General features: G+C 30.9%; 60 protein-coding genes, 3 pseudogenes and 2 riboswitches (2 of these 65 cut by a window edge). Of the genes and pseudogenes, 8 read left to right on the top strand and 55 right to left on the bottom strand.

Translation table 11 applies throughout. From position 1 onward, the window contains the following. From DW911_RS00590 to DW911_RS00470, 25 genes are all read right to left on the bottom strand, one after another. A protein-coding gene (locus DW911_RS00590; protein WP_118607347.1) for a glycoside hydrolase family 1 protein crosses the window boundary here: on the bottom strand, nucleotides 1-966 show its 5' portion. 435 nt of this gene lie to the left of the window's left edge; the window shows 966 of its 1,401 coding nt (coding positions 1-966); it begins with the start codon at nucleotides 964-966; the stop codon falls past the left edge of the window. A 124-nt stretch (nucleotides 967-1,090) separates the two neighbouring features. After that, nucleotides 1,091-1,678 (bottom strand): nucleotidyltransferase family protein, encoded by a 588-nt coding sequence (locus tag DW911_RS00585; protein ID WP_118430958.1) that lies wholly within the window; start codon nucleotides 1,676-1,678, stop codon nucleotides 1,091-1,093. Then, nucleotides 1,668-3,956: a xanthine dehydrogenase family protein molybdopterin-binding subunit gene (locus DW911_RS00580; protein WP_118607346.1), complete on the bottom strand. Its 2,289-nt coding sequence runs from the start codon at nucleotides 3,954-3,956 to the stop codon at nucleotides 1,668-1,670. The genes DW911_RS00585 and DW911_RS00580 overlap by 11 nt, the downstream gene beginning before the upstream one ends. Next, entirely contained in the window at nucleotides 3,943-4,422 is a 480-nt protein-coding gene (locus DW911_RS00575; RefSeq protein WP_118430955.1) for a (2Fe-2S)-binding protein, read from the bottom strand. Before DW911_RS00575 ends, DW911_RS00580 begins: the two co-directional genes overlap by 14 nt. Next, nucleotides 4,423-5,217, bottom strand: a complete 795-nt coding sequence (locus DW911_RS00570) for an FAD binding domain-containing protein (protein ID WP_118607345.1) — start codon at nucleotides 5,215-5,217, stop codon at nucleotides 4,423-4,425. Nucleotides 5,218-5,230: 13 nt separating this feature from the next. Beyond that, on the bottom strand, nucleotides 5,231-6,634 hold the full coding sequence (locus DW911_RS00565) for a uracil-xanthine permease family protein (RefSeq protein ID WP_118430951.1): 1,404 nt from the start codon (nucleotides 6,632-6,634) through the stop codon (nucleotides 5,231-5,233). A 134-nt stretch (nucleotides 6,635-6,768) separates the two neighbouring features. Beyond that, on the bottom strand, nucleotides 6,769-8,169 hold the full coding sequence (gene yqeC / locus DW911_RS00560; RefSeq protein ID WP_118607344.1) for a selenium cofactor biosynthesis protein YqeC: 1,401 nt from the start codon (nucleotides 8,167-8,169) through the stop codon (nucleotides 6,769-6,771). Continuing rightward, complete coding sequence (locus DW911_RS00555; protein ID WP_118430947.1) at nucleotides 8,166-9,287, bottom strand: aminotransferase class V-fold PLP-dependent enzyme; 1,122 nt, start codon at nucleotides 9,285-9,287, stop codon at nucleotides 8,166-8,168. The genes yqeC and DW911_RS00555 overlap by 4 nt, the downstream gene beginning before the upstream one ends. Then, nucleotides 9,274-10,083 (bottom strand): selenium-dependent molybdenum cofactor biosynthesis protein YqeB, encoded by an 810-nt coding sequence (gene yqeB / locus DW911_RS00550; RefSeq protein WP_118431185.1) that lies wholly within the window; start codon nucleotides 10,081-10,083, stop codon nucleotides 9,274-9,276. Before yqeB ends, DW911_RS00555 begins: the two co-directional genes overlap by 14 nt. Before the next feature lie 5 nt (nucleotides 10,084-10,088). Beyond that, the gene (gene yedF, locus DW911_RS00545; RefSeq protein WP_118430945.1) at nucleotides 10,089-10,658 is read right to left on the bottom strand and encodes a sulfurtransferase-like selenium metabolism protein YedF; all 570 of its coding nucleotides are present in this window, start codon (nucleotides 10,656-10,658) and stop codon (nucleotides 10,089-10,091) included. A gap of 4 nt (nucleotides 10,659-10,662) precedes the next feature. After that, the gene (gene selD / locus DW911_RS00540; protein WP_118607343.1) at nucleotides 10,663-11,682 is read right to left on the bottom strand and encodes a selenide, water dikinase SelD; all 1,020 of its coding nucleotides are present in this window, start codon (nucleotides 11,680-11,682) and stop codon (nucleotides 10,663-10,665) included. Then, a complete protein-coding gene (locus tag DW911_RS00535) occupies nucleotides 11,682-11,909 on the bottom strand; it encodes a DUF3343 domain-containing protein (RefSeq protein WP_158575428.1) in 228 nt (75 codons plus the stop codon). Before DW911_RS00535 ends, selD begins: the two co-directional genes overlap by 1 nt. After that, entirely contained in the window at nucleotides 11,902-12,249 is a 348-nt protein-coding gene (locus DW911_RS00530) for a winged helix-turn-helix domain-containing protein (protein WP_118430939.1), read from the bottom strand. The genes DW911_RS00535 and DW911_RS00530 overlap by 8 nt, the downstream gene beginning before the upstream one ends. Nucleotides 12,250-12,252: 3 nt before the next feature. Then, nucleotides 12,253-13,266 (bottom strand): molybdopterin-binding protein, encoded by a 1,014-nt coding sequence (locus tag DW911_RS00525; RefSeq protein ID WP_118430937.1) that lies wholly within the window; start codon nucleotides 13,264-13,266, stop codon nucleotides 12,253-12,255. A gap of 11 nt (nucleotides 13,267-13,277) precedes the next feature. Further along, entirely contained in the window at nucleotides 13,278-14,060 is a 783-nt protein-coding gene (modA, locus tag DW911_RS00520; protein WP_118430935.1) for a molybdate ABC transporter substrate-binding protein, read from the bottom strand. Continuing rightward, on the bottom strand, nucleotides 14,057-14,704 hold the full coding sequence (locus tag DW911_RS00515; RefSeq protein ID WP_118430933.1) for an ATP-binding cassette domain-containing protein: 648 nt from the start codon (nucleotides 14,702-14,704) through the stop codon (nucleotides 14,057-14,059). Before DW911_RS00515 ends, modA begins: the two co-directional genes overlap by 4 nt. Beyond that, on the bottom strand, nucleotides 14,705-15,382 hold the full coding sequence (modB, locus tag DW911_RS00510; protein ID WP_118430931.1) for a molybdate ABC transporter permease subunit: 678 nt from the start codon (nucleotides 15,380-15,382) through the stop codon (nucleotides 14,705-14,707). It abuts the gene before it with no gap. Then, nucleotides 15,375-16,313: an MOSC domain-containing protein gene (locus DW911_RS00505; protein ID WP_199588997.1), complete on the bottom strand. Its 939-nt coding sequence runs from the start codon at nucleotides 16,311-16,313 to the stop codon at nucleotides 15,375-15,377. The genes modB and DW911_RS00505 overlap by 8 nt, the downstream gene beginning before the upstream one ends. After that, the gene (gene moaC / locus DW911_RS00500; RefSeq protein ID WP_118430929.1) at nucleotides 16,298-16,777 is read right to left on the bottom strand and encodes a cyclic pyranopterin monophosphate synthase MoaC; all 480 of its coding nucleotides are present in this window, start codon (nucleotides 16,775-16,777) and stop codon (nucleotides 16,298-16,300) included. Before moaC ends, DW911_RS00505 begins: the two co-directional genes overlap by 16 nt. Before the next feature lies 1 nt (nucleotide 16,778). Continuing rightward, the gene (locus tag DW911_RS00495) at nucleotides 16,779-17,720 is read right to left on the bottom strand and encodes a GTP 3',8-cyclase MoaA (protein WP_118430927.1); all 942 of its coding nucleotides are present in this window, start codon (nucleotides 17,718-17,720) and stop codon (nucleotides 16,779-16,781) included. A 122-nt stretch (nucleotides 17,721-17,842) separates the two neighbouring features. Then, complete coding sequence (locus tag DW911_RS00490; protein WP_118430925.1) at nucleotides 17,843-18,556, bottom strand: C40 family peptidase; 714 nt, start codon at nucleotides 18,554-18,556, stop codon at nucleotides 17,843-17,845. Further along, entirely contained in the window at nucleotides 18,537-19,514 is a 978-nt protein-coding gene (locus DW911_RS00485) for a hypothetical protein (RefSeq protein ID WP_118430923.1), read from the bottom strand. Before DW911_RS00485 ends, DW911_RS00490 begins: the two co-directional genes overlap by 20 nt. Before the next feature lie 103 nt (nucleotides 19,515-19,617). After that, entirely contained in the window at nucleotides 19,618-20,064 is a 447-nt protein-coding gene (locus tag DW911_RS00480; protein WP_118430921.1) for a GNAT family N-acetyltransferase, read from the bottom strand. A 52-nt stretch (nucleotides 20,065-20,116) separates the two neighbouring features. Beyond that, on the bottom strand, nucleotides 20,117-21,007 hold the full coding sequence (locus DW911_RS00475; protein ID WP_118430919.1) for an ROK family protein: 891 nt from the start codon (nucleotides 21,005-21,007) through the stop codon (nucleotides 20,117-20,119). A gap of 2 nt (nucleotides 21,008-21,009) precedes the next feature. Continuing rightward, nucleotides 21,010-21,981 (bottom strand): sensor domain-containing diguanylate cyclase, encoded by a 972-nt coding sequence (locus DW911_RS00470; protein WP_118430917.1) that lies wholly within the window; start codon nucleotides 21,979-21,981, stop codon nucleotides 21,010-21,012. Between the two features lie 149 nt (nucleotides 21,982-22,130). Continuing rightward, a riboswitch (TPP riboswitch) is annotated at nucleotides 22,131-22,241 on the top strand. Between the two features lie 55 nt (nucleotides 22,242-22,296). Between DW911_RS00470 and thiC the strand changes: the two genes are divergently transcribed. The 3 genes from thiC to DW911_RS00455 all read left to right on the top strand — a co-directional run bounded on the left by thiC (nucleotide 22,297) and on the right by DW911_RS00455 (nucleotide 25,785). Continuing rightward, nucleotides 22,297-23,607, top strand: a complete 1,311-nt coding sequence (gene thiC, locus DW911_RS00465; protein ID WP_118430915.1) for a phosphomethylpyrimidine synthase ThiC — start codon at nucleotides 22,297-22,299, stop codon at nucleotides 23,605-23,607. 60 nt (nucleotides 23,608-23,667) lie between these two features. Continuing rightward, nucleotides 23,668-24,315: a hypothetical protein gene (locus DW911_RS00460; protein ID WP_118430913.1), complete on the top strand. Its 648-nt coding sequence runs from the start codon at nucleotides 23,668-23,670 to the stop codon at nucleotides 24,313-24,315. A 63-nt stretch (nucleotides 24,316-24,378) separates the two neighbouring features. Then, nucleotides 24,379-25,785, top strand: coding sequence for a uracil-xanthine permease family protein (locus tag DW911_RS00455; protein ID WP_118607341.1), 1,407 nt, complete (start codon nucleotides 24,379-24,381; stop codon nucleotides 25,783-25,785). 11 nt (nucleotides 25,786-25,796) lie between these two features. On the opposite strand, the gene DW911_RS00450 is transcribed toward DW911_RS00455, so the two are convergent. After that, on the bottom strand, nucleotides 25,797-26,681 hold the full coding sequence (locus DW911_RS00450) for a PIN domain-containing protein (RefSeq protein WP_118607340.1): 885 nt from the start codon (nucleotides 26,679-26,681) through the stop codon (nucleotides 25,797-25,799). Nucleotides 26,682-26,806: 125 nt separating this feature from the next. Here DW911_RS00450 and DW911_RS00445 point away from each other — a divergent pair, with 125 nt between their 5' ends. Next, a complete protein-coding gene (locus tag DW911_RS00445; protein ID WP_118430907.1) occupies nucleotides 26,807-27,805 on the top strand; it encodes a WYL domain-containing protein in 999 nt (332 codons plus the stop codon). Nucleotides 27,806-27,858: 53 nt separating this feature from the next. Here the strand turns inward: DW911_RS00445 and DW911_RS00440 are convergent, their stop codons facing one another. The 6 genes and pseudogenes from DW911_RS00440 to DW911_RS00415 all read right to left on the bottom strand — a co-directional run bounded on the left by DW911_RS00440 (nucleotide 27,859) and on the right by DW911_RS00415 (nucleotide 32,684). After that, complete coding sequence (locus DW911_RS00440) at nucleotides 27,859-28,155, bottom strand: HIRAN domain-containing protein (protein ID WP_118430905.1); 297 nt, start codon at nucleotides 28,153-28,155, stop codon at nucleotides 27,859-27,861. 588 nt (nucleotides 28,156-28,743) lie between these two features. Next, complete coding sequence (locus tag DW911_RS00435; RefSeq protein ID WP_118430903.1) at nucleotides 28,744-29,079, bottom strand: hypothetical protein; 336 nt, start codon at nucleotides 29,077-29,079, stop codon at nucleotides 28,744-28,746. A gap of 80 nt (nucleotides 29,080-29,159) precedes the next feature. Continuing rightward, nucleotides 29,160-29,245, bottom strand: a riboswitch (SAM riboswitch). A 35-nt stretch (nucleotides 29,246-29,280) separates the two neighbouring features. Further along, complete coding sequence (locus tag DW911_RS00430) at nucleotides 29,281-30,624, bottom strand: MATE family efflux transporter (protein ID WP_118607339.1); 1,344 nt, start codon at nucleotides 30,622-30,624, stop codon at nucleotides 29,281-29,283. Beyond that, the gene (locus DW911_RS00425) at nucleotides 30,624-31,067 is read right to left on the bottom strand and encodes a MarR family winged helix-turn-helix transcriptional regulator (RefSeq protein ID WP_118607338.1); all 444 of its coding nucleotides are present in this window, start codon (nucleotides 31,065-31,067) and stop codon (nucleotides 30,624-30,626) included. Before DW911_RS00425 ends, DW911_RS00430 begins: the two co-directional genes overlap by 1 nt. A gap of 110 nt (nucleotides 31,068-31,177) precedes the next feature. After that, nucleotides 31,178-31,852 (bottom strand): dihydrofolate reductase family protein, encoded by a 675-nt coding sequence (locus DW911_RS00420; RefSeq protein WP_118607337.1) that lies wholly within the window; start codon nucleotides 31,850-31,852, stop codon nucleotides 31,178-31,180. A gap of 1 nt (nucleotide 31,853) precedes the next feature. Continuing rightward, nucleotides 31,854-32,684: pseudogene (locus DW911_RS00415) on the bottom strand (aldo/keto reductase). A 202-nt stretch (nucleotides 32,685-32,886) separates the two neighbouring features. On the opposite strand from DW911_RS00415, the gene DW911_RS00410 reads away from it, so the two are divergent. Beyond that, complete coding sequence (locus DW911_RS00410; RefSeq protein ID WP_118430895.1) at nucleotides 32,887-34,146, top strand: methionine gamma-lyase family protein; 1,260 nt, start codon at nucleotides 32,887-32,889, stop codon at nucleotides 34,144-34,146. A 26-nt stretch (nucleotides 34,147-34,172) separates the two neighbouring features. Here DW911_RS00410 and DW911_RS00405 read toward each other — a convergent pair whose 3' ends face one another. From DW911_RS00405 to pnuC, 3 genes are all read right to left on the bottom strand, one after another. Continuing rightward, a complete protein-coding gene (locus DW911_RS00405) occupies nucleotides 34,173-34,922 on the bottom strand; it encodes an SDR family NAD(P)-dependent oxidoreductase (protein WP_118430893.1) in 750 nt (249 codons plus the stop codon). A 17-nt stretch (nucleotides 34,923-34,939) separates the two neighbouring features. Then, a complete protein-coding gene (gene efp, locus DW911_RS00400; protein ID WP_118430891.1) occupies nucleotides 34,940-35,497 on the bottom strand; it encodes an elongation factor P in 558 nt (185 codons plus the stop codon). Nucleotides 35,498-35,578: 81 nt separating this feature from the next. Next, nucleotides 35,579-36,805: a nicotinamide riboside transporter PnuC gene (pnuC, locus tag DW911_RS00395; protein ID WP_118607336.1), complete on the bottom strand. Its 1,227-nt coding sequence runs from the start codon at nucleotides 36,803-36,805 to the stop codon at nucleotides 35,579-35,581. A 209-nt stretch (nucleotides 36,806-37,014) separates the two neighbouring features. Between pnuC and DW911_RS11235 the strand changes: the two genes are divergently transcribed. Beyond that, the gene (locus tag DW911_RS11235) at nucleotides 37,015-37,293 is read left to right on the top strand and encodes a serine aminopeptidase domain-containing protein (RefSeq protein WP_255415270.1); all 279 of its coding nucleotides are present in this window, start codon (nucleotides 37,015-37,017) and stop codon (nucleotides 37,291-37,293) included. 5 nt (nucleotides 37,294-37,298) lie between these two features. Next, complete coding sequence (locus DW911_RS00390) at nucleotides 37,299-37,940, top strand: alpha/beta fold hydrolase (RefSeq protein WP_255415269.1); 642 nt, start codon at nucleotides 37,299-37,301, stop codon at nucleotides 37,938-37,940. Between the two features lie 15 nt (nucleotides 37,941-37,955). On the opposite strand, the gene DW911_RS00385 is transcribed toward DW911_RS00390, so the two are convergent. The 11 genes and pseudogenes from DW911_RS00385 to DW911_RS00340 form a co-directional block, all read right to left on the bottom strand. Next, entirely contained in the window at nucleotides 37,956-39,896 is a 1,941-nt protein-coding gene (locus DW911_RS00385; protein ID WP_118607335.1) for an oleate hydratase, read from the bottom strand. 77 nt (nucleotides 39,897-39,973) lie between these two features. Further along, a complete protein-coding gene (locus tag DW911_RS11230; RefSeq protein WP_255415268.1) occupies nucleotides 39,974-40,123 on the bottom strand; it encodes an SDR family oxidoreductase in 150 nt (49 codons plus the stop codon). Between the two features lie 110 nt (nucleotides 40,124-40,233). Then, entirely contained in the window at nucleotides 40,234-40,452 is a 219-nt protein-coding gene (locus DW911_RS11225; RefSeq protein WP_255415267.1) for an SDR family oxidoreductase, read from the bottom strand. A gap of 166 nt (nucleotides 40,453-40,618) precedes the next feature. Continuing rightward, complete coding sequence (locus DW911_RS00375; protein WP_118430886.1) at nucleotides 40,619-41,389, bottom strand: LEM-3-like GIY-YIG domain-containing protein; 771 nt, start codon at nucleotides 41,387-41,389, stop codon at nucleotides 40,619-40,621. Between the two features lie 43 nt (nucleotides 41,390-41,432). Then, a complete protein-coding gene (locus tag DW911_RS00370) occupies nucleotides 41,433-43,352 on the bottom strand; it encodes a ubiquitin-like protein (protein ID WP_118430884.1) in 1,920 nt (639 codons plus the stop codon). Between the two features lie 13 nt (nucleotides 43,353-43,365). Then, on the bottom strand, nucleotides 43,366-43,953 hold the full coding sequence (locus DW911_RS00365) for a TetR/AcrR family transcriptional regulator (protein ID WP_118430882.1): 588 nt from the start codon (nucleotides 43,951-43,953) through the stop codon (nucleotides 43,366-43,368). A 124-nt stretch (nucleotides 43,954-44,077) separates the two neighbouring features. Next, nucleotides 44,078-44,470, bottom strand: a pseudogene (locus DW911_RS00360) (cupin domain-containing protein); the annotation flags it as partial. Between the two features lie 55 nt (nucleotides 44,471-44,525). Further along, nucleotides 44,526-44,765, bottom strand: coding sequence for an acyltransferase (locus DW911_RS11315; RefSeq protein WP_255415276.1), 240 nt, complete (start codon nucleotides 44,763-44,765; stop codon nucleotides 44,526-44,528). A gap of 484 nt (nucleotides 44,766-45,249) precedes the next feature. Continuing rightward, complete coding sequence (locus DW911_RS00350; RefSeq protein WP_199669439.1) at nucleotides 45,250-46,038, bottom strand: ATP-grasp domain-containing protein; 789 nt, start codon at nucleotides 46,036-46,038, stop codon at nucleotides 45,250-45,252. 137 nt (nucleotides 46,039-46,175) lie between these two features. Further along, complete coding sequence (locus DW911_RS00345) at nucleotides 46,176-46,496, bottom strand: nucleotide pyrophosphohydrolase (protein ID WP_118430874.1); 321 nt, start codon at nucleotides 46,494-46,496, stop codon at nucleotides 46,176-46,178. Between the two features lie 41 nt (nucleotides 46,497-46,537). Beyond that, nucleotides 46,538-48,406 (bottom strand): DUF2075 domain-containing protein, encoded by a 1,869-nt coding sequence (locus tag DW911_RS00340; protein WP_118607333.1) that lies wholly within the window; start codon nucleotides 48,404-48,406, stop codon nucleotides 46,538-46,540. 260 nt (nucleotides 48,407-48,666) lie between these two features. Here DW911_RS00340 and DW911_RS11310 point away from each other — a divergent pair, with 260 nt between their 5' ends. After that, nucleotides 48,667-49,371 (top strand): AAA family ATPase, encoded by a 705-nt coding sequence (locus DW911_RS11310; RefSeq protein ID WP_118430870.1) that lies wholly within the window; start codon nucleotides 48,667-48,669, stop codon nucleotides 49,369-49,371. A gap of 743 nt (nucleotides 49,372-50,114) precedes the next feature. Here the strand turns inward: DW911_RS11310 and DW911_RS00330 are convergent. The 9 genes and pseudogenes from DW911_RS00330 to DW911_RS00270 all read right to left on the bottom strand — a co-directional run. Further along, nucleotides 50,115-50,639 carry a hypothetical protein gene (locus tag DW911_RS00330; RefSeq protein ID WP_008788602.1) on the bottom strand — a complete coding sequence of 175 codons (525 nt, stop codon included), beginning with the start codon at nucleotides 50,637-50,639 and terminating at the stop codon, nucleotides 50,115-50,117. Between the two features lie 12 nt (nucleotides 50,640-50,651). Beyond that, nucleotides 50,652-51,467: pseudogene (locus tag DW911_RS11065) on the bottom strand (Cof-type HAD-IIB family hydrolase). Between the two features lie 104 nt (nucleotides 51,468-51,571). Then, nucleotides 51,572-52,000: a GNAT family N-acetyltransferase gene (locus DW911_RS00315; RefSeq protein ID WP_008788599.1), complete on the bottom strand. Its 429-nt coding sequence runs from the start codon at nucleotides 51,998-52,000 to the stop codon at nucleotides 51,572-51,574. Between the two features lie 103 nt (nucleotides 52,001-52,103). Continuing rightward, nucleotides 52,104-52,463, bottom strand: coding sequence for a nuclear transport factor 2 family protein (locus DW911_RS00310; protein ID WP_008788598.1), 360 nt, complete (start codon nucleotides 52,461-52,463; stop codon nucleotides 52,104-52,106). 134 nt (nucleotides 52,464-52,597) lie between these two features. After that, nucleotides 52,598-52,798, bottom strand: a complete 201-nt coding sequence (locus DW911_RS00305; RefSeq protein ID WP_008788597.1) for a hypothetical protein — start codon at nucleotides 52,796-52,798, stop codon at nucleotides 52,598-52,600. A gap of 319 nt (nucleotides 52,799-53,117) precedes the next feature. Further along, the gene (locus DW911_RS00295) at nucleotides 53,118-53,885 is read right to left on the bottom strand and encodes a class I SAM-dependent methyltransferase (protein ID WP_008788596.1); all 768 of its coding nucleotides are present in this window, start codon (nucleotides 53,883-53,885) and stop codon (nucleotides 53,118-53,120) included. A gap of 510 nt (nucleotides 53,886-54,395) precedes the next feature. After that, complete coding sequence (locus DW911_RS00285) at nucleotides 54,396-54,851, bottom strand: XRE family transcriptional regulator (RefSeq protein WP_008788595.1); 456 nt, start codon at nucleotides 54,849-54,851, stop codon at nucleotides 54,396-54,398. An 81-nt stretch (nucleotides 54,852-54,932) separates the two neighbouring features. Next, a complete protein-coding gene (gene tet(32) / locus DW911_RS00280) occupies nucleotides 54,933-56,852 on the bottom strand; it encodes a tetracycline resistance ribosomal protection protein Tet(32) (RefSeq protein ID WP_117813353.1) in 1,920 nt (639 codons plus the stop codon). 721 nt (nucleotides 56,853-57,573) lie between these two features. Further along, on the bottom strand, nucleotides 57,574-57,671 hold the 3' portion of the coding sequence (locus DW911_RS00270) for a hypothetical protein (RefSeq protein WP_227158437.1). The gene runs 178 nt beyond the window's last position; only the last 98 of its 276 coding nucleotides appear in the window; its start codon lies beyond the right edge, outside the window; its stop codon occupies nucleotides 57,574-57,576.

Below are 57,671 nucleotides of genomic sequence, written 5' to 3'. Positions count from 1 at the left end.
AGGTAGTCCATTTTCATCAAACTTGCTATCAGGTGCTTGCACACGAGTTGGTTGATAATAGTTAAATCCTAACCAATCTACTTTACCTTGAGCTAAAATTGCTTCATCTCCAGGGCGACGATTGATTTCAACTTTCCAATCATTTTCAACTGTATCTAAAACATCTTGTGGTAAATGACCATGGGCAACAACATCTAACCACCATCTATTGTGTAATCCATCTGTCATACGTACTGCTTCTAAGTCATTAGCACTAGGATTTTCTTTTGTATATGGTGGAGCAAAACAGTTAATCATACCAATCTTAGCACCATCACATAACTTACCTTCAGCCTTTAATTTTCTAAAATTAGCCACTGCTAAACAATGTGCTAATGTAATATTATATTGAACATTAATTGATTGTTTAAAATCTTTTTGATAAGGATACCAAACACCATGTAAAAATTGTTGTTCTGGTTCAACAATTGGTTCATTAAATGTAAACCAGTATTTAACTTTACTTCCAAATTCTTCCATAGCAATTTTAACAAAATTAGCATAAGCTTCAACAACTTCTCTATTTTGCCATCCACCACGTTTAACTAAATATTCAGGCATATCAAAATGATACATATTCATAAAGATATCAATTCCATTTTCATTTGCACAGTCAATCAATTTATGGTACCATGCAGCCCCTTCAGGGTTTAGTTTACCATCTTGGTCTAATAAACGAGTCCATTGCATAGATGTTCTAAATGATTTAAAATTCAAACTTTTTAATAATTTAATGTCTTCTTCATACTTATGATACATATCATTTCCAACATACGAACCAACATTGTTAAAAAATGCGTTAATTTCCATATCAGAATACATATCCCAATATGATCTTAATCTTCCACCTACATTCCAAGCTCCTTCGGTTTGAGGCCCAGACATAGCTGCTCCAAAAAAGAAATCCTTAGGTAATTTAATTGTCATACTATTCCTCCTATTCAATTAATTTAATTATACTTGATGAACAAATATAAAGTAAATAAATAACAAAAAAAGTTCTTTGAATTTCACATTTTTTTCTTATAAAAAGAAAAAATGAAAATTATTTTCAAAGAACAATATTTTTTAAATCAGATTTTTTATCTATATCATACAATTCTAATTTATCATCTGTATAGTATTGTAAACAATCATCTAAATACTGATTGACTATTTTTCTTCCGCCTTGGTCTCCTTTTAAAGTATATAATTCATGATAATACTTGTTTGAAAAAAGAACTGGATTCCCTACTTCATTTTGATAAGCCAAAGTACATATAGAACAAGACGATTGATTAAAAGCGTCAATCATCTTGTCTAAAGTTGATGGCTTAATAAACGGTTGATCACTAACCATAAATAGCATTTGAAAAATTCCTGTTTTCAAACTTAAATAATTTAAAGCAGTTTTAATTGAATAAGAAACACCTAAATAACTTTTAGGACTTTTCAAAGTAATGATATGGGGTTCATCAATGACAAAATCATTTGCTACAATGACTACTTCAACATCTTGACGTATCTTTAATAATTTACGAATTGTATTTAAACCATAAAGATAAAGCGGTTGACCATTTATTGGATATAATAATTTATTTTCTTTAAAACGTTGACTGTTACCAGCAGCTAAATATATGATATATGTTTTATTCATCATCAATAGCAAATAATACCTTTTCAGGTGTCATAGGTAAATCCGTTAAATAGGCACCTGTAGCGCGATAAATAGCGTTAGCAATAGCTGGAGCAGGTGTATTAATGACAATTTCCCCTATTGATTTAGCTCCAAAAGGTCCTGTTGGTTCATAACTACTTTCAAATTCTACTCGTAATTTTCCCATATCTAATCGTGTTGGTATTTTATATTGCATAAATGAATTTTCGGCAATAACTCCCTTAGGAGAATATTGAACATTTTCATACAAAGCCATACCAATACCTTGGACTAATCCACCCTCTGTTTGAACCTTAGCTAAGTTAGTATTAATAACAGTACCACAATCAACAACAGCAACATAATCAAGAATATCTACTTGTCCTGTTTCTTTATCTAATTCGATTTCTACCATTCCAACCATATAGGGTGGTGGTGAAACAGGTGAAGAATGAGTGACAGTAACTTGGGTCTCAATATTATTTCCGTTCATTGATTTAAGTGAAATCTCTTTTAATGAAACAAATTCATTTGTCTTTAGATTCGTTACTCCCTTTTGATTAAAAACAACATCTTCCATGGAACAGTTTAAAATTGAACAAGCTATATGACACAGGTTGTTTTTTAGTTTTTCACAAGCTTTCTCTACTGCTTTACCTGTTACATAAGTTGTTGAAGAAGCATAAGAGCCTGAATCATAAGGTGAAATATCGCTATCAGCACCAAAAACTACAATTTGTTCAACATCACAATCCAAACATTCTGCAGCCATTTGAGCCAAAATAGTGTCACATCCTGTTCCCATATCCGCTGCGCCAATATGCAGCGTATAGAAACCTTCATCGTCTAATTTAATAGTTGCAGAACCCACATCGACACCTGAAATTCCTGAACCCTGCATAGCCATAGCAACACCTGCACTTCTTATTTTTCCATTATCCATGATACGAACTTTTGATTTATGTTGCCAATCAAATAGTTTTTTAGCGTGTTCCATGCAACGATCTAACGCACAAGCATGAGCTATTTCATTATAGTAAGCACTCATTTTTTGCCCTTGTCTTACCATATTTTTTTCTCTAATAACAACAGGATCTATATTTAAAATTCCTGCCATTTCACTTACTGCAGATTCAAGTGCAAATATTCCTTGCGTTGCTCCATATCCTCGATACGCTCCGGCAGCTTGACAGTTTGTATAAACAACATCATATGAAAATTTAAAAGCTTCTAAATTATTTGTATAAAGCGGAATTGATTTATGACCAGATAATCCCACCGTTGTAGGACCATGTTCCCCATATGCCCCACTATTAGATAATGTATAAACATCAATAGCTCGAATTGTTCCATCATTCATTGCACCTAATTTTACAGTCACTTGCATTTCATGACGAGGTGTCGCTGCTGTTTGTGATTCAGTGCGTGTATAAATCATTTTAGATGGCTTTTTAGTCATCCAAGTAACAAAAGCAGGATAAATTTCGGCGACAACAGTTTGTTTGGCACCAAAACCACCTCCTATTCGTGGTTTTTCTACACGAATCATAGACTTGGGAATTTGTAACGCATTTGCTAAAATTCGGCGACAATGGAAAACAATTTGAGTAGAAGAAATGACATGTAAACGCCCATAGGGATCAATTTCACAATATGTCCTAAAAGTTTCCATCATAGCTTGTTGATTAGCACGGGTATGATATGTTCTTTCAATAACTTGATCACACGTTTCAAAAACATGATCTAGATCACCATCACTGCATGTATCTGTTGCAACTAAATTTCTTTTATTATCAGCACCTACAGGACATAATGATTTCCAGTTATCTTCTGGATGAACTAATATTTCATTATCTTTGGCTTTGTTCATATCTAAAACAGGTGTTAAAACTTCATATTTAACTTTAATGTTTTTTAATGCTTTATTAACAATTTTTTCATTTTCACCAGCAACAATGGCTACAGCATCTCCTACAAAACGAACCCTTTGATCAAGAATTAATCGATCATATGGACTTGGTTCTGGTGCTGTTTGTCCCGCCATTGTAAAACGAGCTTGAGGGACATCTTTATATGTATAAACCGCTTCTATCCCTTCCATTTGTAAAGCTTTAGAAGTATCTATTTCTTGAATAAGGGCATGAGCATGTGGTGACCGCAATACTTTTACAATTAAGCAATTTTGATTAACAATATCATCAACATAAGCAGGTTTACCTAAAAGTAAGTTCATTGCATCTTTTTTAATTACAGGTTTTTTAATATGTTTATATTGACTCATGATGATTACCTTCTTCCTTTAAGTAAGCAATGTACCCTTTAATTCCCCGAAGCTGCCCTTCATATCCTGAACAGCGACACAAATTTCCTGCCAAAAACTCTTTAATTTCTTCATCGGTTGGATTTGGTTTTTCTTTTAACAAAGCAAGTGTATTCATCATAAATCCTGGATTACAAAAGCCACACTGTTCAGCACCTTGACTTGCAATAAAAGTAGCTAATGGTTTAGCCTCTTCTTGTAAACCTTCTAAAGTCAAAACAGTACCGTTGCAAGCTCTAACAGCAAGAACACTACACGATAAAACAGGACGGTCATTTAATAAAACTGTACATAAACCACAGTTACTTGTATCACAACCACGCTTCACGCTATAACACCCTTGTGCTCTTAAAAAATCTATTAGCAATAAATCTGGCTCTATATCTTTTGTGATTTCTTGACCATTTAAATTAAGTGTAATCTTCATCTAAGCTTCCTCCTTTTTTAACTGTAGAAAAGCTCTTTTTATTAAGACTTTAGCAATCTTTTTTCGATACTCACTAGATCCTCTTAAATTACTTCCAACAACCAGTTGTGGTATGACATAATTAACAAAATTATTAATTGAATCTTCATTAATACCTTCTTCAAAACAATGATTTTCATCTATAAAGTCAATCGCTTTTAATGGTCGTGCACCAATAATACAATAATATTCATTATTAAAATGACTCACTGCACATGTTAATATTGGAAAATCTGTTTCACTGTTTCGTTGTGATAAATAAACAATATGAAGTGGTGTTTTTTTAACAATAACGCGTACTAAAATATCTTTGCTCATTTTCATGTTAGCAAATTCACGTATAGGGACTATCCCTGTAGGATAAAGTTCAACATAAGCATCCATAGCCATAAAAATAGTTAAAACATCAGAAAAACCAAAACGTCCAAAAAGAGAACCACCGATAGTTGCTAAATTTCTAAATTGAACTCCAACAATATGTCTCATTGCCTCTTTGATAGCGCCGTGAGTATACTCATTTAATAGCGGATTAACTTCTAAATCTCTTAAATTAACCATAGCCCCGATATGTATTTCATCATCTTTTACTTCAATTTGATCTAAATTTAAATCACTTAAATCAATAGCGTAATCCACTTCACGATTCATCATTTTTAGCCAAAGCATTCCTCCTAAAATAACGCTTTTAGGTTTCACAGCATAATCATGAGCTTCTTCTATTGTTTTTGGACGAACATAATTATTAATAGTAAGCAAAGATTAAACCTCCTTATTTAACAGTATTTTTATCTTTAGGTAACAAAACGTTTAAAATAATGGCAACAAAAGCTGCAGGTACAATTCCAGATTCACCACAAATCATTTGAAATGCTTGAGGTAAATGAGCAAGAATCGCACTATTAGCACCAATACCATATCCTAATCCTAAAGCAACAGAGACAATCGTCATTGATCTTGGTGTTAGTGGTTCTTTTGTAATTAATTGAATACCTGACATTACTATAGATGAAAACATAATAACAGCGGCTCCACCTAATACTGATTGAGGCATAATAGAAACTAACGCTGCTAATTTAGGAAATAACCCACAAATAATTAAGAAAATAGCACCACACGCTAAAGCAAAGCGATTTACTATTTTTGTCATTGTAACTAGACCAACATTTTGAGAAAACGAAGTATTTGGTAAAACACCAAACATAGCAGCAAAAGAAGAACCTAAACCATCACAAACAACGCCTCCAGATAGTTCTTTATCAGTAGCTTCACGTCCCATACCACCTTCCATAACACCTGAAATATCACCAACTGTTTCAACTGCAGTAACAATAAACATAATAAGGACTGGTAAAATGGCTCTTAAATCAAAAATTGGTTTAACAGGCATAAAATTTGGTAATGCAAACCAGCTTGCTTGTGCCACTTTATCCCAATTTAATACCCATGATTTAACAAACACAGTTCCATCACTAGCCACACCTTTCGTTGAAATAAATAACGGTAAAATCATACACAATACATATCCACAAATAATACCAATTAAAACACTCGAATTACTTAGCATTCCTGTAGTTCCGTGTTTTAACGCAAGAATCACAACAAGAACAAATAAACCAATTAATAGATTTTCAACAGATCCATAATCTTTAGCAGTGCTTCCTCCACCAAACGAACCAACACCAACACTAATTAATGATAAACCTATTGAAAGAACAACCGTTCCTGTAACAATTGAAGGGAAAAAACGTCTTAATGGTTTTAATAAAAAACCTAAAACCGTTTCAAATAAACCACCTATAATACTTGCTCCCATAATGGCACCGTATCCTAAAACACCACCGCCCATTACATTAGCTACACTTTGAAAAACACCAATAAATCCAGAACTTGTTCCCATAATAATAGGTACTTTCCCACCAATTGGTCCAATTGAAAATAATTGAACAAGTGTGACAATACCAGCAATAAGCATGGCATTTTGTAATAACGAAATTTGAATGCTGGAAAATACTGCAGCATCATGCATAGCCGCACAGGCACCAGTTATAATTAAAATTGGCGTTAAGTTTCCTACAAACATGGCCAAAACATGCTGTAAACCTAAAACAATTGCTTGTTTTAAAGGAATCTTTCCTTCAAACTCATAAGGACTTGTATACTCTTTTTTTTCCATATAAACCTCCCAAATCTACACTAACCTTCCATAAAACGTAAAAATTGTAGCACATACTATTTTTTTCATCAAGATAGCATTTTATTAAAATGCTCATTTTAAATAAAAAAAGAAATATACATCATGTACATTTCTTAACTAAAATAAAGTGGAATAAATAACACATCATTACTTCCACCACAAATCATACCTAATTTAGCACCTTCGTTATTATTTAGTTCATAGTGTTTTTTAGTAATATGTTGCGTTTTTAAAGCATCTAAAATAACTTGATGTTCAATACTGCCACCGCCAATTGAACCAATAATGGAAGTATCTTGAGTGACAAACATCGTGCTTCCTACATTTCGAGGTGTTGATCCTGTTTTCTTCGTAATAATGCAAAGTACACCATCTTGATGAACATTTAATAACTCTTTAGAAATACTTGAATATTGATATTTATTTTTTATATCAATAATTTCTGCCATAATACTGATTGCTATTTCACCAGGTGTGACAGCATGAATATCTAAGCCAATAGGTGCATGAACACGATTTATTAAATCTTGACTATATCCTTCGTTTAATAAATCATCAAATGTTTTTTTGACCTTTTTTCGACTGCCAATCATTCCTACATATAGGCTTTCTATATCAATAACTTTCTTTAAACATAATTTATCATCTTTGTGACCTCTCGTCACAATGACAAAACATGTATTTTTCTCATTTGGAAAATAACGCTGTGCATCATGGTAAGAAATACAATGAACTTCATTCGCTTCCGGAAATAATTTTTCATTAGCAAACTCAATTCTATCATCAATAACAATTGTATAAAAATCTAACAATTGTGCTATTTGACAAACATATTGTGAAACATGTCCCGCCCCTAATATAACTAAATGTGGCTGTGCAACAAACCAATTTGAATTAATCAAACTTAAATCGTATTGTTCTTCAATCATTTTTGCCATGACTTTTTGATATAAACCATTAGCCTCATTAACTTGAATAAGAATCTTTTTATTCATTAGTGCCAGCTTTTTTAAATATATTTTAATAAGTTGATCAATCATGAAAATCGTAACTAAATCGTTTTCGTTATAATTTGTTTCATTTAAAAACTGTTCGTAACCGTGAATAACATCTTTAATTGGCTTACCTAATGCAAAAAAAGAAGTTATTAAAATAATTGTATCTGTATTTGGTAGAATAACTGGCTCATCATTTCTTGGATACTTTGCTGGTAATCCTTTAGAACCATCTGCTTCTATTAAAATAATATCTATTTCATTTTTTAATTGATTAATCAAATTATGATCAAGTGAGGTAATTTTATTATTTTCTGATAATTGTCCCGCATGGCAATATCCTTTTTCATTGATACATGACATGATTTGTTGATAGGTTGGATTAACCAAAGTATCTTCTTCAATCTTCATATGAGTCGATGTTGTTATTAATACCGTTTTATTTTCACTTATATATTGATCTTTTAATTCTTTAATTTTAGTTGTTTTTCCACCAGAACCAATCACACTAATAATCATTTTAAATCCTCACTTATTTCTCTAATTGCTTGAATAAATACCTTAATCTGTTCTTCAGTATTAACAAATGCAGGCGACACGCGAATAATGCCCGTTTTGACCGTGTTTAAACGTTGATGCATCAAAGGTGCACAATGGGCTCCACAACGGACAGCAATCTGGTATTTTTCACTCAAAAGATCACCAACTTTTAAGCTATCCATTCCTTTAATATTAAAAGCTACAATAGGAGCATGATTATGATATAAATCACTATAAAGAATGACAGAGTCATTTTTCTTTAATTCCTGTTCTAATAATTTAATTAGTTTATTTTCCCTTTCATAAATCATTTCTCTATGCTTTAAAAAATAACTTATTCCTGCATTTAATGAAGCAATTCCTGTAATATTACAAGATCCTGCTTCTAGTTTTTCTGGATAATAATGACTTTGAAAATGATCAAATGAATTCATACCTGACCCACCAGATAATAATGGCTCTATGTCAATGGCATGACTTAAACAAATCCCCCCAATACCAGCATTACCTAATAAACCCTTATGTCCACTAAAACATAATATATCTATATTTTCATTAACCATATCAACATCAATATGCCCTGCACTTTGCGCTACATCACACATCATTAAAATTTGATTTTCATGAGCTAATTGTCCAATTTCTTTTATTGGATAAAACTCACCTGTTACATTTGAACTGTGAGTCACAATAATAAGTTTGGTAGTGTCATTTATTTCTTTTTTGATTTTATCAACTTTAGGTTCTGTGATTGAAAGTTGAATTAAGCCATCAGATTGTAATTGATATAAAGGTCTTAAAACACTGTTATGTTCAGCATAAGTTGTAATAACATGATCTCCCTTTTTTAAGATTCCTTTAATACAAGTATTCAAACTTTCAGTATTTCCACTATTAAAAATAACAAATCCCTGTAAAGGAACATGAAATAATTTTTTTACTTGTTGTCTTGTTTGATAAAGCAAACGACTTGCTTGTAAAGATGATTGAAAAGTAGAACGGTTGGCATTAGAACAAGTATTCATACAATTAAGAACAGCTTGTTGAACTTCATTTATTTTAGGAAAACTGGTTGCCGCATGATCAAGATAAATCATATTTTTCCCTCTTTAAATGTAAAATAGCTTCTACAACACCACCTGCAATACATCTTGCTTTATCAGAAATAGTAAAACAATTTTGATATTCGTTAACCCTTGGATCAATATCTGCCATTTTAAATCCTTTTGTTACCACATAATTTTCTTTAATTAAACCACGTAATAAACCATCTAAAGTTGCATAAATAGGTGTTTTGTCAACATAGGCAATGATCTCGCCTTTTTTTACAATATCAGTTATCTTTTTTACATGTTTTACTTTACCACTACATGGAGAATGAATGACACGCTCTTTTCCATAACCTTGAATCAATCCTGGTACCCCGGTATTATTTATCGCTGTACCTTGATAAATAATACGACCCAATTGGTGTCCTCGCATTGTTTCGATCACTGCATCTACATCTTTGCCTGCTTCAAATCCTGGTCCTAAACCAACGGTAATTGGCGCCATATCTTTTTTAGTTCCTAAGTTCTTTTTGGCAAGAATAGCATCCACAACAGCCAAAGGTTTGAGTTCTTGAATAATTGTTCCTTCAGGGTCAATAAACAAAGTTAATTGATGTCTTGATAATAGGCTCTTTACTTCATCTCTATCATGCGCTAAATAGCAGGTTAAATTTTCAACTGTTTTTTTTGTATCATAAATAGCTTCACAAAAAGCAACATTTCTTCTAATTGCACTTGGTTTAGCAACTTCCAATATTAAAACATCAAAACCACATTGATAAAGCTTATAAATTGTTCCTGTAGCAATATCGCCACCACCTCTTACAATAATCAAGTTATTCATATTCATTAAGGCTTAATGATTTTTTTTGCCTTTTCCATCCTTTCAACAATGTCGTACATATTAGTAACACTTCCTACCGCTAACATTTCTTTACGCTTAAAAAAATCTAAACATGTTCCACAACTTACAATTTCTACACCTTGACTTTCTAAATATTTTAAATCATTTAAAATGTCCCCTTTTGTTGTTGTTAACTTGACTCCTTCATTATAGAAAATCATCTCACTAGGTAATTGATCTTGTTTAGTTAATGCAAAAATAAAAGATTTCATCAAAATAGCACCTAATTCTGCGTTGCTTCCCATAACATGGCTTGAAAAGACAATAATATTTCCAGTTACTTTATTTTCAATAATATCTCCTTCAATCTTTCCTGTTGAAATGATTGCAAAATAATCACTTTCTTGTTTACCAGTTTGTATTTGATATTGACGAACTCTAGCAAATTTAGTTAAATTTTCTATTGCTATTTCATTATCAACCAATACTTTGACTTCTTGATTTTCTTTTAATAATTCTTTTGTTTTTACAACAGGTAAAGGACATTCTAGTCCTCTTGCATCTAATAATTTCATTATTCTACCTCACATATATATCAAATTGATCTTTTTTAATTACTTTTCCAATGATATAACACTGATAGCCTTTCTTTTTAAAGTCTTCAATAATCATATCTACATCTTCTTCTTGTACACTAGCAAGCAAGCCCCCACTCGTTTGCGGATCGTATAAAATTTCTTCCAAAATAAAATTCTCTTTATCAAAGTAAACTTTGTCCTCAACAGCATGCCGATTTTGTTGGGCTGCACCTGTCAAATAGAATTCATTAACATAATACGGACAATCTTTAAAATAAGGAATCTTATTTTTATCTATAACAGCACTTTTTTGATGATTGAGCATCTCATCTAGATGAACTAACAAACCAAATCCGGTAACATCAGTTAAAGCATGAATACGATATTTTTTCAATAAATCATAGGCATATTTATTTAAAAGCGTCATACTTTGATAAACTTCATCTAGCATGTCTTTGCTGGCATCATTTAATCTTGCAGCATTGAGGGTCAATCCTACGCCTAATTTCTTTGTTAGTATTAAAACATCATTTTCTTGGACGTCTTTATTAGACAAAATACGGTGCGGATCAACCATCCCCGTTACACTTAAACCATATTTTGTTGACTCATCACGAATTGAGTGACCACCTGCTAAGGTAACATGAGCCTCTTTTAACTTGTCATTACCACCCTCAATGATTTTACCTAAAATATTGAGATCATCATGATCATTAAAACAAACAATATTTAAAGCTGTCAGCGGTGTCCCACCCATTGCATAAATATCACTTAATGCATTTGTAGCAGCAATTTGTCCAAATAAATAAGGATCTTCTACCATAGGCGGAAAAAAATCTAGTGTAGAAACAATCGCCTGATGTTCATTAATTTGATAAACGGCACCATCATCATGACTATCAAATCCTACTAATAATTGATCACTAGGATACTTATCTATTTTTTCTAAAATATGACTTAATTTTTTAGCACCTAACTTAGCACTGCAACCGCCACTTTTACAATACAATTTATCTTTCATCAAAACATCACCTCAACTATTTTTTCATATTTTATCTGATGATCTTTTAAATATTTTTGCCATGCAATTTTGTCATGATAGTGACATGAAAAACACATACCACAACCTGCATCAACAATACTTGGTTTAGGTATAAGGCGACCTTGATCTTGATTGACAATGGCATCTAAAGCCATTGCTTGATCTAGTGAATAAAAAGTAATAAGTAAATATTTTTGTTTATTCATCTTCAAATATCTCCTTAAACTTTTGTTTTGCATAATCTTCAACATCATTTACAAACAATTGATATTTATCTAACAACACTTTTCCTTCATCACTCAATCTACTACTCCCGCCATTTTTACCACCTGTAACACGATATATCAAATCCATATCTAAATCTTTTTCTGCTCGATTTAATATTTTCCACGCTTTAGAATTAGACATTTTCATATCTTTATAAGCACCAGATAATGAACCAAACTCTTTTGTTTTGTTCATTAATTGAACAACTCCTTTGCCAAAATCAGGATGCTCATTATAAATTCTTATTTTTAAATCAAAATGTTTAGGATTTTTATACATATTTTACCTTGATAATCCACAATGAGGGAATGTACAAACAGGACAATTTAAACATAGCCCACCTTCTCCAAGGGATGCTAGTTCATCACTCGTAATGGGATCATCTGCTACTATACGTGGTAAAACAATATCAAATATCGTTCTTTTAGAATACATAACACAACCAGGCAATCCTAAAATAGGTGTTTTATTTTTATAACTTAGTAAAAACATTGCTCCAGGTAAAACTGGTGCGCCATAACTTACTATCTTGGCACCGCTATTTTTGATAGCCAAAGGAGTTTTATCATCTGGATCAACTGACATTCCACCAGTACAAATAACCATATCAACTCCTTGTGCTAAAGCTTCATTGATTTTACTTGTAGTCATTTGATGATCATCTAAAGATAAACTATGATAAACCACCTCAACATCATATTCCTTTAATTTGTCAATAATAACAGGTGTAAAAGTATCTTTTATTCTTCCTTTATAAACTTCTGAACCAGTTGTGATAATAGCCGCTGTTTTAAACTTATAGGGTTTGATTTGTAAAATAGGATGATTAATCAAGGAACTGACTTCTTCCATTTTATTTTTTTCGATAACAAGAGGAATAATACGCATTCCAGCAAGTTTATCTCCCTTTTTAACAGGCATATTACCCCTTCTTGTCGCAATCATCATTTCACCAAATCGATTGACTTTAAGCAATTCTTCACGATTCACTTTAAATAAACCATCTATTTGACTTGTCAGTTCTATTTTTCCTTCACTGATGTCACTTTTGTCCATATAATCATTAAAACATAACTTACATAACACTTCAACAGCATCATTTTCATGCATCATATTTTCATTTTTTTCAAAAACATAAAGATTTTCTTTTCCTAAATTTAATAAAACCTCAATATCTTCTTTTTTAATAATATGTCCTTTTTTAAAACGTGGACCCTTAACTTGGTCTTTAACAATTTGTGTTATATCGTGACATAATACATGTCCAATTGCGTCAACAGTTTTAATCTGTTTCATATCCATAACCTCTATTTATTGATAGTAAAACCATATTTCTCAAATAATTTTAAAGATGACTTATCTTGAATAAATTTAACAAACTTTTTAGCTTCTTTTGAATGTTTGCTTGTAGATAATTGAGAAACTGGATAAATGACAGGTTCATCTAATAAATCGTTACTGCATGTAGCAAGAACTTTAACATCATTGGTACTTTTAGCATCAGTTGAATAAACAATACCTACTTCACTTGAGGAGTTAGCAACCCAATTTAATACTTCTGTTACATTTCCACCTAAGCTATAACGACTAACTAATTGATCATAGACACCTAAATGAGTTAATGCCATTTTTGCATATTGACCAGCAGGAACTACATCAGGATCTCCAATTGCTATGGTACTTGCTTTAGTAAGATCATTAAAATCTTTTACATTTGTTTCAGTTTTTTTTCCAGTAATTAAAACAAGTTTATTTTCTAATAAATTAATAACATCTTTAGAATCAATGTATTTTTCATCAACTAAAGCATTCATTTGTTTTGTTGCTGCAGAAAAGAAAACATCTGCTTTTAATCCTTGTTCAATCTGAATTTGTAATTTTCCACTGCTATCATAAACACCTTGAATTTTAATTTGAGGATTTTCCTTTTCAAATTGAGGAATAAGCTCATCTTCAAATATATTTTCTAGACTTGCTGCTGCGGCTAAAGTCAAAGTTACCTTTTTTTGCTTAGACTGTGATTTTGTAGAACAACCACATAAAGTCACAATCAATAATAAACTACACATTAAACTTAATACTTTTTTCATTTCTCTAATCTCCCTTTTTTTATTTTTAATATATTGCTACACATGAATTCCATCTCTTGAGGACTATGTGAAACAAACAAACATGGTTTATGATATCCCTGTAATTTGGATTTAGTTTCATTTAGTAGTGTTTCCTTTAGTTCGGCATCCAAAGCACTAAAAGGCTCGTCTAATAAAACAAGTTTTGTATCATATACAAGTAGTCTAGCTAATGCAACTCTTTGTTTTTGTCCTCCACTTAATTGACGTGGATATCTCGAAGAAAGTGCTTCAATGTGAAAATCTTTCATTATTTGTTTAACTTTTTCATCAATGATTGCTTTTTTTTCATGATGAGCCTTTAAAGGAGCTGCTATATTTTGATAAACCGTCATATTATTGAATAAAGCATAACTTTGAAACATATAACCAATTTTTCTTTTTTGAACTGGTAAATTAATTTTAAGTTCACTATCAAATAAAACTTGACCATCTAAAACAATTCTTCCAGCATCAGGTTTCATAATTCCTGCAATGCACTTTAGAATCATACTTTTACCACTTCCACTAGGTCCCGTTAATCCTAAATAATTTTCACAGGCAGTGAAATTAACATCTAAATCATATTCAGCAAGTTTTTTAAAAATTTTTACTTCTAGTTTCATTTAATAACTCCTTTTTTTCTTGACATAATACTGATAAATATTAACAAGAACTACAGCTAATAAACAAATCGTAACAATAATAAACACATAAATACTTGCCTCATTCATGTTTCCTGACATCACTTCACTATAAACAGCTAAAGGTAAAGTTCTTGTTTTATCAACAATATTTCCAGCAAGCATGGCAGTCGCACCAAATTCTCCTAGTCCTCTAGCAAAAGCTAAAACACCTCCACTAATGATGCCAGGCATAGCATCAGGAAGAATAACTGTAAAGAAAATTCTCCTTTGTGACATGCCTAATGTTTTACCAGCATCAATCAAATCCTGATCAACCTGTTCTATAGCACCTTTAGCACTACGGTACATTAATGGAAAAGAAATAGCAACAGCTGCAATGACTGTAGCTGAAAAACTAAATACAATTTTATAGTGAAAAACTTGTATAAAAAATCTGCCTACTGGTTGATTAACACCAAAAATCATTAATAAGAAAAACCCCATAACTGTTGGTGGTAAAACTAAAGGCAATGTAAATAAACCATCCAAAATAATCTTAGTTAAATCATATTTACGATTTAATGTCCACCTTGCTAAAAACAATCCTAAAAAAAATGTAATAATAATCGTTATAGTTGCTGTTTTTAAAGAAATCCAAAATGGTGATAAATCAATCATGTCGACCACACTCATGCTCTCTATCTTTCAAAATATTTAATCCATGTTTTAAAGATGATTCAATAATATCTAGACTTTCTTTTACAGCTTTTAAACTTCCGGGTAAATTAACAATCAATGTTTGATTCCTTATTACACTTACCCCCCGAGATAACATTGCTCGTGGTGTATATTTCATTGATTCATAGCGTAATGCTTCACTGATTCCAGGTACATTTTTTGTAGCGATAGCTCGTGTTGCTTCAGGAGTAACGTCGCGCACGCTTAACCCTGTACCACCAGTAGTGATAATTAAATCATTTTGACAGCGATCACTCAAATTAATAAGTTCTTTTTCTATTATTTTTTGTTCATCGGGTAAAACTTGTAAACTTGTGACCAAATAGCCATGCTTAGTTAAATAATCTTGAATATAGGGACCACTTAAATCTTCTCTCAACCCTTGACTTGCTTTGTCTGATAATGTCACAACTGCCACTCGAAATCGTTCATCATGATTTTCAATAACCTTTATTTTATCGTGAACATGAACCATTCCTCCAAGCAATACCCTAGCAAAAACACCATGAGTTGGCATAATACAATGGCCAACTTGATGATAAATTGCACAATGGTGATGGCAACTTTTTCCAATCTGAGTCAATTCTAATAAAACTTCTCCTATTTGAATTCGAGTACCCACCGTTAGTTTTGTAAAATCAATACCAGAAACTAACATATTTTCACCAAAGGCACCATCTTCAACCAATGCTCCCTCTTGCTTAAATTCTTCTCTGGTTTGATAAGACAACAATGAAACTTGTCGATGCCAATTGCCTGCATGAGCATCACCATCCAAACCATAATTTTCAATAAAACGTACTTGGTCAACGGGTATTTTTGCAGTTCCCTTCTTTTTAGAAACACATAAAGCCATTACTTGTTTTTCCAATGATAATCACCACTCTTTCCACCACTTTTGCTTACAAGATGAATATCTTGTATTTCCATATCTTTGCTTACGGCTTTACACATATCATAAATAGTAAGCAAAGCGACACTGACACCATGAAGAGCTTCCATTTCGACACCGGTTTTACCCTCACATGCCACTAAACACATTGCTTCAATAGTCTGACTTTGATGATAAATATGAAAATCTATTGATACTTTATTAATCATTAAAGGATGACACAAAGGAATAAGGTCACTTGTTTTTTTTACGCCCATAATTCCTGCTATACGAGCAACTGACAAAACATCCCCTTTACTCATTGAATTGTTTTCAATTTTATCAATAATGTCCTGATTAACTCTAATTTGTCCACAAGCTAATGCTTGACGTGATGTAACTTGTTTAGGTGAAACATCTACCATGACTGCATTTCCTTGACTATCAAAATGACTAAATTCCATATTAACCTCCTATTTCATTCATTTTTGTTAAACTTTTACCCTCTTCAAAATGATGTTCTTTAGGCTTTAAATTAATTGCTTTTTTAAATTGTCTAATTAATTCTTCTTCATTATCAACAAAGCCTTTCAAATCGATAGTGTTGTTATAAAATAAGCATGGCTTAAGTTGACCTGTACTTGTAAGTCGCATACGATTACAGTTGAAACAAAATTTATGGTTGAGGGCATCAATAAAGCCAATGTAACCTAGATATCCTTGAAGTTTAATGTAATAAGCAGGTCCATTACCTAATTGTTGGTTCACTACATGGTATTGAAAATGATGACAATAATCTATTATTTGTTGGTAATGATTTGTTCTCTTTTCTTGATTTAACGGCATCATTTCAATAAATCTTAAACAAATATCTTTATCTTTAACAAAAGATAATAGCGATTGTAATCTTTTAAGATGAAATGTATCATCTACAACACAATTAATTTTAACAGGTATTTGAATATGATAAGCATAAAGAATGTTATCAAGGACTTTTTGAAGACAATCCTGTTTTGTTAGCAAAAAATACTCATTTTCATCTAGTGTATCAAGTGAAAAATTAATAGCATCAATATCTATGTTTTTTAAATAATTTAAATCTTGTTTAGTAAAAAGAGAACCATTTGTAGTTAAAGTTACTGATTGAACACCCTTTATTTTTTTCAAAGAGGAAATTAAATAAAGATACCCTTTTCTTTGTGTCGGTTCACCACCAGTAATTTTAAATTTAGTAATTCCAACTTTAATAGCCGCCTTAACAATCTTAATGAGATCTTCATAACTTAAAATATCATGATGAGATAAATGAGATGGGTAATCAACTTTGCAGTATGAACATTGATAATAACAACGATCGGTAATCGATATGCGTAAATAATCTATTTCTCTTTGAAATGAATCCTTCATAGTGCTCCTTCCGTTATTCTCGTTCAAGAATAACCATCACCTAATAATTTAAACGATAAATAAAAAAAATTCAACAAATCAAAAATAATTTGTTGAATTTTCGTTTTGTTATAAAAGATTATTTAAAATAATCTTCTTATTTCATATTTTTTATCTTCATGTATAAAATGAGTTAAATCTGTTATCTTGACAACGTGTTGAGGATGATTACCTTTACAAGTTTCACCTTCACCCATTGCTTCTACTACTTTACTATTTCCTATATAAATACCAATATGTCCATAACTTTGTTCATTACCCAAAGCAATAACATCACCTGGAATCATATCATCAATATCTCTAATTTTTGTACCTAAAGAGGCATATCCATTTGCTGTTAAACGATCAATTTTAATACCACTATGATTCATAACCCAATAAACAAGACCTGAGCAATCAAACATATCTTCGCCTGTCGCTCCCCAATAATAACGACACCCTAACTTAGATTGAGCATTTTCACTAATCTTATCACCAAAATCTTTTAATTTATATTTTTCAGCAAGTTTACTCTTCAATGAATTAATAATGGTATTTCTTTGATCAACAAATTGACTATCATAATCAATTTCTAAAATATCATTATATGTATTTTTATTTTCAGTTGTCAAAACAGGCTCATTAAATGAGATATCTTTTTTATATAATGAATCTAATGTTGTATATGTCCAAGATAATATTTTATCTTTGGGCGTTTTAAACGCATTTAATGAAGTTATCATTTGTGGTGTTTCACTTTGACATAAAGTATACGTTATTTGTTGGTGCCATTCTACTTCATCTAATATCTTGTTCATCTAATATCTTGTTTGCCTGTGTTTTCAACTGAGTATAATGATGAGGTTTTGTAGGATATTCTGGAATACCTGCTAGTAGTCCTTTTCTAGCAAGACGACAATATTCACTAAATTTCCAAGTATCTTTTGTATTATTAATTGATCTTAAATACTTTTCATAACCTACTTGTGATAAATAATTGTGTTTATATACCTTACATTTTTCATTGTATTCATCCAACAACGCTTGTGCTTTGCTTTGTGTTAATAAGTCATTTTTATAATTTTCAAATGCTTCTTGAGTTGTTTCTTCTTTTGTTTGTCCATTCACTCGATAATAGATATTATCGACATGTGATTTTATAGAAGTTTCAAAAAACTCATCTTTATTTTTTAATGAATTTAAAAATTGAGAAAAGTAATTTTTAAATATTTCATTATCATTAAGTCCTGACTTTTCATCATATTGACTATAAGTTTTATAAGCACTATAAGCTTCTTTCCAATAGTTATGAGTAAGCTGTGTATTATATATTGGTGTATCATAAATTATTTTTTTAGTAAGTTGTTTTTTTGAAATTTTTTCATGATGATAACTATAAGTAGGTAATGAATAATCTTTTGCATAAATAGTATTCATTGTTGGATCTGGTATCACTCTACATTCTTTTTTTATTTGTTCATAACTTTTATTAGAAAGCTGATATTGATAATAAGAATGTTCATTGATAAAATCATCGTTGATTTCATTCATAACAGCTGCGGTTTTCTTTTCATTTTCTATGTAGTATTTTGAAAATTGTGACATTTTTTGATTAATGTCATCTTCGGTAATTTGAGTCAATGACGACAATTCTCTTTCAGCTTGCGTCATTTTATCACTTTCACTAGCAAATGTAGTATTAAGTGTTATTACAGCAATCAAAGAAAAAAAGACAACAAATTTTATCAAGTTACATTTTCTTTTATTAAAGTTCAATTTCAATCACTCCATATATAATCTATGTCCATCTTTATAAATTAAAAATACTATATCACAGGTCATTGTAAAATTTTGTTACTTTCGCTGTAACAAAATACATCTATTTAATATCTAATGTATAGTTATAATGTGATTTTTCAAAATGATGGTTCTCATAAAAACGATGTGCATCATGACGATATGTTGAAGTTGATAAATCAATTTGTTCAAGATTTCTACTTTTTGCATATTGAATAATGGCTTCAATTAAATGATGTCCTATTTTTTTATTCCTTTGATCAGGTAAAACAACTAGTTCAACAATTTCTCCAGTATCATGATGATGATGGAGATAATGATGAATATAAAAACTTATAAATCCTTCTATTTTTTCATTTTTTTCAACCAAGAAGAGTACATCACTATTTTCCAGTCCTTCTTGATAACATTTTTTAAAATGTTCTTTATTCATTTTTTTATTTTCTAATAAACAGATAAGATGATAAATCTCATCTAAATCATCCATCGTTGCTTGACATATCATGGTTACTCTTTCCCTTTCATTCATTATTTAAAACCAATTAAAAAATATTATAAAGAAAAATGACTCACAGAGTCATTTATTTAAATGTTTGTAGATGTTGATATAAAGCACCTATTAAATTAGCATCATTTCTAAAATGACATGGAACAATTTCAGGACGCGCAATATCAAATCCTAAATGGTCAAAAATATTATTTAAATTTTTTTGAATCAAATCAATGAGTAATGGTTGTGCACTAATTCCGCCACCAATCGCTACTTTCTCACAATCGAAAATAATATGCACATTATAAATTTGTGTAGCTACTTCTTTTGCAAAAGCATCAATACCAGCAATGACCTTTTCATCGCCTTGGTTTGCTTTTTCAAAAATTTCAATACCTGTTAAATGTTCATCAGTATGTAAACTCTCCTGTACTCTTTCTAACAGTCCTTGAATGCCATTACGTGTAGACCAAGCCCAATTCCATGTTAAAGGATCAGTTGCATTCGTCTTGATAAACGAAAACTCTCCTGCACTAAAATGGCGTCCAGTATGAACTTGATGATCTTTAATTAAACAACCACCTATTCCTGTACCTAAAATAACAACTGCACCATCTTGAATATCTTGCAAATTACCATAACCAATTTCTGCATTAGCAGCACATTTTGCATCATTTCCAATTGTTATTTGAATAGGACATCTTTTTTGTAAAACTTTAACTGTCTCTAATTTATCAATATATCGTAAAGAACCCCCTGTATATTGATAACCTCTTTGAGGATCAATAACACCAGGCATACTTAACGCCATTCCTTTTATTTGATCTTTGTATTGGTCATATATTTGACCAATTGTTTCAATAAAATGATCAAGTGTATCCATTGGTGTAGGCACACTGTTTTTATTTTTAATATTCAATTTTTCATCTATCAGGGCATATTTGATTGAACTACCCCCAACATCTAAGACTAAATAATTCATTTTTATACTCCTATTTGGTTTCTTCCTGAGTTTTTAGCGTGATATAAGCGCTGATCACAACGATTCAATACCACTTCTATCGTTTCATCATCTTTAATTCCCGCTACACCCATACTAACAGATATTTTTTGATTTAATTTTCCAACATGTAATTTCGAATTATCGAACGCTTCTTTTATATCTTTAGCAATAGATACAGCCCCTGCTTTTTCATAAGCAGGTAGAATAACTAAAAATTCATCACCACCATAACGACATCCTTCCATTGAAGGATAACGCTGTCTTTTAATATTATTTAAAACACTTCCTATATAGCGGATGACTTCATCACCTATACTATGTCCATATGTATCATTAATACTTTTAAAATGATCTAAATCCATTAAAATAAGAGAATATGGCGTTCCTTTTGAGACATATTCATCTTGTAAACGATCAAGTTCAGCATGAATAAAACGACGATTATATAATTTACTTAAAGTGTCCGTTGCATTTTCTTGAGATAACTCAATATTAAGTTGTGTTAAAATCTTTGCTTTTTCCTGATTTTCTCTAAGAGTAGCAACATCACTTGTCATATCTTCGGTAATAACAAAAACCCCTACCACTTTTCCATTAGCGTCCTTTAAAGGATATTTTCTAGTATGAGCAATCATTGTTCTACCTTGACTATCTTTACCCTCAGTCTCAATTAAATTAATTGACTTTCCTGTTTGCATGACTTTTTGTTCGTCTTCATATGCTTGTTTTGCATGATCCGATCCAGGAAATAAATCAAAATCAGTTTTTCCAATAACATCATCTCGACAATCAGTAAATTGAGGGTGTTTTTTATAAAACTGTTCATTAACATAAATAATTTCACTTTTTGTATTCTTAAAAAGAATAACGCTTTGATCTTTTGCACACACTAATGTCTCAATTAAGTGTTTAGGATCCATCTTTAATTTCGTAAACAATTCTTCAAATTCCATTCCACATCACCATTATAATTTTATCTTTAAAAAGCTAAAATGTAAACCGTTTCTTTTTGTTAATAATAGGTATTTCCATAACAAAAAAATAATATCATCGATAATAAATTGATTAACCAAAGAACACATGATAAAATATAGAAAACATGTAAATATCAAGGGGGAGCCAACGAGATGTTAGCTGAGAGGAAGTGTAATCTCACTTCGACCCATAACCTGATTTGGATAATGCCAACGGAGGGATCAAACAAAAATGTTTTGCAAGGTTATCTTTTGGTAGCCTTGCTTTTTGTTTACATGAAGAAGGAGGATAAAATGGAAAAATATACAACCCAAATGGATGCTGCGAGAAAAGGAATAATCACTCCAGAAATAGAAGCTGTCGCAAAAAAAGAAAAAAGACCTGTTGAACAAATTATGCAACTTGTCTCTGAAGGAAAAATTGCCATTCCAGCCAATAAAAAGCATCATTGCCTTAATCCAGAAGGGATTGGTAGTATGTTAAAAACTAAAATTAATGTTAACTTAGGAATATCAAAAGATTGTAAAGATTATGATCTTGAAATGGAAAAAGTAATGAGTGCCGTTAATATGGGAGCAGAAGCCATCATGGATTTATCAAGTCATGGAAATACACAACCATTCAGACAAAAACTAGTTAATGAATGCCCAGCTATGATTGGTACTGTTCCAGTTTATGATAGCGTTATTCATTATCAAAGAGATTTAGCTACTTTAACAGCAAAAGATTTCATTGATGTTATTCGTTTGCATGCTCAAGATGGCGTAGACTTTGTTACTGTTCATTGTGGAATTACTAAAAAAACAATCGAACAAATTAAAAAGCATAAAAGAAAAATGAATATTGTTTCTCGTGGAGGCAGTCTTGTTTTTGCTTGGATGTCAATGACAGGAAATGAGAATCCTTTTTATGAATACTATGATGAAATTCTTGATATTTGTGAAGAATATGATGTTACAATATCTTTGGGCGATGCTTGCCGTCCAGGTTGCTTAGCTGATGCCAGTGATGTATGTCAAATAGAAGAACTTGTTCGTTTAGGAGAACTAACAAAAAGAGCTTGGGATCATAACGTACAAGTCATGGTTGAAGGTCCAGGACATATGCCATTAGATCAAATTGCTGCAAACATGAAAATTCAACAAACCATTTGTATGGGAGCACCTTTCTATGTTTTAGGACCACTTGTTACTGATATTGCTCCTGGCTATGATCATATTACAGCAGCCATTGGTGGTGCAGTAGCAGCAATGAGTGGTGCAGCCTTTTTATGTTATGTCACTCCTGCCGAACATCTAGCCTTGCCAAATCTTGAAGACACAAAACAAGGAATCATTGCTTCAAAAATTGCAGCACATGCAGCTGATATTGCTAAAGGGATTCCTGGAGCCAGAGATCAAGATGATAAAATGGCAACTGCTCGTCAAAAATTAGACTGGAATGCACAGTTTGCCTGCGCTTTGGATCCACAAACCGCTAAAGCAATTCGAGATAGTCGTTTACCAGAAGAAGACCACAGTGATACATGCAGTATGTGTGGTAAATTTTGTGCCGTACGCAGTATCAACAAAGCTTTAGCTGGCGATTACATTGATATACTATAACTCATGACATTGACACCCTCTTTATAATCATTATAAAATTTGATTAAGGAGGGTGTTTTTATGAAAGACAGATATAGAAGAAGATGGGTTTTTAGAAGAAGCATTTTTGATGATTTATATTGTTATCTTCATGATAAATACGGCAATATTATTCTTATTGTTTATTTGCCTTTTTTTATTTACGCCTTTTACAAAAGGCATTATCTAACAATCTTCAATTTTAATGTCTTCATCTTTTATTTTGTTATTATCCTAAGTTATCTTTTCCCTTTTGTAAAAAAACACTATACTCGAATTCTTTGTTCAAGTCTTATTATATCTATTATTCTTTCTGGTTTTTTCTATATACAATTTAAACAAACAAATTATCTATATTTTACAAAGTCCTACGTAAATTGTATTGTATTGAAAAATAAAGATTATGACCTTATTGATACCTCGGATTACTTTATTTATCAAAAGAAAACACCCTATTTTCATTATATATTCGATAACAAAGTAGATTATCTATTAGCTAAACAAGATAATTTACAGGACTACCTTAAAATCGTTGAAAAATTATTAGGTAAAATAGAATCATATAAAATTATTGATACTAATCAATATCAGTTAACTTTAAAAAACAAAAAGAAGAAAATCATTTATATCCATTATTATCTACACTTTTCCATTTTAAGTTTTGATGGCTTAGACTATCATATCAAATGACGAAATAATCTTCTTTATTTATAAAATAAAAGTATGCTATAATCCTATCGATAAGGAGAGAATATGGAAAATAAAGAAACAATGATTACTTCTACTCACGTAGAAAATATTTATAAGCTAAATGGTAAAGTTCCTTTAAGCAAAGCTATTCCTTTTGGGTTACAACATGTTTTAGCCATGTTTGTTTCAAACTTAGCTCCTGTATTAATTGTTTGTGGCGCAGCCATCACAAGAAATACCGGACAACATTTAACAGGTGCAGAAATCACCCAAATTTTACAATGCGCCATGTTTGTCGCTGGAATTGGTACAATTATGCAACTTTATCCAGTTTGGAAAATTGGATCTAAACTTCCTATTGTTATGGGAGTAAGTTTTACTTTTTTAGGTAGTCTGCTTGTTATTTGCACAAACTCTAAATTAGGTTATGAAGGAATGATTGGTGCCGTTATCTTAGGTGGTATCTTTGAAGGCTTCGTAGGTCTTAGCGCCAAATACTGGAAAAGATTTTTAACTCCAGTTGTTTCAGGATGTGTTGTTGTAGCAATCGGTTTATCATTACTATCTGTTGGTATGAATTCCTGGGGTGGTGGTAATGGTGCTAAAGATTTTGGGGCTTGGTATCATATTGTCATTGGTTTTTTTACAATGATTGTATGTCTTATTTCAAGATATAAATTAAAAGGTGTATATAAAAATTTAAACATCTTAGTTGGTTTAGTAAGTGGTTATATTTTATCAATTATTTTTACAGTTATGAATATTGCTCCACTTATTAATTTTAGTAATATCAATAAAACAATATCTCAAGTTGGTTATTTTAGTATTCCTAAGCTGGCTTTCTTTACAAAACACCCACCAGTATTTAATTTAGGTGCCTTTTTAACTATTGCCATTGTTTTTTTAGTTTCAGCAGCCGAAACAACGGGTGCAACAACTGCCGTTTGTACGGGTGCCTTAAATCGTGATATTAAAACGGAAGAACTACAAGGTTCTTTAGCTGTTGATGGTTTTTCAAGCACGATTTCTGGATGTTTTGGCTGTATTCCCTTAACATCATTCAGTCAAAATGTAGGTTTAGTAACAATGACCGGTGTTATCAATCGTTTTACAATTTTAATGGGTGCGCTTATTTTAATTTTAGCATCTCTTTTCCCACCATTAGGTGCCTTCTTTAATTCGCTACCACAAGCAGTATTGGGTGGTTGTACTGTAATGATGTTTGGATCAATTATGTTTGAAGGAATTAAAATGTTAAAAGCACTTGAATTTGATGATCGCACTATGATTATTATTTCTCTTGCCTTTTGTATTGGTGTTGGATTAACACAAACATCTGGTAACTTCTTTTCAGCATTTCCTCATGAAATCGGTGATATCTTTAATGGTAATGCTGTTGCTGGGGTCTTTGTTGTATCATTGGTATTAAGTTGGATATTACCAAAAGAAAAGAAAGACAAAGCAGGTTAATTCCTGCTTTTTTAACATCTTATTTGATTATACTGCACATACTTTTGGTGACCTATAGTTGCACCTAATTGTTTAATTAAACATTGTTCTAACGGTAACTTCTTTAAATCAGCTTCTTCAATATATTGTCTTATTTGTAATTCATTAGATTTTTTAAATTTTTCATGCGTTTGATATTTATCATAGATATGGTGTAATTTTTCTTGATAATGATAAAAACCTTCAAATGCTTCGTCCCTACTCTTCGTCGACAAAACAAGATTACCTGAATAATGCACTTCATATTGCATTGTATAAACATCTAATTCAACATAGGTTTTAACCATACCAACAAGATTCGTATATTCTTCTATAATAAATATTTTTCTTTGCGATTTAGGCAAAAGCATCTTGAGGGTTTCCATATTACTGTTTCTAGAAACAAGTTCCCTCACTTCATGTGTTGTATTTTGTAATATTTTTACTAAATCAGCGTTTAAATCACAATAATAAAAATAAAGCGAACCTGGATATCTTAAAATAGCCATATCTTGATAACGTTCTTTTAAAAAATAGATACCTGGATCATAGCCCTTATCTTTTGAACATACAACAATTTTTACTTTGTTAGAAAAGCAAGTAACAGTTTCTGTCAATTTAGCCATTAAACAAAAATCCATAGCATTCTTCGTATAAAAACGACTTCTAATAGAAGAAATATCAATGATTTTTATATTTTTGTATTGAGTATATTCAATAAGTTTATCTTTTACATAAATATCACTTACAAACATATAAACTAAAGTTGTTTTAGGAATGTTTTTTGCTATTTCATATCCCACATTTTCACTATCTACTAAAATAATTTCTTTTATATGACGATGTTGAAATCGTTTAATCAATCGTTTAAATATCATTGTTATTCCTCCTTTGTTTCAACATCATTATATTCATCCCCTCATTTCAATACCATCTTATATAAGGTGGTATTATTGTTTTTTATTTCTTAGTATTGTAGTATAAAGAAAAAGGAGGACAAGCAATGCAAAGAAATAAAAATAGTGATTCTTATATTAAATTTATTGCAGTTATTGACATTATTATTAAATATAGTGATGAAAAACACCCCTTAACTGTCAAAGATATTCAAGAAAAGATATATGAGTTAGACCAAGATTTTCAAATTGATTATCGGATCATCAAAAAATTTGTAGAAAACTATAACCAATATTATCATGATGATGTGATTGTCTCTTATAAAGAAGGAAGAAATATTTACTTTTACTATGTTAATACAAGTTTAGATATCATGGAAGCAAAGGCCATCTTAGATTTAGTATACAGTTCTCATTTTTTCACTTTACAAACTAAAGAAAATTATCAAAAAAGAATACAAGATATGTTCAGTATTCACTATCAAGCCTATTTTCGTAAAAACTTAAATTTACACGTCGTTAAAAACGAAGATGCTAGTGTTTTCTACAATGAATTAGAAATGATAGTTAAAGCAATACACGAAAAAAAGAAGATACGTTTTCAATATTGCAAACCTTCTTTAAATACAGCACAACCTTTTAAAGAAACCGAACTCGCTCCAATTGATACTATTTTCTCTAATAATGAATATTATTTACTTTGTCAAGGCGCTAAAAATCCCAATGACTGCATTCAATATCGATTAGATTATGTTAAAAATGTAGAAATAGTCAAAGACAGCACAGTTTCATTCAATGCTTTTCAACTACAATCTTTCCAAGAAAAAATAAATCATATGTCTTATATGTATGGAGAAGGACATTTAGAACCGATAGAATTAGATTTTACTCCTGCTGTTTATTCAAATATGATTGATAAATTTGGTAAAAACATTCACCCTACTCAAATCAACAATCAATTATATCGTGTGCAAGTTAATCATATTATCAATAGCACTTTTTATTCATGGATTATTGGTTTTGGTGGACAAATTCAAATATCTGGTAATCAACAACAAATAAATCGTTTTAAAGAATTCTTACAAAATCATTTTTTAAATGAATAACCGTCCATATTATTAATACAGACGGTTATTCACATTGTTCACTTATTATTCACTTATTCACAATTTAATTCACAAATAATGCCTCTATCAGTCACAATCAATACTTTAGCTTCAACGTGATCACTTATTTTATCATAGATACGCCCTGCTGACATTGTTTCCCCTAAAACAGTACTTGGACTATTTGCAACATAACCAATTTTCCCTAGTCCTTCAATTTTTACTTGAATGGCTTCTTTATCATAGTCATTATCCGGTTCTTTAACTAGTATCACTTTCATTCCTTTTTCTAAAAATTGATGTCCAAAATAATATCCTGTACCAGTTAAAGTAAAATATATCGTCTTCATCGTAAGCCCTCCTATCATTGATTACTTGTATTATAGTTGGGCAGATAATAAAATACCGTCTTATTTAAGACGGTATTTTATTGTTTTATTTATCTCATCAAATAATGCAGAACATTTAGCATAGGATGAATCTTGTAATTCTGTTACCAGTTTTTCAACTAATTCTTTTCCTTAGTTAAGTTGAGCAATGCCTTTTACATAAACACACGCATCGCGATATATTTCTCTCTTTTTACCTTGTTTTAAAATCGTATAGAAGCATTGATAAAAGTCTTGATACAATTGTTTACTATAATGCTTTTTTAATAATTCAACATGATAGATTAAAAATCTGCGATTATCCCCTTGATTGCGTTTCTCGAGAACCGTATTTAATCATAAGATCTAAATCATTAGTATTTTTATATACAATAAAAAATTTGTATAACTAGCAAGAATAAGTATATATTTACATTTCTAGTCATTTAATAATAAATAAGATACGAGATTGACTATCACCAAGAATTATTTTGATTAAACTATAATCATATTTAAAAGTCATAAGGGATTCAATGATTTCGTTTGTTTTTTACATATTGTCTGTTAGTTTTATTCATTTAGAATAATATATTTTGATTGATCATTAATAATTTGATAATCATTTTGATGATTCATTAATTTTTGATAATCTATTTTAATGATCTTATTGTCTTGTTTAGATAAAGGATGCGCCCAGATATAGGCTGATATAAAAGCAATACAATAGTCTTCATGAACAGCTATAAAATGAGATAAATGATGTTGCTTAGTTAACAATGAGCCATCTAACCATCGTCCATGTAATTTTAAAAGTTCATCTTTAAATCTTGCTTGAACATCATCTTTAAGATAAAACCAAACTCTTTTCCCTTCAAATTCTTTTAATACTTTTTCTATATTATTCATCTTTCTTTCCTCCTTAAATCTATAAAGAGGATAAAAAAACAATCCCATCGTTATGATGAGATTGAAATTCATATATTCATTTCCCATCATTCAAGCTTTAGCACCTTACATATTGCAGGTTGCTGTGTGATCATTGAGCTTGTCTCTTACACACTCTCTATAGGTAAATTCATTTTATACTTTTTATCATGTATTGTAAAGTTATGAATTTTGTAAATTTAGTTTTTTATTTAGATAAATATAAAAGATAACATTTAAAACAATACCCGCTATTGTTGCAATTGGAGCAGCTAAACCAATATAAGTAAGACTTGCATGTGGTTGAATAGACATATAATAAGCTAATGGTAAACGCACTAATAAGGTTTGTACTAAACCTTGAACCATCACCCATAATGTTTGATCATGACCATTGAAATATCCGACCATACTAAATAAAATCGCTGTAACAATAGTTTCTAAAGCAAATCCTTTTAGATAGTCATATCCTTTATTAATAACAACCTGTTCATTAGTAAAGATTCCAGTTAATAGATTTCCTTTAAAGAAAACAAATATAAAAACGACAAAACCAATAACTAAACCTATTTTTATACCGGTAAACATCGCTTGTTTTGCTCTTTTTTCATCTCCAGCGCCAACGTTTTGACCAACAAAAGAAGCCATTGACTGCATAAGTGAACTAGGTACTAACATTGCAAAATTAACCACTTTACAAGCCACACCATAACCTGATGAAGCTTCTAATCCAAGTCTATTAACAAAAGCGCATAATGCTAAAAATGAAATTTGAGTTAAACATTCTTGTAAAGCTAAAGGTAATCCTATTTTTAACGCTCTTATACAATGAGAATTCATTTTAAAATCATGTTTCGTAATTGTAAAAGGTAAGTCTCTTTTAAATAACAATAACAATGCAAAAACAACACTGACTGCTTGGGCAAACACAGTAGCCATGGCTGCTCCCGATGCATCTAATTTTAAAACTGCAACCAAAAACAAGTCACCCACCACATTAACAAGACAGGCTACCATAACAAATAGTAAAGGAGATTTACTATCTCCTAATCCTCTAAAAATAGCAGATAAAAGATTATATGCAACAATAAAGAAAATCCCTGCTCCACATATACGAACGTAATGAGATGTAAGTGTAATTGCTTCGTGTGGTGCTTGCATGAGTGTAGAGATAGGTCGAGCAAAAACAATCATAACAACGAACAAAATAAATGAAACAGCAATGAAAACAAGAGTTGATCCACCAATTAAAGATCCAATAGCACCATGTTTCTTTTCACCTATATATCTTGCAATTAAAACTGTTAAACCCATCGCAAATTGGGTAATCACAAAAGTAACTAAATTTAAAACCTGACTTCCTGTTGATACTGCAGAAAGACCAGCAGTTGTCCCAAAGTGACCAACAACTAATAAATCAACTGCACCATAAGCAGCCTGTAATATCAATGCTCCTAAAATAGGCATCATAAATGAAACCAATTTTTTTAAAATACTCCCTTGTGTAAAATCTGATTGTTGATTCATTATTTTCTCCCCCTTTCTTTCATAACTTTATAAAATTCATTGATTGTTTTTATTGTACAATCAATATCCTTTTCATTTAAAAAATCTAAACTTTTTGCTAAATCACTAAAATATTCTTGATTAAATTTTTCAAAGATGTATTGCCCTTTGGATGTAACTGTAATGTATGTAATACGACCATCATGTTTGGCGGCTATTTTCTTTAAAAAACCTTTTTCTTCCATTGTATGAATTGTTCTTGTCACACCCGGACGAGGTAAATTTAAATAATCACTTACATCTGAAATTTTTACTTTTTTATTTTGTTGTTCTAATTCAATGATTGCTTCTAAATATCGAATGTAAGATGGTAAAACACCTTGTGGTAGTTGAGGCAATAAATCTAATATTCGTTTTGCCATATAAAATGAATCTAACATTTGTTTAACTTTCTCGCTGTTCATTGTATCCTCCTATATAGTTACCCATGTTAATTACCATAGGTAATTATATGATAATAAAGGATAATGTCAAGGTTCATCTCAATAAAAAAAAGAAGATATAAATATATCTCCTATACTTGAAAACGAAGCCAGATGGCGTCGCTATCAAATTGATTAACATCTAATAATTTTAAATGAATTAAATCATGATCTATCTTTAATCCATCAAATACGGAAGGCATTTCTTTTCTACCATCAATTCCTGAACCAATTAATAAACTAATTTCATCTAATAAACCTTGGTCTAAAAATGAAGTATTAATAGCAGGATCACCTACAATTCCCATTCTTTCTACATGAAACTCACGAGATAAAATATCACAAGCTTGTTTTAAATCAATATGTTCATGACCACATACGATCCATGAAATATTTTGTTGATCAAGATAATCTAAATATTCTTTTGATACTCTTTCACTTGTAATAATAAGATATGGCTTTTTCATTGAAGATGCATTTGGCCACAAAAGTTTTCCTTTTGTATCTAAAATAACTTCATATCCTTGAGCATCAACTTTCTTTGAAAAGCCGCTTTTACCAAATATTTCTTGATTTTTTGGTTTAAAGAATCCAGGATTAGCCATTTCTAATTCAGCTGTTACCCTTCCACTAACAGTAGTAGGTAAATTAAGTTCATCTAAAGTTTGATAATAATCTTCTACTCCAGGTAATTTTGATGTCATAGCACAATCAACACGCCCATCAACTGACATCATCATATGGCAAATAATATAAGGTTTACTCATCCTATAGTTTTCCTCCATAGACAGGAAAAGAACTGCTTTCGCCATAGTTTTCTATATGTTTAAAATGTTTCAATGTTTCCATATCTTCATCACTAATCATAAAATCAACATCACTATTTGATTTCATATGTTGAGGATTAGCTGTTTTAGGTAAAGAAATAGTACCTAACTGTAGGGTATAACGAATACATAATTGAGCTACTGAAACACCATATTTATCAGCCATTGTTTGAATTTCTTTTTTTTTAAGAATTTCTCCATGACCAATTGGTGAATACGCTTCTACAACAATACCTTGTTCTTTACAATAGTCTACTAAATCTAATGGAGTATTACTAATGTGAAGTAAAATTTGATTGACCATTGGTTTAATCTTGCATGCTTTTAAAATATTTTCAATATCTTCTTTTTGAAAATTAGATACCCCAATTGCTTTTTATTTACCTTCTTTATAAGCATCTTCTAATGCTCTCAACGCTTCTTGATTACCCTCAAAATAACGATCGTCACTTTGATTAACTTTATCCCAAGGTTGAGGGCTATGAGTAATCATCATATCCAAATAATCAAGTCCCATTGTTTCTAATGTTTGATCAATACTATCTTTTGCTTCTTGATATGTTTTATGTTCAGCAGCTACCTTACTTACAACAAACAAATCTTCTCTAGCAACACCACAAGTACGGATTCCTTCTCCGATTCCTCTTTCATTGCCATAAGCTTGAGCTGTATCAAAATGACGATATCCTAGTTGTGTTGCAGCTTTAATTGATGTAGCAACTTGATTATCATCAATAAACCAAGTACCTAATCCTAATTGTGGTACTTTAATACCATTATTTCTAATAAATATTTATTATACATTTATATAATCTCCTTTCATCTGGAACCATCTTAAGTCTTAAAGTTAACTTTATGTCAATAGTTTTCATCGATATTTATATTCACCAGTTTAAAAGTAAATAAACATTAAACTTTTAACAGTTTTTCATGTATAATAATGTATGGAATATTTAAAGGAGTGAATTCGTTTTATGATATTAGAACAAATAGATAAAGATTTATTAACATTAGCTCATCAATCAGATGAACAATTAAAAGATATTTATAAAGAAGTAGATGAAATCTGTTTACATAATTCAAATAAAATCTTATCAGCATTTATTGAAAATCAAGTATCTTACTCTGATTTTACTGATATAAATGGTTATGGTAACTATGATGAAGGAAGAAATAAACTAGAAAAGATATTTGCTTCTATTCTAGGATGTCAAGACGCTTTAGTTAGACCTCAAATTATGTCTGGAACAAATGCTTTATTTCTTACATTATCAGCATTATTAAAACATGGTGATACCATGATTTCAATTACTGGTGAACCATATGATTCTTTACAAGAAATGATAGGTTTAAGTGGTAATTCTAGTCAGTCATTAAAAGCTCACGGTGTACACTACGAACAAATAGATTTAATTAATAATGAATTTGATGAAGATAAAATCGTTGAACGATTAAAAGAAAATAATGTTAAATTAGTAGAGATTCAAAGATCGCGAGGTTATTCTCATCGTTTATCATTAACACTTGATAAAATTGAACATGTTATTACTAAAATTAGAAAAGTAAACCAAGATGTTATTATCATGGTAGATAATTGTTATGGTGAGTTAGTCGAAAAAAGAGAACCTGGTGACATAGGCGCTGATATTGTTGTTGGCTCATTAATGAAAAACTTAGGTGGTGGTATTGCTCCTACTGGTGGATATGTAGCCGGTAATGAAGATCTTATTTATGCCGTTGCTGAAAGATTAACAGCCCCAGGTATTGCTAAAGATTTAGGTGCAAACTTTAATTTAAACAATGCTTTCTTTAAAGGCATCTTTATGGCACCTAATGCTGTTAAAAACGCATTAAAAACTGCTATTTTTACATCTTATATGCTAGAAAAATTGGGCTATAAAAATGTATCACCTCGTTATAACGAACAACGAACAGATATCATTCAAACTTTAGAATTAGGAACAAAAGAAAAACTTGTTGATTTTACTCAAGGTATTCAATCATCAAGTCCTATTGATTCTTTTGTCCATGTTTTACCAGCTCCTATGCCTGGATATCCTTTTGATGAAGTCATGGCAAGTGGTAGTTTTACTCAAGGTAGTACCATTGAATTAAGTGCTGATGCTCCGGTAATTGAACCTTATACATTATATATGCAAGGTGGTCTTTCACTTGAATATGGTAAACTTTCAATTTTACTTGCACTCACTAATATGAAAAAAGAAAATAAATAAAGAGATTTCATTTTGAAATCTCTTTTTTATACACTTCCCTTTTGTCCACCATCAATTCTTATAACTGTATTATTAATATAATTTGCTTCATCGCTTATTAAGAATTTAACAAGATAAGCTACTTCTTCTGGTTTTCCATATCTTTCAACCATGATTTTTTCTTGTTCTTCTTTCAAGAACTCTTCATCATATCCCGCTAGTTCATTTTCTGTACCTATAAACCCAGGAGCAATACAATTAACATGAATATATGGGGCAAATTCAAAAGCCAAATTATGAGTCAATGAAATTAAAGCTGCTTTAGAAGCATCGTAATCAATACACATTGGATAATAAGTATTAATACCATTTGTAGAAGAAATATTAATAATTCTACCATATTCTTTTTCTAACATCTTTCGATAAACACGTTTGGCACAATTATAAGCACCTATTACATTGACATCTAATGTTTTTCTAAATTCATCAGCATTTTTTAAATGAAACAAATTTGATAAATCAATAGCTGCATTATTAATCAAAATATCAACGCCATCTAATTTTTCTTCAATCATTGATACCATTTGATCAACATCTTTTTCTTTAGAAACATCACATTGTAATATAAGACATTTGACACCATAGTCCTTGATAATCTGTTCTTTTAAAGCTAAAGCTCCATTTTTTGAAGTAAGATAATTAATAACGATATCATAATGATTTTTAGCTAGTTCTAAAGCAATGGCTTTTCCAATTCCCTGAGCACCACCAGTAATCAAAACAACTTTATTTTTCATGATAAAAAAGAGCTTGATTAAGCTCTTCCTGCATATTTTCCATCAGCTGAAAAGACTACAATTTTTTCACCTTGTTCAATAAATTGAGGAACTCTAAGTGTTAAACCTGTATCTGTAACAGCATCTTTAGTTTGGTTAGATGGTGCTCCTTTGATAGCTGGATCAGTTTCTACTACAGTTAATTCAACTTTTTCTGAAACGGATACTGATAATAATAATCCTTCAAAGAACATTAAGTAAACTTCTGAACCCTCAACGATGAAATATTTATTAAATCCTACTTGTTCTTCAGTTAATTCATATGTATCATATGTTTCCATATCCATAAAATAATATGTTGAATCAGCTTCATAAGAAAATTGAGCTGCTTTTTTAGAAATATTAGCTTGATCAAATTTAGTTGAAGCATTGAAGTTTCTTTCTTGAATAGCTCCAGTTTTTAAGTTTCTCATTTTTGTTTTTAAGATAGCTGCACCTTTACCAGGTTTTACATGTTGAAAATCTAATACTTGGCAAGGATCACCATCAACGATTAAAGTTAATCCTGTTCTAAAATCTCCTGCACTAATTGCCATAATTCTCTCTCCTATTTTTTATTTAATAATTTACACGCTATATTGTAACAGTTTATATCATTATTCTCAAGTCACTGCAAATTAAAATAAAGATACTTTTTCTTTTTGTTGATGTTCTTTAATATATTTACTCCATTTAATATAGCCATATGTAGTATTCGTAAAGTAACCAATTTTTAAAATCAATAAAACATATTGTCCTGATAAAACATTAATAACCGCTTCAAGAAAAGCACAAATATACCATGCTATCCATTGTTCTCTTAATCTAAAGAAAATAAATAATCCATTAGCAATACCTACTGCTGAAGCACAAGCATCAATATAAACAATAAATGTTTCTAATGTTTTATTATGATAAAAATCAGTTGCGATATCTAAACCACTAATAAAGTAACCAACAACAACTGTCCAAACAATAATTCCAATAATAACAAGAACTTCTTGGTAACCTTTTAATTTTCTGACCATTGTTAACTCGTCTTCTTCATCATCACGATGTTTAGACCAGTTAATATAACTGATAATATCAATTGGTAACCAGAAGAATAATGTTACTACCATCGTAGCAAAACGATACATCAGTACAATACTTATTACAATTTCAACAATTTCTACTAATACTGAAATCAAGAAATTATATCGAGATTGTTTTGATATCAATAACTCACATAATATATTTAAGAAAGTATCAAGCAAATAAAGTAACATGATAAGAATACCATTTACACCATTTGCACTCTCTTCTGGAAATAATACTGAAAAAATCGTAGCTAAAACCATGATTGTCATAAACCATGATTTTTCATAAGTTGTAAACTGTCTAGAAAATAACATCATGATAACTACTGATAAAAGTAAAATAAAAGACGAACTTGCTAAGTTAAAAATAGGTAATGTCTTTTCAGCCATAACTTCTTTATATGTATGTTGAGCCTCTTGATGGTTAACACCTTTATGGTCAAAATAAAGTTTTGTTCCCTTATCAGTTTGATATTCATATGATTTGATTGATGTATTTTTTAATTTAACATATTCTTCATATGAATAAGAAACAACTAACTTTTCATCACCTTTTCTATATGTCACTTCACATACCGTGTTATCTGAATCATAATCTTCATCATCTTGATCTCTTTGCATCTGTACACTTTGAAGATATTGAATATGTCCAACATCACTATGGATTTCAAAAAGACCATAACAAATTGAAACAATTGAACAAATAGCAAGTAAAACCAGCACAATCGTTTCTGCAAGTCTTAGCTTTTTATTTGGTTCAATATTTTTCTTAAAAAATTGAATCATTCTATAAATCTCTCCCTACTACATCAAAAATACAAAAAATAAGATTGGTAACTTATTTTTTTGCAGAATGCTTCATTATTATAATAAATTTTTATACAAAATACACTATTTTTTACGTTATTTTAATAAAAATAAATCAAGTTAACAATCTATATGCATTTACTTCTTATATTCATCTTGATTATGTATAATCGAAACAGGTGATAAAAATGAAAAAAAACTTTCAAATTAAATCAAATCATGATGGCTTGGTTCTAGATGGCATGATAGTAAGTCATGACCATCCTCAAGCCATTATTCAAATTTCTCACGGAATGTGTGAACATAAAGAAAGATATTTAGACTTTATGAACGAGTTAGCTCATCAAGGTTATTTATGTGTTATCCATGATCATCGCGGTCATGGTAAAAGTGTTAAAAATAGAGATGATTTAGGTTACTTTATCAAGATGGTAGTGTTGGTATTGTTGAAGATCTACACCAAGTGACACTTATGATCAAACAACTTTATCCTCACCTTCCTCTTTATCTTTTCGGTCATAGCATGGGATCTTTAGTAGTCCGCTGTTATATTCAACAATATGACCATGACATTGATGGACTTATCGTTTGTGGTAGTCCTAGTGATAATCCTCTTGCTGGTACTGGCATTTTTATGAGTCATCTTTATTCCTTGATTAAAGGTGATCATTATCGTCCGCAATTGATTCAAAAATTAAGTTTTCAATCCTTTAATAAAAAATTTGATTCAAACGTTCCCAACAGTTGGATATGTAGCGACAAACAAGTAGTCAGTCAATACAACAATAATCCTTTATGTTTTTTTACTTTTAGTGCTAATGGTTTTGAAACTTTATTCAAATTAGTTAGAAAAACCTATCATTCTAAAAACTGGTCTTTAAACAATCCATCTTTACCTATTTTGTTTATTGCCGGAAAAGAAGACCCTTGTATCACAAATGAAAAAAGATTTAATGAAGCCGTTTATTACATGAAAGAAAAAGGTTATCAAAACGTCACATCTTATTTATTCGACAACATGCGTCATGAAATACTCAATGAAAATGATCACCATCTTGTCTATCAATATATGAGTGATACCCTTATAAAATGGCAAAAAGAACGCTCATTTTGAGTGTTCTTTTTTGTATCATCTCATCCCATCTTTTAAAATACGATGATCATATAACAGTTTTTCAATTACCGTTTCTTTAATCAAAGCAATAAGCGGTTTTTTTAATATGTTGAAAAGACCTAAATCAACTTCTAAAGGTGACTTTCCATCCATTAATACCACAGAACTATCTAGTAATTCTCTTATATCGTAGACACTAGGCCAAACTTCGGGTACAGCACGGTCAATTTGAAACAAACCATAGACAGCTTCCATTGCTGTTCTAACAGAATACTCGGTAGTAAAAATAGTATCTCTTGGTGTTTGCGCAAATTGTCCTAAAAAAGCAAAATTTAAAGCATCATCAACAATGACATCGGGACGATCTCCTGCACTTCTAGGCATAAAGAAAGCAGTAATATAAGGCATCATTGTTGGTACACAGCGAGCACTATTGGTTGCATATTCTTCAATATATTGTTCAGGAACACCTAAATGATACAACCATTCCATCGTAATTTCCTTACCAGTACAATCTTTCATTGGCTTTTGAACATAATCCCCAATAGCATCACTAAATAAACCATAAACCCAGATACAGGTTTTGTTTGGCTCTTGTTTTTTAAATTGTCCTTGACGATGAATCGTCCAACTTAAAAGCCAAGATGAATCTTCAATACTCACAATCCCACCAGTAACAACTTTACCTGTTTGTACATCACGTTTACAGATTCTTGTAATATAAGGAATAATTTTATCATCTAAAATTGTAATTGTTGCTGATTCCCAATTTGTTTTAGAAATATCACCACAAAACTTTTCAGGATGACCAAATGATGGATCTTGTTTAGCAATTTGCTTCCATAAATCAAAGCTACCACTTTTTTTGACATCTACATCATAACTTGGAGCATGATTTTGATCACCATAAATTGTTCCATCAACACAACTTCCATTTGTAATAAAAACATAATCATCCTGTGATAAAACAATTGTTTTATCCTTTCCTTTTACCTTACATTTGATTTCTTTTGCTCGTTTTTGATTTTCTTGAATATCAAATATAACATTTGTGACTTCATGATTAAATTTGAAATCTACACCAGCATCTTCAAGATATTTTTTCATTGGTAAAATCAACGACTCATATTGATTATAACGGGTAAACTTTAAAGCACTAAAATCAGGAAGTCCAGCAATATGATGAATAAATCTTTGAAAATAAAGTTTCATTTCTAAAGCACTATGCCAGTTTTCAAAGGCAAACATTGTACGCCAATACATCCAAAATGGAGAGTCAAATACTTCATCATCAAAAATATCTTCAATTGTTTTATCATAAAGATCTTCATCTTTAGTCATAAACAATTTCATAATTTCCTTACATCCTTTTAGACTTAATCCAAACTTACCATCATGATGAGCATCTTGTCCTCTATTCACTGTTGCTCGACATAATGAATAATTAGGATCTTCTTTATTTAACCAATAAAATTCATCTAATACACTGGCATCTTTAATTTCTAATGAAGGAATACTTCTAAATAAATCCCATAAACATTCAAAGTGGTTTTCCATCTCTCTACCACCTCTCATGATATATCCTTTACTTGCATCTAAAATACCATCACAAGCACCGCCAGCTAAATCATGAGCTTCTAATATATGAATATTCTTTCCTGGCATTTTAGCATCTCTTACTAAAAAACAAGCAGCAGCTAAACTTGCAAGGCCACTTCCAATGAGATAGGCTTGTTTATTTTCAACGCCTTCAGGTTTCTTTGTTTTAACAAAAGCTTCGTAATTTCCACTGGCATAATAAATGCCTTTACTGTTTTTTTCATATTGCTTTCTTTCATTTTGATGATAGTCATTTGTCTCATTCATTTGAAAAGATTGATTGTTTTTCTTATTTAAGATATACATAAAAGCAGATAAAGACAAAACGCCCATCAGTAATTTCCTATAATTAATCATACACATCACCTCTTTTTTATCTTTCCCTGATTCTTAAAATTAAGTCAAAAAAATAGAACATATTTAAATGTTCTATTTCAATCATCTAATTTCCAACTATGATCATCATGATAAATCATTAATTTACTCATTCCACCATCAATACATAAATTTTCTCCAGTAATAAAGCATGCCTCATCACTGCATAAAAACAAAACAGCATGTCCTATATCTTCAACTTTCCCCACTCTTTTTACTAAATGCTAATTAGCATTTGCACCTCCATATATTTTGTTTTGTGTATCAATCCATCCAGGTGAAATACTATTCACTCTTGCTTTTCCAGCTAGAGAGACAGCTAATGCAGAGTCAAAGCATGAATGCCACCTTTAGCTGCCGTATAACTTTCACTTTGAGGTTGACTCATACGATCTCTTGAAGAAGAAATATTAGTAATACAAACCTGATCATTTAATAACTTAATGAGCATAAAAGGTCCTGTCACTCCTACTTGTAACGCCTCATTAAACTCTTCATAGCTACAATCATCAATTACTTTTTTACAAAAAGCAGTCAAATCATCTTTGTTACCAACACTGCCAACAAAATAATCATTATATAAAATATCTATGATATAAACATATTCGTCAACAACAAAGATTTACATTAATTGAAACGATCTTTTGTATCAGTGTTATTTTACTTCTCGTTGTTCCTGAAGTAATATCAAAAAATAGATTGCTCTATTTTTTATTATTCATCACATAGAGAATGGGGTTTGAATTGCCATGAGCAAATAAATTAGAAACAATACCACCTAGATATTTATTTCTTATTTCATCAGGTGCAATAACTCCTACAAATTCCATTCTTTTTTCTTTATCTTTCCTTATAATTTCTTCATCAACTGTTAAAGTATTCATAGTTGAAAAAGCAGGTAACCATGCTGTTATTTGATAAACCTCCTTGATCATTCCATTATATACGGCAAAAACATATTGGAGTTTGTTTGCTCTTTCTTTATTCACTACCCAACTAATACGTGTTGCCTCATATAGTTCAAAATCTGTCATACCATAATGATATTGTTGATTAATTCTAATTAATAAAACATTTTCATCAATGTCTTCTCTACGAATCACCTTATTAGAAAAACGATCATTTAATTCATCAACATCAATCCGTCCATACATTTGTGAATGGTGTCCTTTTTGCATATTGGTTAAATTATCAATACCGATTAAATCAATAGTTGCAGCTTCTACTTTATAGGCTGTATCTTCGTCAACACCATGAACAAGAATTTCTATTAAAGGACTTTTTCCTCTTGCTTTAATTTCTTCTAGCTTCTTTATTTTTTCCGTTTCACCAGTTTCAAACAAATGATTAAAACATCTATTTCCTTTACCCTTACCAATATAAAAAGGTTTTTTAGTATCTGGGTCTGAATAGACATAAACATAATGTTGTAATTCTTCTAAAGCTTTAGAAACAAATTTTTTTGATTCACTCATATTTACTACTCCTATTATTTATTTAAATCATTTTACTATATAACTAAACATTCTTTTTATTTTTTATGAAAAGAAACAAAATAGTCAAAAGACTCATAATCAATAAACAAACATAAAAAACATGATTATTTTCATCTCCTGTTTTAACATATTTATGAATTACAAGACTTTCCTTATTTACTTCAGTTTTTGCTTGATCATCTAAAAAATACTTATGACAATCTTTACAATACCAATGTTCTTTATATCCTACAGCATTGTAAGTAGCAGGTTTAGCTTTTACATGTTGTAAATTTGTATGATGCTGACTATCTACACTACCATACGTTAAACCACAAGTTTCACAAATAGCTGGTGTAATACAAGTTGCTTGTCCGCCACTATGGTGACTTTGAACAGAGAATATTTTAACTGTAGTAAACTTAAAACCATCATTTGTTTCTGCATTAAGAGTAAACCTAAATTGATTTAGATTTTGATATAAACGAGCGTCAATATTTCCTGTATAGACGCCATTTTTTAATTCTGGAATATGAGATACTTCTTGATTATTATCATCTATATAACTATACGTTGGATTTTTACAATTTAGTGGTAGTGAAAAACTAAATATATAGTTTTGTGTTTTACACACTTTGTCTTTTCCATTAATAAAAATTTCAGGAATGGTCTGCTTTGCTGTTTTATTATGACAGATGTTGCATTCTTTCCAATATTGTCCATTTACATTTTTCCATGAATAGTCATGGTTACATTGCCATTTAGCAATTAATGTTAAATCAGAACTTACTTCTTGATTGAAATTATAAAGCGTATCTCCTTGATACCAACCATCAAAAATATATCCATCTAAACTTGGCATAAATGGCATAATAGCCTTTTGATGATAAGGTATGACTTGTCGTGCATAATGATTTTTATCATTTTGATAAGTTATCGTATAACCATCTAGATGACTTCCAGGTTCTAAGACTAATAATTTATAAAAAATACCACCTTGAATAATTGAACGATTTTCTACATTATCTTTAAAATGTGACATAGAAGAACCTGTACAATAAATACTTCCATCATTAGTTACTCTACAATCGATAATACCATCATTTGCATTAAAAGTTCCCTTATTATAAATCCCTCCATGCATAGAAGTACAGTTACTAATACTTCCTCCATTCATTGTAAAAGTACCATTTTCATCAATATAAATAGCACCGGCAAAATTCCCACCAGCATGACAATCTTCTATTTTTGCATCATGAGCCATCATAAAAGAAGAATATTCTCCTATATAAACAGCCCCTTTTTTACTTTGACAGTTTGCAATTGTACCAGCCAACATATGACAAAAGCCTCGATCAATTGAGATAGCAGAACCTTGATCATGATGACTACCCGAAACAATACCACCTTTTATATTTGTATGAGGATGTGTGGCATCTGGTTGACTATCTTTAATTGTTAATTCAGCGTCTGAATGAACAGAAATAATACGATCATCGATATTTTCATTTTTACAAGTCAAAATATGACCATTTAAATCAAGTAAAAGACCTTTATCGATATCTAAAGGATGATCAAGTACGATATCAGATGTTAATTGAATACGAGTATAATTATTATCGATTGCAGATACTAATTCTTGAGATGTAGATACTTCTTTTGCATCCATAATATTAAGAGTAATTGTACTTTGTTTTTGAATATTATAATCAGCTAGAGTTCTGCCATTATTTAGAATTTTATTATGAAAGCTTAACGTTTGAATACTTGAAGGAATACTGGTTTTATTAAAAATATAATGTTTAATATTATCAATACTATCCCCTGATTCTACTTCAAACTTTAATGTTTTTTCACCTACAATAGCTAAATCAACATACAGTTCCATTCCTTTTACATTGATGATATTTATTCCTAATACTAAAAAACATGTCAATAAACCTCTGAAAAATCTCTTTTTCATTTTTATTCCTCCTTTATTTTGAATTAAATTTTTCAATGAATAATTGAATACTTAGTTTTAATAACTTTAATTGATCCTGTAAGTATACTTCATCTTCAAATAAAGCAAAATGTACACAAGCACGTATTAAAACAAAAATCATTGGTCTTAAAATATCTGCAGGTATACCTATTTGACTTTCTAATTGTTGAGCATATTGACTATATCGCTGATCTACCCCTTTAAAAAACTGTTTACCATATTCTCGATATTTTGGGTGCGTGTAAACTTGATACATCAAGCGATATTTTTTGCCATGCTTTTTTGCGGTCCAATAAGGAATCTCATTAATAAATCTTTCGATATCCTGTGCATTTTTAGGCGCTCGTTCCATAAAATCATCTTCTACTTTGCTCATACAATGTGCAGTTGATTGAATGATTAAGTCATCTAGATTTTCAAAATATACATATAAGTTTGCTGAAGTACATCCACAGCTTTTAGCAAGCTGTTTAATTCCTGTACCATTAAAACCATTTTCACAATAACAATCAAAACAACATTCCATGATCTCTATTTTTCTTTTTTCAAAATCAGTTTCACTTCTTGCTCTTTTTTTCATATTCCATGTCCTTTACTTACTAATCGTTCGTTAAGTTAATTATAATATATAAATACTTCATTAGCAAACCATGAAACAATTTTATTTTAAAAAAGGAATCCTTACGATTCCTTTTTACTACTTATTATAAACGCTGATATATTTCATCACTAACAGGTTCACACCATTCATTAGACGTTTCAACACCCGGAACTTCAATAGAAATATGTGAAAACCATGAATCTTTTTTGGCTCCATGCCAATGTTTTACATTAGCTGGAATTGCAATGATTTTCCCTGGTTCTAAACTGATAGGGTCTTTCCCCTCTTCTTGATACCAACCTAAGCCAGCAACACATATTAAAATTTGTCCACCACCACTTTTAGCATGATGAATATGCCAGTTATTTCGACATCCTGGTTCAAAAATAACATTAGCTAATGATAAAGGACATTCTTTATTGGTAAGTGGATTTAAATAAAATGTACCAATAAAATACTTAGCATATTCTTCACTTATATTTCCTTTACCAAATATATTTTGTTGATCAAATAACTCTTTATCCATTTATAATATCTCCTTTTTTATATATTTATTTATAACGTATTAATTTAGTAGGATTACCTGCAACAATCGCATGAGCATCTACATCTTTTGTAACAACTGACCCACTACCAACAATTGCACCTTCGCCGATGGTCACTCCTGGTAAAATAGTACTATTAGCACCTATCCATGCTCCCTTTTTAATAACAATCCCTTTACATTTTAAAATTTGAAGATCATTAAAATCATGATTGACTGTTAATAAAGATACATGTGGTCCTAACATGACACCATCTTGTAAGGTAATGCCACCAGCTGCCATACATGTTAGATCATGGTTAGCAAAGACATGATTGCCTATATCCATTTGGCATGCAAAATCTACTTGAAATGGTGGTGTAAAGAAAGCTGTTTGCGGTAAACGATTTTTAAACAACTTGTTTTCAAGTTGGTATATCTCTTCCTTATTAGGATATGTTGTATTGATGGTAAAACACATTTTTCTACAGTAGTCCATTTCTTGATGAGCAATAGCATGATAATCTTTATCATTGATCATGTGTACTGGTTCACCATTTTTTAACTTTTCAAAAATATCACTCATTATCCCACTCCTTCTATATAATTAATTATACTTTGATATACTTTACTATCAATTTTAATTAAAAAGGGTATTTGATAAGTTTTACTTATCAAACAAAAAATACCGATATACGAAATTAGGCTAAAAATCTAATCTTCGCATTATCGGTATACTTAAGTATAATAATTTAGCATTTATCTGAACCGTATTTCCTAAAATCAAATTCATCTTCTCTTTCCATAATTTGTGCCCATCTAGCAGAAATAAATTTAGCATATCGAAAATCAACAAGTCCATAGGAACCTAATGCATAAGCATCATTACATTCAATAAGAATAGTTTTATTATCAGAGGTCACACCAATATCAATAGAACATGCCATAGGTCTTTTATCCCACTTTTTAAAATCATCCATTATATGATCAATTACACTAGAATCATATGTGTAATGATAATCTCCTTTATATGGTCTTATATCAATAATTTCATCATAATAAATAAAGCAACGCCATTCTCTTTTAATATCTAAAGCATCGCTACAAATAACTTCATAATCTTCTTGACAATGACCACAACCTATTAAGTCATGTATAGATTGAATAACTTTACCAGTAAACACCTTTGTTTTAACCGGCTTTACAAACCATCCTGCAGACCATTTTTCTTTCTTTGATGAAATTGAATTAATTGTGTCATAACAAATATTTCTTCCTAGATACTTTTTCAAGCATTCTGGATAATCATCCACATGAACATTATGATAACCAAATTTAGCAAATATCGCATCACATTGTTGTATATAATCAATAACAATATCTTCTTTTGTAACAATATCATAAATATCATCTAACGATTGATAAGGTATAATTTTGGCACCCAGCTCGCTAAATCCATATATAGCTTTAGTAAAATTCTCACTATGTCCAACAAGTAATCCAGAATTAGAGTTCTTTTTACATTTCACATATATGTTCATCATTTACCTCCTATTTATCAATCTAATAAATAGCCTAAAATATTTTATATAAATACATTATATATAAATCAAATAAATAACACCCTCTTATATAAGAAGGTGTTTCATCATTTTAATACTGTGAAATAATTTAATTTTTATAATTCGTCATATTTTTTAGCACTGCCTTTAGCTTTGTCAACTGGATATTTTGCTTCATTTTTACTCATTTTATTATTTACAATTTCATCTACATCTAATTCAAGTTTATCAAGTAAATCTTGGCAATAAATGATAACGTCTGCAAGTTCTTCTTTTACATGTTCTAAATCATATTCTGTGTCACTCCACTGAAAACATTCTAATAACTCATTTGCTTCAATTGAAATTGATTTGGCAAGATTTCCTTCAGAATGAAATTGCCCCCAATCACGATCTATTGTGAATTTTCTGATTCTGTCTATTGTTTCTTGTTTCATTATTTCTACCTTCTTCTTTAAATCATTATATTTCTCTTTTTTTATATTTTTATTCTTTCTTTTAAATAGTTACGTAATCCGTCATCTACACAATACACGTAACATCCCTTCATTCCTCGTGTCATCAATGTGCGATATGTATTCTTTATGATTTCATCTGCTTTTTGATTTGCTAGTACTGGATTTGCTTTATACAATTTTTTTATACCTTTTAATGATTGATCAGTTTTTGCACGCTTTGTAAAATCAGTAACAATATGCCCATCTTCGTATCTTAAATCATCCCCAATAATAACTCCCACATAATCAAATTCAAGCCCTTGCGATGTATGTATACACCCAGCTTCATTGATAGAATTGTCATCAATAGCAAAGGTTGTACTATTACCTAAATTCCAACTAATTTCAAAATCACCAATTTTAATATCATGCACCTTGGAATCATTTCTACCATTAGATATCCAATTCCAACAGTAACCTGCTAATATTCTAGCCCTATTAGCATTTTTATTTTTTTCCACAATAAGATTCTGCATTTCTGTTGGTGAGTCACAAATTTGAAAATCATAATCAATATCTTTTAAATCATAGTTGGCTGTATCTTCAATTTCCAAAACATGATCAATCCATGCTAAATAGCCATCTGATCCATTACATCTAAATTGTGAATATAGTTTTGTTTCTATTATTTGGGAATTTTCAACTTTAGCCCATTTCTTTATTTCTTCAACACTACCAATATCACTTAATGTAACTTTTTGATGTTCATCAATAAAAAATACATTACATAAAGAAGAATGAATAATTTCTTTAATTTGATTTTCACCTTTATTTTTATACATTCCAGATTTTTCGTTCAGTCTATGCGCTTCATCAACCAAAATAGTATCCACTACATTTTTTTCAGTTTCCGTATAAATACCAGATCCTTTAAACATATTATCAACTGTACTCTTCTTTATTTTTCCTTTTAGTTTTTTTAAATAAACATTTCTTGGTGCACTGTTCTTTGATATATATTGAGCAAATTGTCCATCATTGGTCAATTCTACCAAAGCATTAACAGCAACAACTGTCTTTCCTGTACCTGGTCCACCCGTCACAATAATAGTTCTTTTCTTGTTGTCTTCCATACATTTTCTTGAAGTTAGTAATATTTCTTCATATACTACTTTTTGTTCATCTAGCATAATGAATTCTTTATTACCCTTAAGCATACTTGTTATTGCATTTTGCAAACTTTTAGATGGTCTTATTCTTCCTTGATCAATTTGATAAATGAGCTCTTTATTATCGCCTTTTCTAATACATCTTTTAATAAATTCTCTTAGTTGAGGAACTTCTCCTCTAGTAAAGGCAGGTGAATCTTTAAGATACTCTTCATATTGTGGCTTATCTAAATCATCATCTGGTTTTCTTCTATAATTATGTAAATATGCACATGACCATAACTGGACATTATTGGTTTGTACAGATGAATTGTAATCTTTTATCATCATAGAATAAGACCAAGCTTGATAAGAAGGATGAACAACCTTTCTCATAGTATTTCCAGTATAAGTTTCTACCAAACCATCTTGTCCCTCTATAGCATTAATTTTATCCCACTGTTTAAGTTCAATAATCACTATATTAGGATCATCATGATGATCAAAACCAGAAATAATAAAATCTACACGCTTAGATGTTTGAGGAATATTATATTCAATCGCAATACCCGAGTCATCAGGTATTTCTCGATCATTTAAAACTTTATACATATATTCAAGAGAGTTTTCCCATGAACGGAATTCATTAGCGGCAGTTCGTCTTTTCATCTTATTATAAATATTGTTTTCAATCTCAACTGCTATGGTATCTCTTTCTACACTATGCAAAAAATCCGTTTTATTTCCGTCATAAACTATCATACACATCGCCTTCCTATGACTAATTCTTTAGTTATTTTATAAATATGTATTATTATAACATACATTATTTTATTTCGTTTCGTATATTTCAAACAAGTTATGAATATTATCCTGTATTTAAATATAATATATTAATGCTGTAAACACATCGCTAAGAAACATACTATACCTACTTATATAAGTAGGTATTACAAAACTATATCAGTAATAATAGAATTAAATAATTATAGCAAAGGAGATGTTTTTATGAATGATAGTTTATTAAAGAAATAAGATTTGATTGGGATAAAATAAGTAATAATAGTTATTTAAAAAGAATAAAAGCATTTAAAGACATTGATAAAATTGATTTAAATACACCTATTACCTTCTTTGTTGGTGAAAACGGGAGTGGAAAATCAACATTACTAGAAGCCATTGCTATTGCTCATGGATTTAATCCCGAAGGAGGCACAAAAAATTATTATTTTTCTACATATGATAGTCATTCAAATCTATATGAAGCAATTAAAATAATAAAAAGTTATAGAAAAGAAAAATTAGGATATTTTTTAAGAGCAGAAAGCTTTTATAATGTGGCAACAAAAGAAATGGATTATGCAGATCCTAATCATCCCTCTCAAAAATATCATGAAAGATCTCATGGTGAGAGTTTTTTTAAATTAGCTCGAAATTATTTACATTCAGATAGTCTATATTTATTTGATGAACCCGAGGCTGCACTTTCACCTCAAAGACAGCTTTCTTTACTCGCTGAAATTTATGAATATGCAAAAAATGGGTCACAATTTATTATTGTAACCCACTCACCCATCTTATTAGGAATACCTGGAGCAAGAATTTATTGCTTTGATGATACAATAATTCATTCTTGTTCATATGAAGAAACTGAAGCCTATCAAGTCATGAAGATGTTCATCAACAATAAAGATGATATGCTTCGATGGTTGTTATCTGATGTTTAATGTTTAACAAATGCAAATATATAAAAATAAACGATACTTTTTAGTATTCCAATAGAAAAAGACACATTACCTTTTTATTTGGTTTGTGTCTTTTTTTAGTTATTTCTATTCAAACTCACTTAAGAATACATTTTTACTAACCTATTTAGGTTAGTGATTTTATAAAAATCAGCTATTTTTTCCATGTTTTTTAGTTTGCTCTATTCTTTTGATGAACTAATAGTATCAAATTAGAAGCATTTTTTCAAGATGCTTAGTATCATATAATATTCTATATCATATAATTATAATCAATTACACTAATCTAACTTTTTTGCTCTTTAACGATATTAATCATCCCTTTCATTACTATCGAATTTATTTATCTAGATTATTTTAATTATTAAGTACATGTTTTATAATGACAAATACTTGTAAACTCAAGCATTTTAGACTATTTCTATTTTATTCTATCTTTTGTTATTTATCATTTACTTGAAATATTTTGGTATTTTTTTGGTATGTTATTTGATAAAAATGATTCAGTGTAATTTTTCATATATTATGATAAAAATATACTATCAATATTTGTCCACAATACTCCTTATCATGTAGTCATAATCAAGTTATATAAATTAAAAACTCCTTGTCCATTACCAAAAGATTGTATTTAGCATTAAATTATCTTATAGCTATTTAAAGTATAAAAAATTATTTTTCCATGATTCTTTGATAAAAATTTTAATTGCTTTTCTCTTATCGCATCATATACTCTTGTAGTCATAACTTCTTGTCCATAATGGATAAATATTTTCATAATTAAAATGAGATTGTTTTACTCCTTGAGGACAGACAACTAAAAATAAATAATCATCTAACTCAAATAAATCAGGACATTCCCACATATATCCAAATCTTTTTGGCGTTGTTATAGTGTTAAAATATTCAAAATTCTTCAAATCTTGACTTTTATAAAGCAATACACATCCTTGATTATCATTTGTTCTTGCACCTAGAATCAGATAATAATTTTCATCTTTTTTAATAATTTTTGGATCTCTAACATGTTTTGAAATATTTGATGGATAATGTTTATTTGACATGATTAACTCTTTCTTATCTATAGAAAAACCATCTTCACTCTTACAACAAATCGTATTTTGTTCTCTTCCTTCATGAATATAATCATAGCCATTCCTATCTGTTAATTTAACATTACCTGTATAAAAATAATAGATTGTATTATTTTCTACAAATGCAGATCCACTATAGACACCATTTCTTTTCAATATCTTACTCCTTTATATAATACTTCTTCTTTTTAATTCTTTATAAATACCATGTTCAAAAACATCTTCACATACCGAAGTTGCGACATTCTTTAACATTTGATGACTTCTTTTCATAGCTACTACAATATCAGCTACTTGTGACATGACTATATCATTTTGTCCATCACCAAAACAAATTGTTTCTTCTTGCTTTATGCTTAATCTTTCTTGTAATCGTTGAATTGCTTTTCCTTTGTCACAATCTTTTTGAATAATTTCATAATATTGATGATCTGCATCACTTTGTGCTAATTGCATATTGTCTTGTAATATGGTTTTAACTCCACTAAATATTTCTTGATTAGAGCATAAGCAAATCTTATGTATATCTTAATGTTCATACTCATCAATATTATTTTTATAAATTATTTTTTCTGTAATGAACTGTTTATTTGTACTTGAATGCTTTATTTTAAATTGATTCATTGATTCAAAAATTTCTTTAGCTTTTTGATTCATAAAAACTTTCTTCTGACTTTCAATTGAAAAAGCCACATTTCTATTTTTTAATAAATGAACAACTTTTTTGATCAAGTCTTGTTCAAATGATTGATTATAGAGTATTTTATCGTGATAGATAATGTAATTACCACCACCTGCGATATATCCATCTACCCCCAATGACAGAACATCATCTTGTATTGTACCCATACTTCTTCCTGTGCAAATGACAACATTGCAATAATTTCTTTGACATAAATGAATCGCCTTTTTTGCAGATTTTGGAATTCCTTGCACTTCATCCCTAAGTGTTCCATCTATATCAAGTATTAATAATTTGTACAATTTTCTCTTCCTTTCTTGCTAGCAAAATTATCATATCATTCAAAAAAAAGGACATCAATATTTTGACATCCTTTAAAAAATATGTTCAATTTTAGTACAAATTTTCATTTTATGGGAAAATGTTCACCACTAAGATACATCTTATATTTAATATATAGTAATTCAATACATGAAGCCATCAATGCTTGTCCAATTCCAAGTTCCCAAAACTTTTTCAGAACACTAATACCAAATTCAGCACGATGCCGTACCTTGTATTTCGCCCCTACTGCCTCGATTCCAGCAGTCCCTATAACTGCGCCATCAATTATAGCAATAATCTCGATTTCATTTTCACTATTTTCCTTCTCTTTCAGAATCCGGCTTTCTTGTGCTGCATCAAAAGTGTTTTCATCGGGATATGTAAGTAAATAGTCGGTTTGGGTATGAGTTAAAGTGAAGTTATCTAATACAAGCTGTCCATCACTTTCAGTTGCATTTCTCAAACAACATTCCATACCATTCTTTAATATTATTATTTTGCTATATTTCATAGCCAGCTACTCCTTTACAACTGCAATATTATTCCTGCAACCGTCCCTTGTTAAACAACTTATCAATTTTTGTACCCTTTCTTATACTTTAACTTTCTTCTCATTATTCTTTTACAGGGAGATTATGTTGCTTTAAAAAAGAAAGTTTATCCCAATATCCACGCTGGAATAATATCTTTTCATTTACAACATGGAAAAATCCGCACCCACGTAATCCTAACGGGTCTTTCCACTCTAAGATAGCCCATTGCCCATCTTCAAAAATATTTTCCACAATACAAACCATTTTTGCAGTTGCAAACTCATTTGCAAACATTTCTCTAATAGCCACAACTCCTACAACAGGTTCATTTGCAACTTGATGGTTTGTTGCATTATTATCATACAGACTACTAATCATGTCCACATCACTGGCATTAAAAGCGTCTACCCATTTATTTACTACTTCTTTCGGACTTAGCATATATTGTTATCCTCCTTTTTGATTAGAAATACCATTGGTTTTCATCTTGCTATTAACTATCACTACTGACTTTGCAAATTTAATTTATACTGCCTAACGATTTCACTTGCCGCGAAACCAGAGTTTTGAATTTACTAACTGTTTTCAATTTCGTTTCCTATAAAGTAATTTGCTATTTCAAAAGCCTTTATTCGTCTTTTCGCCAAAGTGATTTGTGACTTATATCTCTCTGGATTTTCTTTTGCTTCAAAGGTTATTATTGTTTCCCGTAATTTATGCAATGTTGAATCAATTTGCCTTTTTGCTTCAATTAAATCTTCCTTAGTATATTCCATTATTACCCTCCATAACTTCTGATTGTTGTCGTCTTGGCTATTATATGTCTTTTCTTCCCCAAATGGTATAGGCTTTTATTTTTGTAATACTGTAAAACTTTTTTCTGTAAGGTATTCAAGGGATATTTCTTTTGTGCTTCCTGCTCCGTGTCCTCGCTGCGTTGATCGTTGCATTTCGGATAACGACTTTGCAAAAGGCATGGAAAGTGTACTCGATATGGTTCCCGATATTCTTCTGTACAGGTCATGGAAAATCCCCCTTTCCTCCCAAAAGGGCTGTGGCTGGTTGGTAGTTGCTTTTTACCCAACAAACTTGAATTTATTTTAAGCTATCACGTTTTACCTTTTTAAGCCTTACTATCATTACCATAGGAATTTCTTTGTTGTTTTTGAAACATTCTTCATAAAATCCATCAATGACAAATCCAGCTCTAAAACAAAGGTTAAAAATATCTTGTATGGAACGATGATAATAAATCTGCTCCTCCGGTTGCCCTTCAATCGCTATACCATAGTAACTGTGCGGTGTCATATATTTTTCAGTCAACGTGATAAAACAAGGGTGTTGCGTTGCAAAGACAAAAATTCCGCTTTCCTCCAACAGTTCATAAACAGCCATAAGAAGTGGTTCAATATCCGTAATATCCATAATTGCCATATTAGAAACTGCTTTCGTAAAGGCTCGATTTCTTTTTAATTCTAATATACTTTCTCTATTGGTCGCATCCGCTACACAAAATTCAATTTGTTTTGCATATTGTGATTGCCGTCTTTTAGCCAACTCTATCATTTTTTTGCTGTAATCAAAAGCGACAATCGAAGCGCCTCTTTGTGCAAGATACGAAGAATAATTTCCATTGCCACACGCAATATCCAAAATGTAATCCGCAGGATTAGGAGATAGAAGTTCCGTTACTTTGGGACGTACTACCTCTCTGTGAAATTCATTAGATTCGTCACCCATTGCATTATCCCAAAATTGTGCGTTTTTCTCCCAGATTTTTTTACTTTCCTCTGTTCCCATGTTCTCTCTCCCTCCCAAAATTTGCCTTTTTGCTTCAATTAAATCTTCCTTACTATATTCCATTGTTACCCTCCATAACTTCTGATTGTTGTCGTCTCGGCTATTATATATCTTTTCTTCCCAAAATGGTATAGGCTTTTATTTTTGTAATACTGTAAAACTTTTCTTCTGTAAGGTATTCAAAGTATATTTCCCTTTGTCGCCGTTTGCCCCTGTCACGCTATGAGTTAATAGCGGCATAGCGAATAACAGCTTTGCAAAAAGCATTAACGGTATACATAATGTGTTCTTTATATGCTTCAATGTATGTTGAAAGTCCTTGTTTTTTATTTGGTGTATTTATCTGGTATTTATTTAAAATAGGTTAGTACATTTGACAAGGGTATAATAAATCGACACTCAAAAATAGAGCCAACCTACATTAGGCCGCCGCTATTGGAAAACCAAAAGTAGCGGCTTTTTTGCGCGATATGGCCGAAAAGTCTAAATTGCCGCACAGTGCACTTTTCTAAAAATATCAGCCTCCGGGAATACAGCATTCCATGCTTCTTTTTAAGAAAGCAGGATATGTCATCATTTGTCATTTCTTCTCAATGTAATAACTGCATGGCATATCAAGCCAAATACAAGAGAAAAACAGCCACCGCCAAATAGTGATGCTCCCCACCCTGCACCCGACATTGTCATAAAACCGCCAACAAAGAAAATACCAATGCCAAGAAATATACCAACAGCATAAAAAAGTCCAATTGCCATATCGTACCTATTAAATTGTTGTTTCTCCTTTTTTTCATATGTTTCCATTTTTGTTATTACCCCCTTCGCAAAATCGTCCATGTAAACGCCAAAAAGAAAACAAATTTTTTTCAACATATTTAAATCAGGTTCATTAACATCTCTCTCCCAATTCGATAATGCCTGCCGAGTGACATTCAATTCTCTAGCTAATTCTTCTTGCGTCATTCCCGCTTGTGTCCGCAGATGGCGTATTTGCTTTCCTGTTGTAATATCCCTCTGTTTCTGGTTCAAAATAGTTCCTCCTCTTTGATACTAATTTTATCAATGATATTTCGCAATAGCAAGCAATGAACACTTGCATTGCGCAAGACATTACATTATCTTCTGAAACATATGGCGAACCTTATCTAAACGGCTGTTCGGGCGGCGTGGCTGAAACACAGGCTCGCCGGAAGTTTCCTGATACCCTTTTAATTCTGTAATACAAACACTTCTTCCATTTGTATAAAAATTCAAATCATTCCTATATTCACCGATACAACGGGCAGGGATTTCCCCCTTAAAAATAACTTCATCTTTTTCAAGTCTGGTTGATTCAATTATTGCGCAATACTTTAGTGCGTCATTATAAGCCCGTGAAAGATATTCCTGCGGTGCAAAAAGAGTAAAGGAAAGGTATGGTTCCAACAGCTGTGTTCCTGCTTTTTTCAATGCTTGCTCCAACACGACAGGTGCAAGTAAACGAAAATCAGCGGGGGTACTGACTGGACTGTAATAAACTCCATAATCAAAACAAATTTGGCAGTCTGTCACTCCCCAGCCATATAAGCCCTGCTCCATTCCATAACACACACCCTCCATGACGGCATTTTGAAAACTTTGGTTTAAATATCCGAGAGATACCTCGCTTTTATATTGTGTTCCGCTTCCAACAGGAAGCGGTGTTACAGTCAAACCAATAGATGCCCAAAACGGATTCGGCGGCACTTCAATATGAATCGTGAAGCTTGCTTTTTTTTGCGGTCTTTCCAGATAAATAACCGAAGGCTCTTTCATAACCACGCCCACATGATATTTTTCTTCTAATAGCGAACAAATAACTTCTAACTGTACTTTTCCCAAAAAAGATAACATAATCTCATGGGTAACAGTATCAATTTCAAAATGCAAAAGAGGGTCTGTATCAGCAATCTCTACGAGGGCATTTAACAGGGCTTCCCTTTGCTCCGGCTTTTGCGGCTCTACGGTTGTCCGAAGTAATGGCATGGGATTATCAATCTGTGTTTTTTGAGGTAAGAGTTTTTCATTCCCCAGAATGTCGTTCAGTTTCAAAGTATCATCAGCTAAAATAACAATTTCTCCCGGATAAGCATGGTCAGCCGGGACGATTTTACCATTTAACGGAATACACATTTCTGTAATCTTTATTTTTTTCTTTTTTGACAGTGGCAGAGCATCCCGTAAATGGAGCGTCCCATGATACAGGCGTAAATAAGAAAGCCGTTTTTTCCGGTCTGTATACTCAACCTTAAAAACATATCCACATAATTCAGACTGAATATCGTCTGTTTCTGTAATGAAAGTTTCTGTAATCGCTTCAATCAGTTTTTCTGTTCCTAAATTGTCTTTTGCACTCCCATGATAAACAGGAAACAAAGAGCAGCATCTGGTTCTTTTGCACTTTTCATATTGTAATTCCTGTATATCCAAAGAATCCTCTGCAACATATCGTTCTAATAGTTCATCGCTTCCAGAAATAATAATATCCCATTTGTCCAAATCAGAAATATCGGTTATGGTTATCTTTGGCGACAAGGCAACCTCCTGCATGACAATCATATCACTGGTAAGTTTATCTTTAATGCTTTGGTAAACACGCTGCAGGTCGATTCCATTTTGGTCTATCTTATTTACGAAGATAATTGTCGGGATGTTCATCTTCTGAAGCGCATGGAATAATATACGGGTCTGTGCCTGTACGCCGTCTTTTGCCGAAATGACTAAAACAGCTCCGTCAAGGACAGATAAAGAGCGGTATGCTTCGGTTAAAAAATCCATATGACCAGGAGTGTCCACGATATTGATTTTATAATCATTCCAGCAAAAAGAAGTAACCGCTGTCTGAATGGTGATTCCCCGTTTCCGTTCCAAAATCATAGTGTCTGTTCTTGTAGTTCCTTTATCCACGTTTCCTTGTTCCGCAATCGCTCCACTGGTGTATAGCAGGCTTTCCGTCAATGTTGTTTTTCCTGCGTCTACATGGGCAAGAATGCCAATATTGATTATTTTCATGTGATTGTCCTCCTTTTACAGCCCTAAAGGGCATAAAAATCCCCAGCAGTAAAGTACTTTTACCACTGGGGATTATAATTTGCGGACATACACATATACAGCATACACCTATTTATGATTGCTGTTTTTTGGATATGTCAAAATTGATAAGGTAAAAGTATTCTTAAAATTGGATACAAAAACTAAGCCCCCCACGAAAGGGACTATCATAATTCTTTGTTCCTACTATTTGATTATAGTTTTATTTAAGAATACCTTGCTGCATATTTTTTCCTCCTTTTCTAGAACAAAATTATTCTATCACATCAGTTTTAGGAAAGCAAGTACCTAAAAGAAATTTTTCTTCCCCTTATATGTAACAATCATACCGGCTTCTTGGCGTTCAGAATAGTCTCTGCTGTTTGCTGTGGTGTTTGGTTGGAATTGTCCAACCAAAAGCTGATTCGGGGTGTTGTCTGTATAAATGTATCGTATAAGGTTTCAACCGTAAAGCCAGAATAGCCTGCTTTCTCCCTGTATAGTTACGTCTTTTTACAAACGTAAACCTGTTACGATTATTGTGTGATATATATATTGTCAATAATTTTCTTAATATTATCGCTCCTGTTCGTGATTTCGGTACTTTGTGTGGTTGTGGTCTGTATTTCGTTGCTTGCTAATACAGTAATCACTACTCTGAGTTACCTTTTTAAATATTTTCAAAATACAGAGGATCATTTTGTTAGTCACTGTATTTTTTGAACCTCTGTATTTGTACTTTTTTTACTAAACTAAATATCGTTCTTTGTTTATCATTACCTTTATTAGAACCTGTTCTTT

It is taken from the genome of Erysipelatoclostridium sp. AM42-17, assembly GCF_003480255.1.
In the GTDB taxonomy this organism is placed as follows: Bacteria; Bacillota_I; Bacilli_A; order Erysipelotrichales; family Coprobacillaceae; genus Faecalibacillus.
Note: the sequence above shows the minus strand (reverse complement) of the source record. Positions and strands in the feature narration are given on the sequence as shown.

Bases quoted from the DNA above. Each gene is read 5' to 3' on its own strand.
- DW911_RS00345 (WP_118430874.1), bottom strand. From the start codon at position 46,496: ATGAAACAAGAAACAATAGACAGAATCAGAAAATTCACAATAGATCGT.
- DW911_RS00370 (WP_118430884.1), bottom strand. From the start codon at position 43,352: ATGAAAAAGAGATTTTTCAGAGGTTTATTGACATGTTTTTTAGTATTA.
- DW911_RS00555 (WP_118430947.1), bottom strand. From the start codon at position 9,287: ATGATTTATCTTGATCATGCGGCAACCAGTTTTCCTAAAATAAATGAA.
- DW911_RS00445 (WP_118430907.1), top strand. From the start codon at position 26,807: ATGCAAAGAAATAAAAATAGTGATTCTTATATTAAATTTATTGCAGTT.
- DW911_RS00480 (WP_118430921.1), bottom strand. From the start codon at position 20,064: ATGAATGAAAGGGAAAGAGTAACCATGATATGTCAAGCAACGATGGAT.
- DW911_RS00420 (WP_118607337.1), bottom strand. From the start codon at position 31,852: ATGAGTAAACCTTATATTATTTGCCATATGATGATGTCAGTTGATGGG.
- DW911_RS00440 (WP_118430905.1), bottom strand. From the start codon at position 28,155: ATGAAGACGATATATTTTACTTTAACTGGTACAGGATATTATTTTGGA.
- DW911_RS00565 (WP_118430951.1), bottom strand. From the start codon at position 6,634: ATGGAAAAAAAAGAGTATACAAGTCCTTATGAGTTTGAAGGAAAGATT.
- DW911_RS00490 (WP_118430925.1), bottom strand. From the start codon at position 18,556: ATGAACAAGATATTAGATGAAGTAGAATGGCACCAACAAATAACGTAT.
- DW911_RS00455 (WP_118607341.1), top strand. From the start codon at position 24,379: ATGGAAAATAAAGAAACAATGATTACTTCTACTCACGTAGAAAATATT.
- pnuC (WP_118607336.1), bottom strand. From the start codon at position 36,805: ATGATTCAATTTTTTAAGAAAAATATTGAACCAAATAAAAAGCTAAGA.
- DW911_RS00375 (WP_118430886.1), bottom strand. From the start codon at position 41,389: ATGAGTGAATCAAAAAAATTTGTTTCTAAAGCTTTAGAAGAATTACAA.
- efp (WP_118430891.1), bottom strand. From the start codon at position 35,497: ATGGCAATTAGTGCAGGAGATTTTAGAACAGGATTAACTTTAATCGTT.
- DW911_RS00310 (WP_008788598.1), bottom strand. From the start codon at position 52,463: ATGCTAAGTCCGAAAGAAGTAGTAAATAAATGGGTAGACGCTTTTAAT.
- moaC (WP_118430929.1), bottom strand. From the start codon at position 16,777: ATGGAATTTAGTCATTTTGATAGTCAAGGAAATGCAGTCATGGTAGAT.
- DW911_RS00495 (WP_118430927.1), bottom strand. From the start codon at position 17,720: ATGAAGGATTCATTTCAAAGAGAAATAGATTATTTACGCATATCGATT.
- DW911_RS00425 (WP_118607338.1), bottom strand. From the start codon at position 31,067: ATGAACAGCGAGAAAGTTAAACAAATGTTAGATTCATTTTATATGGCA.
- DW911_RS00430 (WP_118607339.1), bottom strand. From the start codon at position 30,624: ATGAATCAACAATCAGATTTTACACAAGGGAGTATTTTAAAAAAATTG.
- DW911_RS00315 (WP_008788599.1), bottom strand. From the start codon at position 52,000: ATGAAATATAGCAAAATAATAATATTAAAGAATGGTATGGAATGTTGT.
- DW911_RS00435 (WP_118430903.1), bottom strand. From the start codon at position 29,079: ATGAATAATATAGAAAAAGTATTAAAAGAATTTGAAGGGAAAAGAGTT.
- DW911_RS00535 (WP_158575428.1), bottom strand. From the start codon at position 11,909: ATGAATAAACAAAAATATTTACTTATTACTTTTTATTCACTAGATCAA.
- DW911_RS00470 (WP_118430917.1), bottom strand. From the start codon at position 21,981: ATGGAATTTGAAGAATTGTTTACGAAATTAAAGATGGATCCTAAACAC.
- DW911_RS00585 (WP_118430958.1), bottom strand. From the start codon at position 1,678: ATGATGAATAAAACATATATCATATATTTAGCTGCTGGTAACAGTCAA.
- yqeB (WP_118431185.1), bottom strand. From the start codon at position 10,083: ATGAATAACTTGATTATTGTAAGAGGTGGTGGCGATATTGCTACAGGA.
- DW911_RS00350 (WP_199669439.1), bottom strand. From the start codon at position 46,038: ATGAACATATATGTGAAATGTAAAAAGAACTCTAATTCTGGATTACTT.
- DW911_RS00410 (WP_118430895.1), top strand. From the start codon at position 32,887: ATGATATTAGAACAAATAGATAAAGATTTATTAACATTAGCTCATCAA.
- DW911_RS00530 (WP_118430939.1), bottom strand. From the start codon at position 12,249: ATGTATAAAAATCCTAAACATTTTGATTTAAAAATAAGAATTTATAAT.
- DW911_RS00305 (WP_008788597.1), bottom strand. From the start codon at position 52,798: ATGGAATATACTAAGGAAGATTTAATTGAAGCAAAAAGGCAAATTGAT.
- DW911_RS00580 (WP_118607346.1), bottom strand. From the start codon at position 3,956: ATGAGTCAATATAAACATATTAAAAAACCTGTAATTAAAAAAGATGCA.
- DW911_RS00460 (WP_118430913.1), top strand. From the start codon at position 23,668: ATGAAAGACAGATATAGAAGAAGATGGGTTTTTAGAAGAAGCATTTTT.
- yqeC (WP_118607344.1), bottom strand. From the start codon at position 8,169: ATGATTATTAGTGTGATTGGTTCTGGTGGAAAAACAACTAAAATTAAA.
- DW911_RS00365 (WP_118430882.1), bottom strand. From the start codon at position 43,953: ATGAAAAAAAGAGCAAGAAGTGAAACTGATTTTGAAAAAAGAAAAATA.
- yedF (WP_118430945.1), bottom strand. From the start codon at position 10,658: ATGAAATTATTAGATGCAAGAGGACTAGAATGTCCTTTACCTGTTGTA.
- DW911_RS00385 (WP_118607335.1), bottom strand. From the start codon at position 39,896: ATGATTAATTATAGGAAATTACTGATGGGCGTTTTGTCTTTATCTGCT.
- DW911_RS00390 (WP_255415269.1), top strand. From the start codon at position 37,299: ATGATCAAACAACTTTATCCTCACCTTCCTCTTTATCTTTTCGGTCAT.
- DW911_RS00475 (WP_118430919.1), bottom strand. From the start codon at position 21,007: ATGAATTATTTAGTCTTAGATGTTGGGGGTAGTTCAATCAAATATGCC.
- thiC (WP_118430915.1), top strand. From the start codon at position 22,297: ATGGAAAAATATACAACCCAAATGGATGCTGCGAGAAAAGGAATAATC.
- DW911_RS00450 (WP_118607340.1), bottom strand. From the start codon at position 26,681: ATGATATTTAAACGATTGATTAAACGATTTCAACATCGTCATATAAAA.
- selD (WP_118607343.1), bottom strand. From the start codon at position 11,682: ATGAAAGATAAATTGTATTGTAAAAGTGGCGGTTGCAGTGCTAAGTTA.
- DW911_RS00525 (WP_118430937.1), bottom strand. From the start codon at position 13,266: ATGAAACAGATTAAAACTGTTGACGCAATTGGACATGTATTATGTCAC.
- DW911_RS00515 (WP_118430933.1), bottom strand. From the start codon at position 14,704: ATGAAACTAGAAGTAAAAATTTTTAAAAAACTTGCTGAATATGATTTA.
- DW911_RS00295 (WP_008788596.1), bottom strand. From the start codon at position 53,885: ATGGAATATAGTAAGGAAGATTTAATTGAAGCAAAAAGGCAAATTTTG.
- DW911_RS00405 (WP_118430893.1), bottom strand. From the start codon at position 34,922: ATGAAAAATAAAGTTGTTTTGATTACTGGTGGTGCTCAGGGAATTGGA.
- modA (WP_118430935.1), bottom strand. From the start codon at position 14,060: ATGAAAAAAGTATTAAGTTTAATGTGTAGTTTATTATTGATTGTGACT.
- DW911_RS00575 (WP_118430955.1), bottom strand. From the start codon at position 4,422: ATGAAGATTACACTTAATTTAAATGGTCAAGAAATCACAAAAGATATA.
- modB (WP_118430931.1), bottom strand. From the start codon at position 15,382: ATGATTGATTTATCACCATTTTGGATTTCTTTAAAAACAGCAACTATA.
- DW911_RS11235 (WP_255415270.1), top strand. From the start codon at position 37,015: ATGAAAAAAAACTTTCAAATTAAATCAAATCATGATGGCTTGGTTCTA.
- DW911_RS11315 (WP_255415276.1), bottom strand. From the start codon at position 44,765: ATGTTAGGACCACATGTATCTTTATTAACAGTCAATCATGATTTTAAT.
- DW911_RS00340 (WP_118607333.1), bottom strand. From the start codon at position 48,406: ATGATAGTTTATGACGGAAATAAAACGGATTTTTTGCATAGTGTAGAA.